Here is a 56,476-nt window from a genome sequence, read left to right on the forward strand (position 1 = left end):
CGAGGTCGGTGGGTTTGAGATTCAGCTCGTTGGTCGCCGACACGAAGCCCAGGCCCGCGCCTCCCACGGCCGGCAACGCGATCCCCGCGACCAGCAGACCCGCCGCCGCCCCGATCGCCACCAGACGCCCGATCTTCGTCCCCCTGCCGGACATCAGAGCCTGCCGAGCCCGCGGGCCAGGATGGTGGCGGTCTTCGCGATGGTCCGGTTGTCGGTGGCGAGGCCCGGGGCGCGGTTGGTGTAGATCGCCATGATGACGGGGGCGGCGCCCTTCCTGGGCCAGATGACGGCGATGTCGTGCCCGCCGCCGAACCCGTCGGAGTTCGTGCCGGTCTTGTCGCCGACCGTCCAGGTCCTGGGCAGGCCCGCGCGGATGCGCTCGTCCCCCGTCGTGTTCGCGATCAGCCAGGTGTTCAGCCGCGCCCGGTCCTTGGCGTCGAGGGCGTTCCCGGCCGTGATCGCGCGCAGGTCACGGCCCATGGACGCGGGCGTCGTGGTGTCGCGCCTCTCCTTGGGACTCCAGCCGTTGAGCTCGGTCTCCCACCGGTCCAGCCGGGAGATCGGGTCCTTCAGCGTCCGGAAGTAGCGAGTGAGCCCGGCGGGGCCGCCGATCTGCCTCAGCAGCATGTTGGCCGCGGTGTTGTCGCTCCGGGTGATGGCCGCCTCGCACAGCCGCGCGACGGTGAGCCCGTCGTTCGTGTGCTTCTCGGTGACCGGCGAGCCGGGCTTCACGTCGGCGGCCGTCCACTTGACGACCTTGTTCATCAGGCCGGGCCGGGAAGTGCGCGCCCTGTGCAACACGCCCGCGCAGAGGGGCGCCTTGAAGGTGGACAGCAGCGGGAAACGCTCACCCGCCCGGTACGTCACCGTCCTGCCGGTGGCCGTGTCCACGGCGTACGCGCCGATCCGGCCCTTGAAGGACGCCTCCAGCGTGCGCAGCTCCTCGAAGACCCGATCGGTGCGCGTGGACACCATGGACACCATGGACACGGCCACCGGCGCCGGTGCCGTCACCGGCGGAGCGGTGGTCGCATGGGCGGCCGAGGCGGCGCCCGCCAAGGGGACGAGCGTGAGTGAGGCCAGCGCTGAGAGGGTGGCGCGTCGGACGGGACGAGTGGGCATGCGATGCCTTCCGGCGGCGGATGGGATTCGATGGGAGTCTCGCGTCGCCCTTTGATGCCGTCAAAGACAGAAACGATCGGTTCCATGCTGAAATGGCATACGCTTACGTCATGGACCGCCTCGGAGCGTGCAGAGCGTTCGTCAACGTGAGCGAGCGCGGCAGCTTCACGGAGGGCGCGGCGGCCACCCGGGTGCCGCAGTCGGTCGCGAGTCGCCGGATCGCCGCCCTGGAGAAACACCTCGGGGAGCGGTTGTTCGACCGGTCGTCGCGCGGAGCGACGCTCACGCAGTTCGGCCGTGACATGCTGCCGTCGGCGAAGCGCCTCGTGCGCCTGGCGGACGACATGGAGCACGAGGCGAAACAGGCCAAGCTCAATCCCCTTCGCCTCGCCGTCCCCGACGTCTGCACCACGCGCGATCTGGCACGCCTCGACGCGGAGGCGCGCCGGAACGGCGTTTATCTCGATCTTCACGCCGCCGCCCCGGCCGGGCGGACGGAGCTCGTCCGCTCTCGTGAGGCCCGCGCCGCCCTCGCGGCGGTACCGTCGGACGACGCGACCTGGTCGGTGAGGCTCGGGCTCGCCGGCGCCACGGACCAGATCGCGGACACCGTCTACGTCGAGGCCCTCCGGGTCGGCCGGGCCGCGCGGTCGTCGCGGAGGAGCCGGATCTGGATCCAGCCGGAGGACGACGTCCCGCACATCCGCGACCGGATGTTCCGGATCCGGGACGCCGTCGGTCTCCAGCCCGCGCAGGTCACCGTCTCCGCCACGCTCGCCGCCGCCACCGCCGAGGTCCTCGGCTCGACGGATCTCCTGCTGTGCTCGCCCAAACAGGCCGAGGAGCTGGGTCTGCACTGGCGCCCCGTCGGCGAGATCCAGCTCGTCCGCGGGTTCGACGTCACCGCCGCCGTCAGGGACGACGCGGAACGCATCCGGACCCGGCTGTGGCACGCGATCGCACGCTGCCTGGGCGCGCACGACCAGGACGGAGAGACGCCGTGAACGTCGAGAACCTGATCCGCGAACTCCGGCGAACGCTCGACGACGCCGGGCTGAGCGGATCGTTCCTGGTCCGGGACCTGCGTTCCGGAGAGGAGGTCGGTATCGAGCCGGATCTGGAGTTCCCGATCGCCTCGCTCGTCAAGATCCCGCTCGCCGTCGCGACCCTCGAACGCATCCGGAGGGGCGAACTCGACGGTTCCACGCAGGTGACCGTGCGACCGGGCGCGATCACCACCTCGGGGCCGACCGGGCTGAGCAGGTTCCGGCACCCGGCCCGGATCGCCATCGACGACCTGCTCTACCTCAGCATCGCCGTGAGCGACAACACGGCCGCGGACGCGCTGTTCGCCTTCACCTCGCCCGCCGAGGTCTCGGCGCTGCTGCACGGGCTGGGGCTCCAGGGCATCGCGGTGCGTCACACCATGCGGGAACTCTCCGAGGCCCCGACGGCACGCCTCGACCCGACAGACGCCCATCTGGCCCACTTCCTCGCCATCGAAGCGGGTACGGCCGGGCGGGGACATCGCATCCCGCTCCTCGACGTGACCCGCGCGAACTCGGGATCCGCGCGAGCGCTCATGGAACTGCTGCAGGCACTGTGGACACCGTCCCGGATCGACACGGGCGTCAGCGAGCGCGTACGGACCCTCATGGCCGCCAACGTGCTGCGGCATCGGCTGGCACCCGATTTCAGCTCCGACGCCTCGAAGTGGTCCTCGAAGACCGGGACGCTTCTCAACCTCCGCCACGAGATCGGCGTCGTCGAGCACGCCGACGGCCAGGTCTTCGGGGTCGTCGTGCTCACCGAGTCCCGCGTGCCGGCCATCGACCAGCCCGGAGCCGAGGCGCTCATGGCGCAGGTCGCGCGCACACTCCGCGATCGGCTACGACACCTGTGACCGGGACTCCCCCCCCCGGGTGCGGAACACGGCGGGAACAGGCCCCGGAGGGCGAGGACATCTCGATGACCGCTCCGCCCGGCCGGTCCTGACGCTTTCATGACACGAACTCGCCCCCGGGCCGGCGACGTGGAAGAACGGGACGGTCATCAGCGGTACGGGCTGTGCGGGCAGATCGGGGCGGCGTACGGCCAACGCCGTCGAGCCGGTTTCCCGGCCCGAACAGGGGGTCGCCCGGCGGGGGAGACCGGAGGCGGCGCGGTCACAGGGCGCGGTCACAGGGTGCGGAGGAAGTCCGTGAGGATCTCGTCGAAGACGCCGGGGTGTTCCATGTTGGGGTAGTGGGCGGCGCCGTCGACGGAGACGGTGCGGCCGTCGGCGACGGTTCCGGCGAGCCGTTCGGCCATGCCGATGTGGTCGGGCGAGTCGGCCGCGCCGTGGACGGCCAGCACCGGGACGCCGATCCCGGCGGCGCGCTCCCAGGTGTCGCGGACCGGGACGAGCCAGTCGGGTTCGCCGGAGGTGTGCTTGCCCATGGTCTCCGTGGCCATGCCGCGCAGGCGGCGTACGACGTCGGGATCGACCTCGTCGAGGGTCCGGTGCGGGCCCGCCGCGAACAGCGTGAACGCCTCGACCGAGGCCGCCAGGTCACCGGCGGCCATCGCGGAGGTCCAGGTGGTGAGGGTCCGGGTGGTCCACGGGTCGGTGAAGTACGGTTCGCCGGTCCCGGCGCCGCCGACGACCAGGGCCCTGACCAGCTCGGGGTGTTCCAGGGCGGTGTCGACCGCGGTGGCGGCTCCCATGGACACGCCGACGAGGACCGCGGGACCGGTGCCGAGGTGACGGAGCAGCGCGGCGAGGTCGTCGGTGTGGCGGAACGGCCCGGTCGCGTTGGCGGACCGGCCGTGGCCCCGGGCGTCGGGTGCGATGACGTGGTGGTGCGGGGCGAAGGCGGGTATCTGCGCGTCCCACATGCCATGGCTGAGAAAGCCGCCGTGCAGCAGGACGAGGGGTGGGCCGGAACCGGCTTCGCGCCAGAACAGATCATTCATGACACCTAAGGTGTCATTTTATCGCCAAAATGACAACCTGGGTGTCATCATGGTGGGGTGAGCGAAACAGGGCGGGATGAGGCGCCGGTGGAGTTGGCCGACCGGCTCGCCGGGGTGTTCGATCTGGTGGGGCCGCTGTACCGGCGGGCACAGCGCAAGGTGGAGCAGGACGTGCCGGGGGAGGGGCTGTCGGTCGGGGTCCGGGCCGTGTTGAACATGCTCCACGGGCACGGGCCGATGACCGTCCCGCAGATGGGCCGGGCCCAGGCGCTGAGCCGCCAGTTCGTGCAGCGGATGGTCAACGAGGCGGCCGCCAGGCACCTTGTGGAGTCCGTCGAGAACCCGGCGCACAAGAGGTCCTCGCTCATCCGGCTGACCGCCGAGGGTGGGGCCGCCATCGGCGCCGTGATCGCCCGCGAGCGCGCGATGCTCGGTCAGGTCGGCGACGACCTCACCGACGAGGAGGTCGACGGCTGCGTCCGGGTGCTCTCACGCCTGCTCCGGCTCCTCGACGACGTCGAGATGGACTGACGGGCGGACCTGCGGGTGGACCAGGTCCACCCGCAGGTCCGCGAGTCGCGAGTCGCGAGCGCTGGGAGGTCTGCGCGGCCGGCGGGCCGGTCGTCCCGACCGGCCCTCGCCCGGTGCCGCGTGACGGATCGCCGGCGCGGACGGGCGGCTCAGAGCAGCCGTCTCTGCACGACGTCGGCGATGACCGTGGCCACGATCCTGTGGACGGCTCCGTCCTCGGGCGGGGTGCCCCCCGCGCCCGCGTACAGCAGGTGCCCGGCCCCGACCAGCGTGAACGCGAGCGTGTCGACGTCGGCGTCCGCCGCGATGCGGCCCATCTCGCACTCGGCGGTGAGGTAGGAGGCGAGCATGGCGCCGGCCTCCGCCAGGACCGGGACGCCCGTCGACCCGGCCTGGCGCAGCCGGGCGCGCAGGTCGTCCCGGGAGATGACGAGGCCGACGATCGCCACGGCGACCGTCTCGAACAGTTTCGTCAGCGCGCCGGTGAGGTTGCCGGCGACGGTGCCGGTCCCGGCGGAGTCGTACAGGGCGGTGGCCTGGCCGCCGATCCGGGCGACGCGGTCCAGCACGAGCTCGGCGAGGAAGGCGTCGAAGTCGGCGAAGTGCCGGTGCAGGACCCCCTTGGCGCAGTCGGCCTCCGTGGTGACCGCCCGGCTGGTCAGCGCGTTCGGCCCGTCCCTGAGCAGGACGCGTTCGGCGGCGTCGAACAGCTGCTCGCGCGCGTCGCGCATGGCCACCCCCGTCGGCACGTGCATCCCCACTTTCGATCGAAGAACCCGCCCGTTGACGAGTGGGCATGTGCCCACTATGGTGGGCGCATGCCCACTATACCGTCGGCCGGAGCGCCCCTTCCTGAAAACGATCCTCATCGACACCGGCGGGTGGCGGAGTCGTTCGGCTCGGACGCCGAACGCTACGACCGCGCCCGGCCCCGCTATCCCGACGCCATGGTCGACCGGATCGTCGCCGCCAGCCCGGGGCCGGTCGTCCTCGACGTCGGCTGCGGCACCGGCATAGCGGCCCGACAGTTCCGGGCGGCCGGTTGTGAGGTGCTCGGCGTCGAGCCCGACGCGCGGATGGCCGACTTCGCGCGGCGCGGCGGGATCGAGGTCGAGGTGGCGACGTTCGAGGACTGGGACGCCGCCGGCCGGATGTTCGACGCGGTCGTCGCCGGGACGGCCTGGCACTGGGTGGACCCGGTGGCGGGAGCCGCCAAGGCGGCGCGGGTGCTGCGGCCCGGTGGCCGGCTGGCGGCGTTCTGGCACGTGTTCCAGCTCCCGGCCGGCGTGGTGGAGGCCTTCACCGCGGTCTACCGGCGGGTGGTGCCCGACTCGCCGTTCCTCTTCCAGGGGGCCGGGAACGCCATGGAGGGATACCAGGCGCTGTTCACCAAGGCCGCCGACGGGATCCGCGAGGTGGGCGGGTTCGGCGACCCGGAGCAGTGGCGGTTCGACTGGGAGTGCTCCTACACCCGGGAGGCGTGGCTGGACCAGCTGCCCACCTCCGGCGCGCTCACCTGGCTCCCGCCGGACAGGCTCGCGGAGGTGCTGGAGGGCGTCGGGGACGCCGTCGACGCGATGGGGGGCGCCTTCACCATGCCCTACACCACGGCGGTCGTCACCGCCGCGCGAACCGGAGCCGCCTGACGCGCCCGGCGTACGCGATAGAGCCTGCGTGCGCGGTAGAGGCGGTAGAGCTGGCGTACGCGGTAGAGCCTGTGCGCGTGATAGGGCCGCCATTCGCGGTGCGGCCGCATCGCGAATGGCGGCCCTACCGCGTCCCATGGGGCCGGGTGTCCGCGCCGGTTCCTCCCGGGCCGGCGGAGGCGCTTTGACAGGACGGTCGCCGGTACAGATACTCAAGTGCGCAATAATGAACCAAAGTTCGCACAGCGAACAACCGGCCGAACGGAGTGTCGTGCGCGGAGACAAGGTGATCGCCACGGCCGCGGAGGCCCTGGCGGACGTGCGCGACGGCGCGTCGTTCGCGGTGGGCGGGTTCGGCCTGAGCGGCATCCCGAACGTGCTGATCCAGGCCCTGTACGACACGGGGGTGCGTGGGATCGGCGTGGTGTCGAACAACTGCGGCGTGGACGGCGGCGGCCTGGGCGTCCTGCTGGAGGCCGGGCGGATCGGCCGGGTGACCGCCTCCTACATCGGTGACAACAAGGAGTTCGCCCGGCAGTACCTGACGGGGGAGCTGGAGGTGGAGCTCACCCCGCAGGGCAGCCTGGCCGAGCGGCTGCGCGCGGGTGGCTGCGGCATCCCCGCCTTCTACACCCCGGCCGGGGTCGGCACGCCGGTCGCCGACGGCGGGCTGCCGTTGCGGCACGGCCCGGACGGTTCGGTGGTGCTCGCCTCGCCGCCCAAGGAGGTGCGCGAGTTCGACGGCCGGGCCTACGTGCTGGAGCACGGCATCACCACCGACTTCGCGCTGGTGCGGGCCGCGAGGGGAGACCGGCACGGCAACCTCGTGTTCGGCAAGGCCGCGAGGAACTTCAACCCGCTGGCCGCGATGGCCGGGCGGGTCACGATCGCCGAGGTCGAGGAGCTGACCGAGCTCGACCCCGACGAGATCCACCTGCCCGGGGTGTTCGTCCAGCGCGTCGTGCCGCTCACCCCGGAGCAGGCGGCCGACAAGGCCGTCGAGCGGCGCACCACCTCCGTGCCCGCGGAGCGAGAGGGGACCACCTCATGAGCTGGAGCCGTGACCAGATGGTCGCGCGCGCGGCGGACGAACTGCGCGACGGTGACTACGTCAACCTCGGCATCGGCCTGCCCACCCGGATCCCCTCCTTCCTGCCGCCGGGCACGGACGTGATCCTGCACTCGGAGAACGGCATCCTCGGCGTCGGCCCCTACCCCGCGCCCGACGCGGTCGATCCCGACCTGATCAACGCGGGCAAGGAGACCGTGACCGTGCTCCCGGGCGCGTCGTTCTTCGACTCCTCGCTGTCGTTCGGCATGATCCGAGGGGGCCACATCGACGTGGCGGTGCTGGGCGCGATGCAGGTCTCGGCCCGTGGCGACCTGGCCAACTGGATGGTCCCCGGCAGGCTCGTCAAGGGCATGGGCGGCGCGATGGACCTGGTCCACGGCGCCCGCAGGGTCATCGTGATCATGGACCACGTCGCCAAGGACGGCTCGCCGAAGATCGTCGAGAAGTGCTCGCTGCCCCTCACGGGGAAGGAGTGCGTCCACCGCATCATCACCGACCTCGGCGTCCTCGACGTCACGGGGGAGGGGCTGGCGCTGGTGGAGACCGCGCCCGGGGTGAGCCTGGCGGAGCTGCGCGATCGTACGGACGCTGAGGTGAGGGCATGAGGGGCCTCGTCGTCTCCGTCGTTTCTGCCGTGGACGCCGTGGACGCCGTGGACGCCGTGGACGCCGTGAATGTCGTGGACGCCGCTGAGGCCGTGGGTGCTGTGCACGTCGTGAACGTCGTGGACGCCGGGCGCGTGCCCTCCGGCCGTCACAGCGGGCCGTCGCCGGGCATCCGCCCGGCCGGCCCGGCCGCCCACGTCGTCAGGGCCGTGCCCGGGACGGCCGGTCCCGGTCAGGGCCTCGCCGTCGTTCCCGAAAGGTAGGAGTTCATGTCAACACCCCTCACGCAGGCCGACATCGACCGCGAGATCGCCGAGCTCCGCGAGCTCCGCGAGCGCGAGATCGGGGCCGGGGCCGGGGGCGCAGGTGACGGCCGGGAGGCGCACCACCCGTCCCGCGACTACGGCCCCTACCGCAGCACCGTGCTCCGCCACCCGAGGCAACCGCTGATCGCGCTCAAGGACCCGGACGCGGCCGAACTGGCCGGGCCGGTCTTCGGCGTCACCGACGTCACCGCGCTCGACGCCGACCTGACCAGGCAGCACCTCGCCGAACCGCTGGGCGAGCGCATCACCGTGCACGGCCGCGTCCTCGACAGGAACGGCCGCCCGGTGCGCGGCCAGCTCGTGGAGATCTGGCAGGCCAACGCCTCCGGTCGCTACCCGCACCAGCGTGACGACCACCCGGCCCCGCTCGACCCCAACTTCACCGGCGTCGGCCGCTGTCTCACCGGCGACGACGGCGGCTACGCCTTCACCACGATCAAGCCCGGCGCCTACCCGTGGCGCAACCACACCAACGCCTGGCGTCCCGCGCACATCCACTTCTCGGTCTTCGGCACGGCCTTCACCCAGCGCCTGGTCACCCAGATGTACTTCCCGAACGACCCGCTGTTCCCCTACGACCCGATCTTCAACTCCGTCACCGACGAGCGGGCCCGGCAGCGCATGATCGCCGCCTACGAGCACGACCTGTCCGTTCCCGAGTGGTCCCTCGGCTACCGGTGGGACATCGTCCTGGACGGCCCCGCCGCCACCTGGATGGAGGAGGGCCGGTGAACCCCACCCCCTCGCAGACCGTCGGCCCCTTCTACGGCTACGCGCTCCCGTTCCCCGGCGGCGGTGACATCGCCACCGGAGGGATCACCCTGCACGGGTACGTCTACGACGGCGCGGGCGCTCCGGTGCCCGACGCGCTGCTGGAGTTCTGGCAGGCGTCCCCGTCCGGCGACCTCACCGGCGCGCCCGGCACGCTGCGCCGCGACCCGGTGAACGGCGCGGTCGTCGGCAGGAACGGTGTCGACTTCACCGGCTTCGGCCGGGTGCCCACCGAGGCCGACGGCCGCTGGACGCTGCGCACGCTCGTGCCCGGCAACGGCTACATCAGCGTGTGCGTGTTCGCCCGTGGCCTGCTGCACCATCTCTACACCCGGGTCTATCTCGCCCACGACGCCTTCCTCGACTCGCTGCCGCCCGAGCGCGCGCACACGCTGCTCGCCGCTCGGGAGGGGGAGGACCGCTACCGCTTCGACATCCACCTGCAGGGCGAGAAGGAGACGATCTTCTTCGACTTCGGCTGACTCCGGCCCGGCTGACCCTCCTCGGCCCAGGCCCGGGCCTCGGGCCCGGTCGGCTCGCAGGCCGCGCCGTCGTGCCCGTCACCGGTGAGCGCACGCACCGCGACCGCCGCGAGGTCCCGCTCGTGCGGCGGGGACATGGCGGTCGCGCCGTACGGCTCGCGCACGACCGCCTCGGCGCGTGTCCGGTGGCACGCCCCGGGGGCAGCGCTTCCCCACGATGCGCGGGCCGGCCGGTCTCCAGGTGGTCCTGCGGGGATCGTGTCGGCTGATCCCCCCGGACGGCGGTGCCTCCGTCGCGCCGAACGTCGGCGACATGATGGTCCTGCCGCACGGAGGCGGATACGCGCTCGCCGACAGCCCCGCCACCCCGCTGACCGCGCCCGTCCGCGAACCGCTGAACGGCTCCCGGTTCGAGGATCGCTGCGCCTCCGCGACCGTGGGGAGACCGGGAAGGACGGCTCGCGGGCGGTCACCGTGCCCCTCTGCGGCGGATACCGGCTCGATCCCGGCCGGGCGCACCCGCTGCCGGGCGACCTGCCGGAGATCGTCCACCCGCCCGCCCGCCTCGGGCGCCGTCCCGAACCGCTCGCCGCCGTCCACCTCCTCGGCGGTGACCCGGTGTAACGCCACAGTGGCCGGCCGGGTGGCCGGTGGCAGGACGACTGGAAAGCCGGGGCGTCATGCGCTATAACGAACTCACTAGTTCGTACATGAGGTGGGACGTGAACGGGAAGGACGTTCCCGGTGCTGTCACGTGGCCGCTCCGGCCCGGTCCGCACCCCTGTCCAGTCAGCTAACGTACTAGTACGTACATTGGAGAGCGATGCCCAGCGTCCTGGTCCTCAACGGACCCAACCTCAACCTCCTCGGCCGTCGCGAGCCGCACCTGTACGGCGGTGCGACGCTCGCCGACATCCAGGCGCGGTGCCACCGCACCGGCGCCGAGCTCGGGCTTGAGGTGGACTTCCGGCAGAGCAACCACGAAGGTGTGCTGATCGACGCCGTCCACGAGCCGGGCCCGGCCGCGATCGTGATCAACGCGGGCGGCTACACCCACACCTCCGTCGCCCTGCGCGACGCGCTGGCGGCCGTCGCCCTGCCCACCGTCGAGGTCCATCTCACCAACATCCACCGGCGTGAGCCGTACCGGCGCACGTCGTTCGTCTCCGAGGTCGCCGACGCCGTGATCTGCGGCGCCGGGGCGCACGGGTACGTTCTCGCGCTGACCCACCTGGCGCACCTGCTGAAGAGGGAGAACTGATGGCCTCGTACCTGACCGGGTTGATCGGCTCGGGCATCGGCCCCTCGCTCAGCCCTCCGCTGCACGAGCGCGAGGCCGCCCACCACGGGCTGCGGTACGTCTACCGCCTGCTCGACACCGACAACCTGGGGCACGACGTGGGGGAGCTGGTCCGCACGGCCCGCCGGTTCGGCTACGACGGGCTCAACATCACCCATCCGTGCAAGCAGGCCGTCATCCCGCACCTGGACGAGCTGTCGGCGGACGCCCGCATGCTGGGCGCCGTCAACACGGTCGTCTTCGACGGCGAGCGGGCCGTCGGCCACAACACCGACTGGACGGGCTTCGCCGAGTCGTTCGAGCGCGGCCTGCCGGACGCGCCCACCCGGCGCATCGTCCAGCTCGGCGCGGGAGGCGCGGGAGCGGCGATCGCGCACGCGCTGCTGACCATGGGCGCCGGCCAGGTCACCGTCGTGGACGCCGATCCCGGGCGGGCGACGGAGCTGGCCGGACGACTGGGCGAGCGCTTCGGGCACGAACGGGCCCACCCCGCCACCCAGGACGACCTGCCCGGACTGCTCGCCGACGCCGACGGCCTGGCGCACGCCACCCCCACCGGCATGGCGCTCCATCCCGGGCTGCCGCTGCCGGTCGAGCTGCTCCACCCCGGCCTGTGGGTGGCCGACATCGTCTACCGGCCGCTGGAGACCGAGCTGCTCAAGCAGGCCCGCGCCCTGGGCTGCCGGACGCTCGACGGCGGGGGCATGGTCGTCTTCCAGGCCGCCCACGCCTTCCGCCTCTTCACCGGCCGCACCCCGGACAGCGAGCGGATGCTCGCCCACCTGACCGACCTGGTCACCAGCTGAGAACCGCCCACCGTCACCACCCGAGAGGGAGCCATGCGCACGTCCATCGCCACCGTCTCCGTCAGCGGCACCCTCACCGAGAAGCTCATCGCGATCGCCACCGCCGGTTTCGACGGTGTGGAGATCTTCGAGAACGACCTGCTCGTCTGCCCGCACCCGCCCGAGGAGATCCGCGCCCGCGCCGCCGACCTCGGCCTCGGCATCGACCTCTACCAGCCGTTCCGCGACTTCGAGGCCGTGCCCGCCGCCACGCTGGAGGCGAACCTGGAGCGGGCCGAGCGCAAGTTCCGGGTGATGGAGCGCCTCGGCGCGGATCTGCTGCTGGTCTGCTCGAACGTCTCGCCCGCCTCGATCGGCGACGACGCCCTCGCCGCCGAGCAGCTGCGCCGGCTCGCCGAGCGGGCCGCCGAGCACGGCATCCGGATCGCCTACGAGGCGCTGGCCTGGGGCCGGCACGTCAACGAGTACCTGCACGCCTGGCGGATCGTCCGGATGGCCGACCACCCCAACCTGGGCACCTGCCTGGACAGCTTCCACATCCTGTCGCGCGGCTCCGACCCGATCGGCATCGAGGCCATCCCCGGCGAGAAGATCTTCTTCCTACAGCTCGCCGACGCGCCGCTGCTCGCCATGGACGTGCTGCAGTGGAGCCGTCACTACCGCTGCTTTCCCGGCCAGGGCACCCTGGACGTCGCCGGGCTGGTCCAGCACGTGCTGAACGCCGGATACGACGGGCCACTGTCGCTGGAGGTGTTCAACGACCACTTCCGCCAGGCCGACACCGGCCGCACCGCACGCGACGGCATGCGCTCGCTCATCGCCCTGGAACAGACCCTGCGGGGCGCGGCGCACCCCGCCGTGCCCACCGGCTTCGCCTTCGCCGAACTCGCCGACGCCGGCTCCCTGAGCGGCGTGCTGAGCGCGCTCGGCTTCACCCGTACCGGCTCCCACACCAGCAAGCCGGTCGAGCTGTGGAGCCAGGGGGAGGCCCGGATGCTGCTCAACGCCACCGGGGCCGATCCCGCCCTGGTCGCCCTCGGACTGGACAGCCCCGACCCCGCGCGGGCCGTCAAACACGCCGAGACGCTGCTGGCGCCGGTGCTCCCGCGCGAGCGCGCCCCGCAGGACGCCTCGCTGGACGCGATCGCCGCCCCGGACGGCACCGCGCTCTTCTTCTGCGACACCGCCTGGCTCGGCGACTTCGGCGCCCCCGGCGACTCAGGCGCCGTCGAGGCCGCCGGGGCCGCCGGGGCCGCCGGGGCCGCCGTGCCCATCGAGGCCGTCCCCGGGCAGATCACCCACATCGACCACGTGGCGCTCACCCAGCCCTGGCACCACTTCGACGAGGCCGCGCTGTTCTACGGCAGCGTGCTGGGCCTGCACCCGCAGGAGAGCCTGGAGCTGCCCGACCCCTACGGCCTGCTGCGCAGCAGGGCGATGTCGACGACGCCGGTGTCCGGCGCGGGCGCCACGGACGAGGCCGCAGAGGCCACCGGAGCCGCCGGGGCCGCCGGGGCCGCCGAACAGGTGCGGATGGTGCTCAACATCGCCCAGGTCGGCGCGGGCGACACGCCGTGGCAGCACGTCGCCCTGGCCAGCGGCGACCTGCTGTCCGTCGCCCGCAGGCTGCGCGCCGAGCATCCGGAGCTGCTGCTGCCCATCCCGGGCAACTACTACGACGACCTGGAGTGCCGCCATGACGTGGACCCCGAGCTGCGCCGGCTGGGCGTGTTGTACGACAGGGACGAGCACGGCGAGTTCCTGCACATGTACACCGTCACCGTGGGACGTGTCTTCTTCGAGATCGTCCAGCGCGTCGGCGGCTACCGGGGCTACGGCGCCGTCAACGCCCCGATCCGGCTCGCCGCACAGCACGCGGGCCATCCTAAGATGGGTCAATGACCTCGCAGCCCGCCACCACCGAACGCCAGCGGGACGCTGACCGCACCAGGGCGGAGATCCTCAAGGTCGCCCAGCACGAGTTCGCGCGCCACGGCTACGCCGGTGCGCGGGTCGACGAGATCGCCGCCAGGATGCGCACCACCAAGCGCATGATTTACTACTACTACGGCAGCAAGGAGCGGCTCTACATCGCGGTGCTGGAGAAGGCGTACGCCGAGGTCCGCGCGGCCGAGCGCACGGTCGACGTCGAGCACCTGGCCCCGGTCGAGGCGATCCGCACGCTGGCCGAGCTGACCTTCGACCACCACGACGCGCACCGCGACTTCATCCAGCTCGTCGCCATCGAGAACATCCACCAGGCCGAGCACATCCGCAAGTCACAGGCGCTGGCCGGTCTCGCCACCCCGGTGCTCGATCTCATCGAACGCATCCTCGACGCGGGCCAGGAGTCCGGCGACTTCGTCACCGAGGCCGACGCCATCGACGTGCACATGATGATCAGCTCGTTCTGCTTCTTCCGGGTGGCCAACCAGCACACGTTCGGCGCGCTGTTCGGCCGCGACATGACCGCGCCCGAGCACCGGGCCAGGCTGCGCCGGATGGTCGGCGAGATGGTCGTCGGCTACCTGCGCGGGGAAGGCGGGGAGGGCCGAGAGAGCGGGGAGGGACGCCCGGCGTCGGCTTCTCCGGCGTGACGGCATGACGGCGTGACCTCGCGTCCGAGGCGATCTCGCGTCCGAGGCGACCCGCCTCCGGCATGAACCCGCCTCCGACGTGACCTCGCGTCCAACGTGACCCCGCGTTCGGCGCGACCTCGTACCGCCGTCCGGCCGGCGTGCCGCCCGGACGGCGTTTTCGGCGTACGGCGCGCGGTGCCGGCGTCCGCGATGACGTCGGTGGCGTCCGTGCCCATGTCGGTGTCCATGCCCATGCCGGCGTCCATGTCCGTGTCCGTGTCCGTGTCCGTGTCAGTGTCCGTGGCGGCGTCGGCGTGCCTTCGCGTGCCCGGCGGGCGGGGGTGAACCGGGTCGCGTCACACCGCTGACGTGCGACGTACCCGGAACACGATGCCGGCACCCCGCCGGTCTCCGTCCGGGCGCCGCCGCCCCGGACGAGCGCGGGCACGGGTCCGGCAGGTAACCGATTGGCAACACCCTTGTAATGTACGAACCGGTGAGTTAGTTTCCTGCCATCGCGCCATCCCCCTAACCTCCCAGCATGAGGAGCACCCGTGACAGTGCAGGGTAAACCCCGCAAGGCGGCCGCGGCGGCCTGGATCGGCAGTGCCTTGGAGTACTACGACTTCTTCATCTACGGCACCGCGGCCGCGCTGGTCTTCAGCAAGATCTTCTTTCCGTCCTCCTCGCCCGCGACGGGCACGCTCCTGGCGTTGGCGACCTTCGGCGTCGGCTATCTGGCCAGGCCGGTGGGCGCCTTCGTCCTCGGGCACGTGGGCGACAAGTTCGGCCGCAAGAAGGTGCTGGTCATCACCCTGGTGATGATGGGCGTGTCGACGTTCCTGGTCGGCTGCCTGCCCACCTACGACGAGGTCGGCGTGCTCGCGCCGATCCTGCTCGTGCTGCTGCGCCTGCTGCAGGGCTTCTCCGTCTCCGGCGAGCAGGCGGGTGCCAACTCCATGACGCTGGAGCACGCCCCGCCTGGACGGCGTGCCTTCTACACCAGCTTCACCCTCAACGGCACCCAGGCCGGGCAGATCATCGCCACCGCCGTCTTCCTGCCGATCGCCGCGCTGCCCGAGGAGCAGCTGCTGAGCTGGGGCTGGCGGGTGCCGTTCTGGCTGAGCATCGTGGTGGCCGTGGTCGGGCTGATCATCCGGCGCACCCTGGAGGAGACGCCCGCGTTCGAGCAGGAGGTCGCCGACAACACCGTCGCGAAGCTCCCGCTGGCCGTGCTCTTCCGCGAGCACTGGAAGGACGTGCTGCGGGTCGTCGTGGCCGCGGTCATCGCCTCGGTGAGCACGATCTTCACCGTCCACGCCCTGTCCTACGCGGTCAACACCATGGGGCTGGAGCGAGGCCCCATGCTGTGGGTGGGCGTCCTGGCCAACGTCGCCGCGGTGATCAGCATCCCGCTGTGGGGCATCCTGTCGGACAGGATCGGCCGCAAGCCGGTCTTCATCGGCGGGTCGCTGGGCTGCGGGGTGCTGATGTTCGCCTACCTGTGGTCGATCTCCACCGGCAGCTACGCCCTGATCTTCGTGCTGGGCATCGCGATGTTCGGCGTCGTGCACAGCGCCACCAGCGCGGTCTGGCCCTCGTTCTACGGCGAGATGTTCACCACCAAGGTGCGGCTGTCCGGCATGGCGGTCGGCACCCAGATCGGCTTCGCGATCGCCGGCTTCGCGCCTACGGTGGCCACCGCGCTGGCGGGCACGGGCAAGGAGAGCTGGTTCGGCGTGTCGGTCATCGTGGCGGTACTGTGCCTGGTCAACGTGGCCGCGGTGGCGACCGGCCGGGAGACCTACCGGGTCCCCACCGAGCAGCTCGGCCTCAAGCGTACGGAGCCGGTGGAAGCGTGAACGAGTTCCGCGTCTACGCCCTCCGCTACGCCGTGCGCGACGCCCGGCGCGGGGAGCACTTCCACGGCTACGACGCCCGCGCGGGGCAGTCGCATCCCACCTCGTACTACGTGTGGCTCGCGGTCTCCGAGCGGCACACCGTCGTCGTCGACACCGGCATCAGCCGCACGCGCGCCCAGGGCGTCGAGGGGCTGGACTACCGCACCTCGCCGGTGGAGGCCGTGGCCGCGCTGGGCGTACCCGCGGACTCCGTCGGCCACGTGGTGCTGACCCACCTGCACTACGACCACACCGGCACCGCGCGCGAGTTCACCTCCGCCCGCTACGTCCTGCAGCGGGCGGAGCTCGACTACTGGACCGGGCCCTGGGCGGACCGCGTCACCAGGGAACGCTGGCTGCTGAACGACGACGACCTGGCCCACCTGCTGGCCGCCCGCGAGGACGGGCGCATGACGCTGGTGGACGGCGACGCCGACGTCGTGCCCGGCCTGAGCGTCCATCTGGTCGGCGGGCACACCGCGGGCATGCAGGTGGTGCGCGTCAACACCGCGCGCGGCGACGTCGTCCTCGCCTCCGACGCCGCCCACTTCTACGAGAACCTGGAGGACGACCGGCCCTTCCCGATCCTGCACAGCATGACGGGCATGTACGAAGCCTTCGACAGGATCGGGCAGCTGGCAGGCGGGCCGCGCCTCGTGGTCGCGGGCCACGACCCGGAGGTGCTCGAACGCTTTCCGCTGCTGGGACCCGACGTCGCGGTGATCTCCGGCTGAGCGGCCCGCCGTTCCGGCTCGCCCGCGCGGCCGGACGGATGAGGTGAGCTCAGGCCGCGCGCCCGCTGACCGGCTCGCGTGCCCTCACGGGTGAGCGATCCCGGCTCGACGAGTCGCTTGAGCCGGTCGGCGAGAATATCCGGGGCGATTCCCTCCTCCGAGCCGGCGTGCGGCTCTCGGAAACGGCGGCGGTGTCCGAGGGCGATGTCGCGGAGGACGAGCAGACTCCAGCGATCACCGGACACCTCGACGGTGGCGTTGATCGGGCGCCCCGGCCGCGGCTCGTACGCTTCGCCCATAGTGCTTGCAATTTGCCACCGCTTGATACTACGGTCTCGGCGAGCGGTTGCAAACCACAAGCGGAAGGAGTCGCCCGTGCTGAGGCAGGTAGCGGAGGGCGTGCTGGTCCACGAGAGCGAGTTCTGTCAGAGCAACGCCGTGGTCGTGCACGGCCGGGACGGCGTGTTGCTCATCGACCCCGGGGTGCAGGACCACGAGATGGCCTGCCTCGCGAACGACCTGTCCGATTCGGGCCGGACCGTCGTGGCGGGCTTCTCGACGCATCCGGATTGGGACCACCTGCTCTGGCACCCCCAGCTCGGCACCGCCCCTCGTTACGGCACGGCCCGCTGCGCGGCCGCTGTCCGGGACCAGCTGTCCGACCCGGGGGCGAAGGCCGACATCACCGCCCACCTGCTCGGGACGGGCATCGCCGAGCGGGTCCCGCTGGACCTGTACGGCCTCATCACCGCCCTGCCCGCCGAGACGGCGCGGATCCCGTGGGATGGCCCTCAAGTCCGGATCATCGAGCACCAGGCGCACGCGCCCGGCCACGCGGCGCTGTTCATCGAGGAACGCGGGGTTCTCGTCGCCGGCGACATGCTCTCCGACGTCCTGGTTCCGATGCTCGACCTGGACGGCACCGCTGACCCGATCGAGGACTACCTCGCAGCGCTGCGGCTGCTGGAGGGCGTGGCGGGTGGCGTCGATGTCGTCGTCCCCGGCCACGGGTCGGTCGGCGGAGCCGATCAGGTGAACGCACGGATCGAGCGGGATCGGGCGTACGTGCTCGCCTTGCGTGAGGGCCGTGTTTCCGGTGTCCCCGGTGTCCCCGGTGTTCCTGATGACCCGCGGGTCGGCCCATCGGCCAAGCCCGGCTGGGAGTGGGTGAGCGATGTGCACGACGGGCAGGTCGAGCGCCTCGCCCGAAGGGGCGAGCGCGAAGGGACGCCCGGCTAGCGACTGGGGACCATCGCGGGGCCTCGTCCGAGTTCGCGGGCCGGGCGTGGCCGTTCCTGAACGGGGGTCACCGCAGCAGGAGCACGAGCAGGACGGCGACGACACCGGCGCCGACTATCACGAGCGCGACCATGGTGATGCCGAAGCCGGGGAGGGGGGACGGCCTCGGTGCGGGCGCCGGCCGGACAGGGGGAGTGGCGGGCGCGTTGAGGGAGTGTTCGCGGCTGGGGATCAACAGGGGGCCCTGCGACTCCCCGGCCAGATACCGGCGGTAACCGGAGAGCACGAACCGGTGTAGCTCCCGCCACTGCTCGTCGGTGACCAGGACGTCCTCGTGTGCGCCCCGCAGAGCGTAGCCCTCGATCAGGGGGAAGGGGCGGCCGTGGCGGTCGCGGAGCGGGACCGCGCCGAGGTCGTCGACCGCGGCCGGCAGTCGCCGGTGGATCAGGGTCAGCGGCTCGCCGTTCGCGGCTTTCACGACCTGGGTGATGGGGCCCGTGGTGGAGAGGCCCGGTTCGGTCCTGGCCGAGGCGTACACCGCGCCGGCGTCGCCCGCGGAGACCAGGAACTCCGGCGCGATCACCACCCGGTAGCCCAGGAGGATTCCCCGGGTGACCAGGAACGGCCAGGCGGACAGCGTCGGAACCGGGGGATTCACGATGCGCCGCCCTGGTTGCCCTGGCGCCACAGCTTGAGACCCTCCTGGGCGTCCCAGCCCGAGAAGTCCTGCTCGAACCGGCGCACCCGGGCCGCGAATCCCTCCAGCAGCGCGCTGCGTGCCTGGGTGGACTGGTTGCCGATCCGGCGCAAGACCTGTGCTCTGGCCTCGGCGGCGGCGGGGTCGACCGCGAACTCGTCGTGCTGGAGCAGATGTTGGGAGAGCAGGTCCAGCATCGCCTGCGTGATCTTCCCGGCCCAGGGGAGGAGCATCATCCCGACCAGGCCGCCCCACATCTCCTGTGTCGTCTCCAGCGCCTGTCCGCCGAGACGGCGCACCCCCTGGTGGTTCGCGCGAAATCGGGCCCACCTCGCCCGGCGTTCCGCCCGCTGCCGCATCTGCGGGCTCATGTCGGCGAGAATCTGATCCAGACGGTCGGGCAGGATCGCGGCGAGCGGGACGTCGAGGTTGATCGGCCGGTGCAGGAAACCCTCTCTCTTCACCCGCATCTCCGTGGGGACGCCGTTGAGATCCTGGACGACCAGCTCGACGGCGCCGGGCCCCAGGACGGAGACCGGGATGATGCGCACCCGGCCGGGAGCGGATCCGGCCACCCGGTTCCGCTTTTTGCGCCGGTCCTTCTGTTCGTCCTGGGTGGTCTTCTTGTCCCGGGCGACCAGCATTCCCCGGAAGTTCTTTTCCCTGACCAACGCGTCGCGCGCCTGCTCCAGGGTGAAACCGGCGTCCACGAGCAGGTCCCACTTGGTGATGATCACCTGGAGAGGGGGAGCGGCCCTGGACCTGTGGACGGCGGGGCCGCGCTGCACCTCCGCGACGGTCGCCCGCAGGGAGGCGCTGAACTCCCGTTCGTGCTCGCCACCGCCCTGGAAGGCGTTGAGCATCCTCTCCCCGTCGACCAGCATGAACATGGCGTCCGCCTCGGCGATGGCCTGTCTCAGGCTCTCGCGCTGCTCCTTGTTCCCGGCCGTGTCGTCGCGCAGATACTCGCCGGGGTAGTCGGTGTAGAGGATGTGCAGGACCTCGGCGGGCCCGCCGACGAGAGGGACCTGGAAGCTCAGTTTGATGTGGTCGTCGACCCACTCGGTGGACTGGGCCCACTCCATTCCCGGGCTGGCGGCCTGGTCCGCCTGCCGGTCCAGCACGATCCGCCGCTCCATGTCCGTGGACAGATGGTAACCGCGCTCGGAGTCCGGATCGCCGCTCAGATGCTGGTACAGCATCGCGAGGAAGTTGGTCTTACCCGCCGCTCCGTCCCCGATCGCGACGACCTTGAAGGCCGGGGTGTCGTCGCCGTCGTCGGCCGGCGCCGCCGGTGGGGAGGCGGGTTGCGCGACGAGATCCGTCACTGTAGCCCGCCCCTCGGCAGGGCACGCCCGGGACGGCGGGCGGTCTCGCGTAATCGCTTCACGAATGTTAATCGCCCCCTCCGCCGATCCCGCTACACCCGGGGTCTTCCGGCTCCGTCACCGTGCCCCCGGCGGTCCGGGCAGGACGCGAGGGCGGGGGCGACCCCGGCGTGCGACACCGCCCGGCCGACGGGGCAGGACCTCGATCTTGCCGGTGGGGCGAGGCGACGCGGGTTGCCGGTGGACACGCCTGTCCGGCCCACGGGGGCTCGAAGGTCCCGCCCGGGACGACCTTCCGGGGCGCGGCGGGCGGGTGTTCTCAGGTGGGCGTTCCGGCGTCGACGCGGCGGTAGAGCGCGCTGAAGAGCGGCCAGGTGAGGGCGGCCATCTCGGCCGGGGGGCGCGGGCATCCGCGCTGGAGCCAGTCGGCGGCCACGCCGATGAGCGCCCCCGCGGTGAACGCGGCCGGGACGTCGTGCGGGATGTCCGACGGCGGGCTGGAGTATCCCGCCAGATCACCGGCGGCGATCCGGTGGAGGCGGTCGTAGACGGTCGCGGCGATGCGGCGGCGGATGTGGTCGACGACGCGTGCGCTGCCCTGCGGTCCCAGCAGGGTGCGGTAGAGCCCGGCGTGCCCGGCGAGGCTGGCGAAGAACGCCTCCAGCGACTGGGTCGCCTCCGGCTCCGGGTCCGCCGTCTCCGGGCCGGGGCCGGGCAGGGACTCGATCAGTCCGTCGATCATCGCGGTGCAGGCGGCCTCGGCGAGCTCGTGGACGTCGCGGTAGTGGTCGTAGAAGGTCGAGCGGCTCACGCCGGCGCGTTCGGCGACGTCGGCGACGGTGATCCGGGACAGGTCCCGCTCCTCGACGAGCTCGATCAGGGCGCGTGCCAGGGCCGTGTGGGTGCGGCGCACGCGCCGGTCACCGGAGGGGGAGTTGCTGTTCTTGGTCGTGGCCACGTTCTTACTTTACCGTCAAACTACATGTGTAGGTTTCCCGACATGTGTAGGGTAGCGTGAAGGCGCATTCGTCACCTGGCGTGTGGCTCCTTCCCGCACGCCCGCGTGACAGCGGAGCGCGGTACAGGCACGCACGACACGGCCCGCCCGATCCATCCGTTCGCAAGGAGATGACGCATGAGTGCCAACGAGCAGGTCCTGCGCTACCCGATCCCCAACGACAGGGCGCTGGATCCGCCCGCGGAATGGGCCGAGCTGCGCGGCAGGTGCCCGGTGGCGCACGTGGAGCTGCCCAGCGGTGACCGGGCGACGCTGCTGACCCGCTACGAGGACGTCAGGAAGGTGCTCGCCGACCCGCGCTTCACCCGTCAGCTCACCGCCCCCGACGCGGCGCGGCTGTCGGCGGAGGGCGGCGGGGTCTTCAGCAGCGAGATGGCGCAGATCATCCCCGACGGGGGCGAGGAGCACCAGCACTGGCGGCGCCTGGTGGGCAAGTGGTTCACCGCCAAGCGGATGTCCGCCCTGCGGCCCTCGATGGCCCGGATCGCCGAGGAGCTCATCGACGAGATGGTCGAGCGCGGCGCGCCGGGTGACCTCAGGGCGGCGCTGGGCTTTCCGCTGCCGGTGTACGTCATCTGCGACATGCTCGGCGTGCCGGCCGCCGACCGGGACCGGTTCTCGTACTGGTCCGACACCCTGCTGAACCTCACCCGCTACGGCAAGGCCGAGACCGAGGCCGCCCAGGCGGAGTTCTTCCAGTACATGTCCGAGCACGTCACCGCCAAGCGCGCCGAGCCGGGCGAGGACCTGCTGAGCGAGCTGATCGCGGTCGGCGGCCCCGAGGACGGCGGGCTGTCCGACGTCCAGATCCTGGTCACCGGCATGGGACTGCTGGTCGCCGGGCACGAGACCACCGCCAACATGATCGGCAAGATGGTCTCCATGCTGCTGGCCGACCGCGGCCGGTGGGAGCGGCTGCTCGCCGACCCGTCGCTGGTACGCACGGCGGTGGAGGAGACGCTGCGGCTCGACGCCAACTCCGGCTTCGGCCTGCCGCGCTATCTGCCCGAGGAGACCGAGGTGAGCGGCACGACCCTGCCCCGCGGCACCACCGTGGTGTGCAGCATGGCCGCGGCCAACCGGGACGAGAGCGCCTTCGAGGCCGCCGCCGAGATGGACCTGAGCCGCAGCCCGAACCCGCACCTGGCCTTCGGCGTGGGCGCCCACTCCTGCCTGGGCCAGTCGCTGGCCCGCACCGAGCTTCAGGTCGTGCTGGAGGTGCTGCTGCGCAGGCTCCCGTCCCTGGAGCTGGCCGTCCCGGTGGAGGAGCTGGAGCGCGTGGAGGGGCTCGCCGTCGGCGGCCTGCGCACGGTGCCGGTCCGCTGGTGACCCGGCACCGCCCCACCCCGCCGACAGAGAGGAACCCGGCATGAAGGTCACCGTGGACGAGGACAGGTGCTGCGGCGCCGGCCAGTGCGTGCTGATCGCGCCGGAGGTGTTCGACCAGCGTGACGACGACGGCATCGTCCTCCTGCTCGACCCCGAGCCCGGCGCGGACCGGCACGCCCTGGTCCGCGAGGCCGCCGCCGTCTGCCCCGCCGCCGCGATCACGCTGAGCGAGTAGGTCCCGGCACCTCCGTCTCGGCCCCGGCGGGGAAGGACGGAGCCGCCCAGGTCAGGAGCGGGATCCCAGCCCCAGGAAGGCGCGGCCGTTCGCCTCGAGCGTCGCGGCGTCGATCCCGTTGTCCACCGGGAAGCGGGCGGGGTCCGGCTGCGCCATGTCGAACGGGTAGTCGCTGCCGCACAGGATCCGGTCCCGCGAGGCACGCGCCCTCAGCAGCCGCAGCACCTCCGGGTCATGGGTGACCGTGTCGAAGTACAGCAGGGAGAACGATTCGGCGGGCGGGCGGCTGCTTCCCCGCCCCACCTCCGCCCGCGTCCGCCAGCCGTGTTCCCACCGCCCGAGCAGGGACGGCGCGCAGCCCCCGCCGTGGACGAAGCAGATCCGCAGGTCCGGCAGCGTCTCCATGACACCGCTCAGCAGCATCGACGCCACGGCGGTGGTGGTCTCCACCGGGTTGCCGATCAGGTTGGCCAGGTAGTGGTCCTTCCACTCGGGGCGTGGCGACTGCGTCGGGTGCACCAGGACCGCGAGATCCAGCTCCGCGGCGACACCGAGCACCTCGCGCATGACCCCCTCGCCGTAGGACCGTCCCCCCACGAGCGGCGGGACGGCGACACCGGCGACGCGCTCGGCCGCCGCCAGCCGCGTCATCTCCCGCCGGGCGGCGTCCACGTCGTCCAGCCGTACCAGCCCGAGCCCCACGAGCGCCCCGTCCGCGGACGCGACGGCCTCGGCGAGCCGCTCGTTGTAGGAGGCGACGTAGTCGTCCGCCTCGGCCGGCGCGTGGACGGGGAAGGCGAAGGGCGGCGCCGAGATGGCGCGGACACCGAGACCCGCTCTCGCGGTGTCGGCGACGAGCCTGCCGACGTCGCTCATCGCCGCCGCCGGGAACGACAACGGGAGATCACCGAGGAACAGCTCGCCGTCGCGCTCGTTCATGCCCGCCAGTGAACCGCCGGGCGGGAGGGCGAACAGCTCTCGCGGCAGCCAGTGCGCGTGGACGTCGACGATCCCCGCGTGGATGTCACCCGTCACAGCCATCGTCCCCTCCTCATCCGTCGCCTTCCCCCGCCGCTCTCGCGGAGGTCGTCTTCGCCCGCCGCTCTCACGGAGCCCTCGCTCGTCGTCTTCGCCCGCCGCTCTCGCGGAGGCCGCCTCTCACGAAGGCCACCTTGCTCGTCACCCTCGTTCGCCGCTCTCGCGGAGGTCGTCACAGGACCGGAGATCACCTCAGGGCGGGGTCCGCGGCCACTCGTTCGCGGCACGCGCGATCGCGCGCCGGATGGGTTCGTAGCCGGTGCACCGGCAGAGGTTGGAGCCGACCAGGGCGGCGACGCGCTCCGGGTCGGTGCCGGCGGCGGGGTCCGCCTCCAGCGCCCCGGCGGCCACCATCAGGAAGCCCGGCGTGCAGAAACCGCACTGCAGGGCGTGCTCGGCGGAGAAGGCCCGCTGCAGCGGATGGGGCTCGCCGCCGGGACCGGACAGCCCCTCGACGGTACGGACCGAGCAGCCGTCGCACTGCACGGCCAGCACGAGGCACGACCGGACGGCCTCGCCGTCGACCAGCACCGTGCAGGCCCCGCAGACGCCGTGCTCGCAGCCCAGATGCGTGCCCGTGAGGCGGCAGTCCTCGCGCAGCACGTCGGCCAGAACGCGCCGGGGCTCCACGTCGAGCGCGCGTTCCTCGCCGTTCACCGTGACGGTGATCCTCATCGGTGGCCTCCTCCGGATGTGCCGGCCCGCGACAGCCGGTCCCGCGCCGCCTCGCACAGGGTCCTGCCGACCAGGACGGCGACGGCCTGGCGCCGGTACTCCACGTCGGCGTACGGCTCGGGCCGGGGCGCGGCGTCCCGCTCGGCGGCGGCGCGGCCCGCGCGGGCGAACGGGTGGTCGCCGGGCACCCGGTGTCCGGCCGGGGGCGCGATCTCGGCGCCGACCAGCGTCCGCTCGGCGGCGTGGGCCCGCACCGGCCGGTCGGCGCAGTTGACGAGCCCGATCCTCGCCTCGGTGATCACCCCGTCGGACGCGGTGAGCGTCGCCGCCACGGCCACCTGGGCGAAGCAGAAGTGCGTGCGCCGGTGCTCGACGAACCCGACGCCGGTGTCGTCCGGGAGCAGCGGGAACCGTACGGCGGTGATGAGCTCGTCCGGCGTGCGCGAGGTCAGGAACGGCCCGAGGAAGTAGTCGCGGGCGGCGATCTCCCGTGGGCCGCCGGTGCCGTGCACCTCGATGACGGCATCGAGGGCGAGGGCGAGGGCGCACCATTCCGCGGCCGGGTGCGCCCAGGCGAGGCTGCCCACCAGGGTGCCGCGGGAGCGGATGGGCGGGTGGGCGACGTTGACGACGGCGCGGGAGAAGAGCGCGCCGAGCGGGCCGGGCACGGCCCGCTCCGGCTCGAAGGCGGCGTGGCGGACCAGGGCGCCGACCCGCAGCGTGCCGTCGCCCGCGCTCAGGTGGTCGAGTTCGGCGACCCAGTTGATGTCGATCACCAGCTCGGGGCGGGCGCGCTGCAGGCGCATCTCCAGGAGGAGGCTCTGGCCGCCGGCGAGAATCCGGGCACCCGGACCGGAGCCGAGCGCGTCGACGGCCTCGCGCACCGTGCGCGGCACGACGTAGTCGAAGGCGGCGGGCTTCACCGGACCCCCTCCCCAGGCTCCTCGGACTCCCCGGGCTCCCCGGGCTCCCCGGGCTCGTTGGATTCGCCGGGCTCCTCGGGCTCCTCGGGGTCGCCGAACTTCGGGGCGCGGGCCGCCCGCCACACCACGTTCGGGGTGAGCGGCATCTGCAGCAGGCAGGGGTCGGCCACCCGCAGCGCGTCGGCCACCGCGTTGACGATCGCGGCCGGAGTGCCGATGCAGCCCGACTCCCCGGCCCCCTTGGCGCCCAGCGGCGTGCTGGGGCTCGGCGTGCGGGTGTCCTTGATCTCGATGGGCGGGATCTCGGCGAACGTCGGCAGCAGGTAGTCCAGCAGCCCTCCGGCGAGCAGGGGCACGCCTTTCTCGTCGAAGGGGATGCCCTCGTACAGCGCCTGGCCGATGCCCTGGACGGCCGACCCGAGGGCCTGCCCGTGCACCAGGGCCGGATCGAGCACCACCCCGCAGTCGTCCACCGCCACCAGCCGCAGCACGCGCACGGTACCCAGCTCGGGATCGACCTCCGCCACCGCCGCGTGGGCGCCGAACGGGAACGCCATGCCCGACTCGAACCGGTCGTCCACCCGCATCGGCCCGGTCGCCTTCACCAGCTCGGCCAGGTCCATCGCCGCCGAGCCGTCGTGGACGGTGTGCACGGTGCCGTCGGACCACGCCACCTCCCCCTCCGGCACCTCCCACAGGGCAGCCGCCCGCGCCCGTGCCTCCTCGACGAGCATCGTGGCGGCCTTCCGCAGCGCGGCGCCGGCCACCTGCGCCGACCGGCTGGCGAAGGAGCCGACCCCTTCCGGCTGCTCGTCGGTGTCGCCCTCGACCAGCCGGACCCGTGCCCCGTCCACGCCGAGGGTCTCGGCGACCAGCGCGGGGAAGACGGTCTCGTGGCCCTGGCCGCTGGAGGCCGTGCCGCAGCGGGCGGTGAGCGTCCCGTCCTCGTGTGCCTCGACGCCGGCGAACTCGTGCAGCCCTCCCGGTTCGCCGCCGGAGCGCTCCACGTAGCAGGACAGGCCGATCCCGATGGGCAGGGCGCCGGGGTCCGTCCGGCGGCGGGCCCGCTCGGCCCGCCACCCGTCGTAGCCGAGGGTCTCCAGCGCCAGGTCGAGCGCGGCGGCGTAGTTCCCGCTGTCGTAGCGCCGCCCGGTGGGCGTCTCGTACGGGAAGTCCTCGGGCGGGATGAAGTTGCGCCGCCGCAGCTCCGCCGGGTCCATGTCCAGCTCGCGGGCGAGCGTGTCCATCGACCGCTCCAGCGCGATCGCCGCCTCTGGGCGCCCCGCGCCTCGGTACGGGTAGGTCACCATGGTGTTGGTGACCACCGAGCGGACGGTGGCGTGCACCCGCGGGGTGGTGTACGGACCGGTCGCCATCCAGGCGGTCTGCATGGGCAGCCCGACCCCGAGGTGGGGGTAGGCGCCGATGTCGGCGTCGATGTTCAGCTCGTACGCGAGCAGGCGCCCGTCGGCGTCGGCGGCGAGCCTGACCCTCTGGTCCTGGCCCCGGCCCCGGGTGGCGACCGTCATCGACTCCAGCCGGTCCTCGATCCACCGGACGGGACGCCCGAGCTCCGCCGCGAGGAAGGCGACCGCGATGAACTCCGGGAAGGTCGCGCTCTTCGACCCGAACGCGCCCCCGGTGTCCGGCACCACCACGCGCACCCGCTCGACCCGCCCGCCCAGCAGCGCGGCCAGCTCCCGGCGCAACCGGTGCGGCATCTGGTGTCCGCACCACACCGTCAGCACGTCCCCCTCGGGCACGGCGAGGATCGTCCTGCACTCCATGGGGGTGGGCATCAGCAGCTGCTGGCGGTACCGGCCCTCCACCACGACCGCCGCCTCCCGCCACACCGGCTCCTCGATCGGCTTCCCGGTCTCCCCCAGCAGGGCGATGTTGCTCAGGCCGTCGAACAGGCGCACGGAGTCGTCCGCGGCGGCGGACGGCGTCACCACCGCGGGCAGCGGGTCGATCCGGAAGGTGACCTCGGCGGCGCCGTCCTCGGCCTGGTAGCGGTCCTCGCCCAGGACCACCGCGAGCGCCTCACCCGGGTAGCGCACCCGGTCCCTCACCAGCACCGGCCACTCCCGGCCGGCCACGGCCTCCTCGTTGGACAGCTGGGCGAGCAGCACGTACGGAACCGGAGGCAGGTCCTGCAGCGTGGCGGCCGACTGCGCGCACGGCGGCATCTCGGAGAGATCGGCGGCGGACCAGGCCCCCACCACTCCCGGCACCTCGCAGGCGGCGGAGCAGTCCACCTCGCGCAGCGTGCCGTGGGCGACGTCGCTCCTCACGAACACGGCGTCCAGGCAGCCCGGCACGTCCATGTCGGCGACGTAGCGGCCCTCACCGGTGAGCAGCCGCTCGTCTTCACGCCTTGACCATTGCTCCACGAGCAAAACCTCCGCGCCGTGCATGTCATCGCATGGTTCGGTTAATTTTCAGCGGGATGCGCAGGGGGCGGACGGATATTCGTGGCCGACCCCCGCGGGGCAGATGGCGCGAGTCGTTTGCGACGCATCGGATGCGTTAGTGAGATGTACGGAATCAACGCTACATGTGGATTTGATGGGGTTTTGAGGGCCTTGAAGGGAATTTGGAGATGATTTTCCCGGGCTTCGACGGACGGGGATTTCGCCGCCGATCACCTCCGCGAGGGGGCGCGGCCTCATGTCCCTGTGCGCGACGCTTTCTCCCAGGGTTCTCCCGGAGCTCTCCCGGAGGCGGTGCGGCCTCCGGGACAGGGGAGGGGGAGCCGGGTGCCGTGCGGCTCCCCCTCGGCCCTGCCGGCCGGGAGGGGTCAGTAGCCGTAGCGGCTCTTGAGGTGGCGCCACCAGTCGCGGAACATCCAGGCGTCGAAGTCGGTGATCTGGCTCGCGCTGCCGGCCTTCATGAGGAACCCGCCGACCCCGGAGGGCGTCCAGTCGTAGAAGTCGTCCAGCCCGAAGCTGTGCCCGATCTCGTGCAACAGGATGTGGATGTTCTCGGCGTCGAGCGCGCCGACGAAGTACTCGCTGCCGATGCGCTGGCCCCAGTCGCCGCCCGCGCCGCCGCCCATCCCGGCGGTGAGCCACAGGGACATGTCGTAGTGGCGCGCCGCCCCGCCGGGGCAGTTCGGGTACTGGCCGTTCTGGTTGAAGAAGCGCCCGCACGGCTCGGCGCACTGCGGGGCGCCCTCGCGGATGTTGTTGACGTAGACGTCGACGGAGTTGTCGCTCCACTGCAGCGTGGCGCGGTCGCGCACGGCCCACCCGACGACCTTGACGGGGACGTCGGTGTACGGCCAGCCGTTGTGGCCGGCCATCAGGTCGGTCCACTTCTTGACCTGGCGGGCCAGGGAGGCGTGGATCCGGTCACGCAGCGCGGCGGAGACCGGCGCGCTCGACTCCCAGCGCACGCAGTAGTTGAGGCTGCCGCCGTTGGCCATGACCTGGTCCCACCCGTAGTTCCTGAAGGTGTTCAGCTGCGGGTAGGTGCTCTCGTAGTGCTGCCACACCTGGTTGAGCGGGGTGACCAGGTTCGCCGGCGGGTTCCATCCCGTGCCGCCGCCGGGCGAGGTGCCGTTGGCCTTGACCTCCAGCAGGCCGACCGAGGAGGTGCCGGTGAGCAGCACCCGCAGCCTGGTCGTGGTGACGGTGGTGAAGGTGACGTGGTTGTACTGGTTGAGCGCCCGGTTGTAGGCGCTCGCCCCGGCCAGGTCGACGTAGGCGCTGCCGTTCCATGACTGCAGCCTCCACGACGCCGGGACGCGCACGCCGCCGTTGTCGTCGAAGAAGTAGACGTCGGCCGAGGTCAGCGTCCGCGCGGAGGGCCAGGTGAGCAGCGCCCACTGCTCGCCGGTGTTGGGCCAGGTACCCCAGCGCCGGTTGACGGTGTCGTTGGACGAGGGCGGGTCGATGCCGTCGTTGATCGCCGCGACGCTCTCCCAGCCGGAGGTGTAGGACGCCGACGCGGTCGCCGAGGGCGCCAGGTTGACGTCCGCCGCAGCCGCGGCGGGCACCGTGCCGCCGGGGGACAGGAGCAGGCCGAGCACCAGGGCGGGAACCACTGCCGCCCACCATCGTTTCATCGGGAACCTCCGTGTGTCGTCGTTGTCGCGTCGCCGGGGTGCTCCGGGGACCGCGTGGCGGCCCCCGGACCCCGGTTCACCCGCCGGTCAGGTCGGCGGGCCTCGACGTGGTGCTGAGGACGTGGTGCTGAGGATGTGCTGCCAGGGATGTCGTGCTTTCCGGGAAGTGCTTCCGGGCTGGGACGTGCCTCCGGGTTGGGGCGTGCTGCCGGAGACGCGCTTTCGAGGACAGCTCTCGGAGGCGTGCCGCTAGAGCGCCATCCACTCCAGGACGCCGGTGGAGTAGCCCGTCCTGGAGGTGATGTTCAGCCGCAGCCGCGTCGTGGAGATCTGGTTGAAGGTGGTGACGTTGTAGGTGTTCGCGCCGACGCCGCAGGCGGACTGGCCCGGCACGTTCACGTAGGCGCTGCCGTTCCAGTACTGGACCTGGCAGGACGCGGGCAGGTCGATGCCCTGGTCGTCGTCGAACCAGTAGGTCGCGACCTTGCTCAGGTTGCGCGCGGTCGGCCACTGGTACTCGATCCACTCGGTGCCCTGGTGGTTCCAGTTGCCGTAGGCGCCGTGGCTGTGGTCGGCCGAGCCGGAGGGGACGAACCCGTCCTTGATCGCGCCGAGTGTCTCCCACGGGGAGACGTAGGAGGTGGACGCGGTCGCCGTCAGCGCGTGGTTGGTGCCGGCCGGGGGCTGGCCGCCGCCCCCGCCGATCGGGGTCGTGGTCTGCACGACCTTCTGCATGGTGCCGTCGGCGTTCCAGTACAGCTTGTCCAGGGTGACCGAGCGGCGGAAGTCGCCGCCGCCCGGGGCTCCGGCGTTGTGGTAGACCATGTACCACTGGCCGTTGAACTCGACGATCGCCGGGTGGTTGGTGGTCGAGGTGACCTGGTCGAGCACGACGCCGCGCTGGGTCCACGGCCCCAGCGGGTTGCTCGCCGTGGCGTAGCGGACGCAGGCGTAGCCGGGCTGGGAGCACCCGGAGTCGTTGGCGGCGTAGGCGAGATAGTAGGTCCCGTTGCGCTTGAACATCCAGGGCGCCTCCCAGAAGTTGCTCACCCCCGAGGGGGTGACGACCGGGCCGTCCAGGTTGATCATGTCGGGCTTGAGCTTGGCCGCGCGGACGCCGTAGTAGGAGCCCCAGTAGATGTACGCCTGGCCGTCGTCGTCGGTGAAGACGGTGGGGTCGATGTTGAGAGGGGAGGAGTTCGGGGTGCTGTCGCTGATCAGCGGCCCGCCCTTGGCGTCGGTGAACGGGCCGAGCGGGGAGTCGCCGACCGCGACCCCGATGTTCATCCACCCGGGGCCGTTGCCGTTGATCGAGGTGTACCAGTAGTACTTGCCGTTGCGCGGTTCGACCTCGCTCGCCCAGGCGTCGCCGCCTGCCCACGGGAAGCTGGAGACGGAGAGCTTCGCCCCCTGGTCGGTGAAGGTGGAGGCGTCCGTGGAGGTGTAGACGTGCCAGTCGCGCATGACGAAGTTGGTGCCTCCGGCAGGGGCCTCGTCATGGCCGGTGTAGAGGTAGAGGGTGTTCCCCACGACCAGCGCGGCGGGGTCGGCCGTGTAGATCGCGGTCGTGATCGGGGTCGCGGCCCTGGCGGGCACGGTGGTGGCGGGGACGAGTGCGATCGTGAGGATCGCGGCGAGGATGGCGGTCCATCGTCGTCTCATGCGGCGCTCCTGGGGGGTCGGGGGAGTTTCGCGCTACGTTTGTTTGCGTTAACATAGTTTTTGTGAACGCGCCTTGAAAATTTCCCGGCGGAGTGGGCGGCGCGTTTCGACCGGGATTTCCCGAGTGTTTTCCACAACACAAAAGCTGTCAAGTCCCCGCTTGACTCATTTTGTACGGGTCCGGTGTGGGTTCCGTAAGCTCGACAGAATCCGTGAGAACAGCGAAAAGGCACGCCGAAGACGGCGGCGCACCGGCTGAAAAATACATTTTCAAAAACGCCGGACGAGCCGTTTCGCTGTCATTCCGCGATCGTTCAAAAAGCTCGGGGCGCCCTCCCGGTGCTCTCTCTGACGACCAGCTCCGTTCCGATGACCTTGACGGTTCTCCCGGTGTCCCCCTCCATCCGCCGCAGCAGCAGGCGGAAGGCGTGGTCGCCGAGGGCGCGGAAGTCCTGGCGGACCGTGGTCAGCGACGGACGTAGGTAGGCGGTCTCGGGGATGTCGTCGAAGCCGGCCACGCTCACGTCCTCGGGGACGCGCCGACCCGCCTCGCGCAGCGCGCGCAGCACCCCCAGGGCCATCTGGTCGTTCGCCACGAAGATCGCCGTGACACCCGGGCACCGCGCCAGCCGCCTGCCCAGCCGGTGGCCGGACTGCGGGCTCCAGTCGCCGGACAGCACCTCGGGCACCGGCCGTCCCGCGGCCTCCAGCGTCGAACGCCACCCCCGGACGCGCTCCCGCGTGGCCGTCCAGCCGGCCGGTCCCGAGATGTGCCACACCGTCTCGTGGCCCAGGTCCAGCAGGTGCCCGGTGGCGGTGGCCGCCCCGCCGGCCTGGTCGGTCATGACGACCGGGACGGGCATGCCCGTCCCCGCGTCCACCGCGACCAGGGCGAGGCCGGGGTGCAGGTCGCGCACGACGCCGGCGGCCGCCTCGTGCGGCACGACGACGACGACGCCGTCGACCTCTTGGGAGCGCAGCCCGCGCACCCCCTCGCCGACCGAGCCGAGATCGGCCGAGTCGAGGCAGGCGATGCTGATCGCGTAGTCGTGCCGCCTGGCGGCCCGCTCGATGGCGTACAGCGTGGCGGACGGGCCGTGCAGGGTGATGTCGAAACCCACCACCCCCAGCACGCCCGAGCGGCCGGTGGCGAGCCGGCGGGCGGCCTGGTTGGGCCGGTAGCCGAGGCTCTTCACCGCAGCCAGGACCCGCGCCCGGGTGTCCGGGCGCACCCGCTCGGGGGCGTTGAGCGTACGCGACACCGTCATGGCCGACACCCCGGCCATCGCCGCCACGTCGCGCAGCACCGCCGATCTGATCCGCGCCCGGCCGTGGTCCGCTGCCATGCGCTCCCTCCCGTCGTGTCGTCGGCCGCGCCGGCACCGGGGGCGGGAGGCCGGCGCGGCCGGAGGAGGGGGTGCCGTGCCGGCCTCCCCTTCACGTGGATCGTGGGGGCGCGCCGTCTCGGCGCGCCCCTCACGGGGTGTGGTCAGGTTCCGTAGGCTTTGACTTCGAGGAGGCCGACGGAGCTGGTTGCGGTGGCGGTGAGCAGGACGCGTAGGCGGGTGGTGGGCAGGGCGGGGAAGGTGACGGTGTTGTACTGGTTCTTGGCCAGGGGGTAGGAGCTCGCTCCGGGGACGTCGGTGTAGGTGGTGCCGTTCCAGTACTGGAGTTTCCAGGAGGCGGGCATGTCGATGCCGTCTTCGTCGTCGAAGAAGTAGACGTCGGCGCGGTTGAGGGTTTTGGTCGAGGTCCAGGTGAGGTCGGCCCATTGCTGGCCGGTTTGTGGCCAGGTGCCCCAGCGGGGGTTGGCGGTGTCGTTGGAGGAGGGCGGGTCGATGCCGTCGTTGATCGCCGTGACGCTCTCCCAGCCGGAGGTGTACGACGCCGACGCGGTCGCCGAGGTCGCGAGGTTCGCGGGCGGCTGCACGCCGCCCCGGTTGTAGATCTTGATCTCGGTGAGCCCCGTCTTGGCGCCGGAGGCGTTGGTGGCCAGGACCCGCACCCGCTGCGCGCTGATCGCCGGGAACCGCACCACGTTGTAGTTGGCCTGCGGCGCCGACGGGCTCTTGGACTGGCCGGGCACGCTGACCCAGGCGCTGCCGTTGTGGTACTGGACGTCGTAGGCCGACGGCGCCCGGTAGGTGCCGCTGGCCGGGCGGCTGTCCTTGAAGTGCAGCCGGACCTCGCTGAGCGTCTTGGCCGAGCCGAGGTTCAGCTCGAACCAGTCCTGGGCGTTGGCGGAGCCGCCCGCCCCCCAGAACGGCTCGTTGGTGGGGAAGCCGTCGATCGCGCCGGCCAGGTTGCTGCCGGAGGCGGTGTGCGAGGCCGAGGCGGTCGCCCCCGCGGCGAGGTTGGTCAGGTTGGCCGTCAGGTCGACGCCCGCCTTGGCGAGCATGTCCACCATCCGGGCGCTGTTCTGCACCACCTGGCCGGGAGCCTGCAGGCCGGGGGCGGCGGCGCTGTGGGTGACCGTGCCCGTGGTGGTGACGGTGCCGGTGGCCGGGTCCCAGGTGAGGGGCACCAGGGAGCCGACGGTGGCGGTCCGGGTGCCGTTGACGTAGATGGAGTAGCCCTCGGGCACGCCCGGGTAGCGTACGACGCCGTCGGCCGGGTCGTCCCAGACGATGGTGAGGTCGGCGTTGCGGTAGCGCAGGTTGTTCACGGTGAAGTGGGTCCAGCCGATGTCGATCGGCGACAGCTCCACCTTCGCGTCGTTGCGCGGGCGCAGGCCGGCGACGTCCTCGATCACCGTCCAGTTGCCGCTGCCCAGGATGTTGTGGTGGATCCAGGAGCGGTAGTTGATCGAGGAGCCGTTCCAGTCGGCCCAGAACTCGTTGGCGTCGGGCCAGGAGGTGTTGCCGTTGACGTACTGGGCCCAGGTGTTCCAGTACAGCAGCTTCTTGTAGTCGGTCGCGTTCATCCACTCGTTGGGGTAGTTGCGCAGCACCGAGGAGTACAGCCGGAACTGTACGGTGGAGTTGATGGTGGAGAAGTTGTTCGAGCCCGGGTTGCCCGCCGCGGCCGCGGCCGCCTTGTCCACCTGGTTCGCCGTGTAGAAGGGGAAGATCGGATACTCGGCGGGGTTGTCGTACAGGCGCAGGGCCTGCCGGTAGGTGGCGGTGTTGGGGATGGCGCCGACCGCGAACGGGTAGTAGTTGTTGATCTCCTTCCAGGGCACCCACTCGTTCGTCGACTTCAGCCGGTGCTCGAAGAGCTGGCGGTTCGGGTTCCACAGCACGTTGACGATGGCGTTCTGGATCTGCGTGGCGAGCGTGCGCATCTCGGTGGCCTTGGCCGTGTTGCCGATCGCCTCGTAGGCCTGGGCCGCGGCGAGCGCGCCGCTGTACTGGTACGCCGACTCGGCGCGGTCCATGTTGCCGTTCTTCCAGTGGAAGGAGACGGCGTCGGCGTCGTTGCCGGTCAGGGCGCCCCAGTCGTACTCGATGAGCTTGTTGTTGTCGTGGTCGTAGTAGGCGAGCTGGCCCTTGACGTCCTGCTCGGCGTAGCGGGCGAGGTTGGCCGCGATGCCCGGCTGGCCGCCGTGGATCTGGTAGCTGCGCCAGGCAGCCTCGGAGATGTACTGCGTGTAGCTGTTGGACCAGTTCTCCGGGTCGCCGGGGTTGTCGAGGAAGCGGCCGTTCTTGGAGGTCTGGCCGACGCTGAGCCAGTCGCCGTAGGAGTAGATCGGGTTGCGCAGGTACTTGAGGTCGTCGATGTGCATCGGCTGGGTGAGCGCGATGGCGTTGTTGTAGCCCAGCACGCCCTCGGTCGAGGTCGGGAACTGGAACGTCTGGCCGGGCATGTCGGCGTCGAGGTGGTTGAAACGCATCAGCCACCAGCGGTAGTAGGTGTTCTTCTTGATCGCCGGCTCGGCCACGTCGATGTAGGGCACGTTCTGCGCCCACCACAGGTTGTAGGCGCGCACGTGGGTCGCGAACGCGGTGGCGTTGGAGTACCCCTTGTAGGCGTTGTACTCCGTCAGCGACTCGGGGATCTCGTTGGCGACGAAGCCCATCACGATCTTGGCGGTCACGGTCGCCCCGGCCGCGACGGTGACGGACCGGTTGAGCCCGCCGCTGGAGACGGTGAAGCCGTCGCCGCTGAGCCTCGGGTAGAGGGTGGTGAGGTTGTTGCGGGCGTTGACCTGCCCGGTCAGCTCGTTCCCCGAGCCGGAGGTGGCGTAGGGCGAGGTCGCCCGCAGCTGCAGGGTGGTGGAGCCGCTGCCGCCGTTGGTGATCGACAGGTTCGTCACGGCGACGTTGTTGTCGGTGATGAACTTCGTCTGGGTGACCGTGACCGAGCCGCTGGTGTGCACGCTCTTCCAGTGGCTGGGCACCTGCCGCCGCTGGCTCACCTGCTCGGTGAACGTGCCGGGGGTGACGGCGACGGTGTAGGCGTTGTTGTCGCTGATGCTCTCCCAGTACGCCACCTGGCCGCCGAAGCCGAGCGTCGCGGGGTTGTGGGTCTTCATGAAGACCGCGCGGCCCCTGCTCATCAGCCAGGTGCCCGCCGGGTCGTTGCCGGTGCGGGCCAGCAGCCGGTCCACCCAGAAGTCGGTGCCGGAGCTCTCGGCGTCGTAGATGGACTGCATCATGTTGCCGGGGGTGTACGAGACCGGCGGGGCCGGGATCGCCGGGCCGCTGAAGGTGGGGAATCCGATGGTCTGGTCGGCGTGCGCCGTTGAGGCCGGTGAGGTGGCGGCGAGTGAGCCCGCTAGGAGAAGCAGGGCCATGACGATTCTTCTCATCGCAAGGGGGATCCGATCGGGTTGGGGGGTGGGATCGGGAACGCGCTCAGCCGGTGGGAAGCCAGACGCGCATGGTGGCGGGGCCGTGGTTGCCCCATCGGTGGTAGGGCACGAGCCGTAGCGTGAGTTCCTCCTCTCGCGGTGCGTCGCCGGCCTCGCCGTACGGCCGGCCGTCGTCATCTCCGGGTCGCCGCGACGCGCGGACCTCCACCTCGATCACGCCGTTGTGGAACGGGCCGTCTTGGGCCGGGTCGCTCCGGGACACGCCGCTCCGGGCCGGGGCGTCGTCGGTCGTGCGGCTCGGGGACGCGCCGTGCCGGGCCGGGGCGTCGCCGGCCGTGTGGCTCTGGGGCGGGATGTCGTCGGTCGTGCCGCTCCGGGAGGCGCCGGTGGCGCGCTCGACCGGGGGCCGCGAGGCGTCCACGACCACCTCGGCGAGCCGCGCCTCGTCCCGGGGCGACTCGGCGCAGTAGACGAGGGGGCCGCGCTCGACGGCCGCGCAGCCGCGCACCGCGTCCACCCGCGGGTCGGGGCGCACCCAGCGCGCCTCCATCGGCAGCTCGGCCGCGATCACCTCGCCGGGTGCCCAGACCCGCTCGCCGAACACGAGCGCCGACCCCCGCCGTACGGGGGTCAGGTCGCCCGGCCCCCGCAGGACGGCGTCTCCGGGGCGGAGGGCGCCGGCGGCCCAGGGGGGAAGGCGGAGCGAGACGTGGCGGGGGGCGGCCGGAGCCTCCACCACGCGGACGGTGACGGAGCCGGACCAGGGGTAGCGGGTCTCCACGCGCACGGTGAGGCCGTCGTGGCCGATCTCGCAGGCCGTGGGGTGGTGGATCTGGATCCCGCCCGGGGTGGCGGTGGCGACGTAGGCGGGCAGGGAGGCGAACGTGCGGGCGAGGTTGGTCGGGCAGCAGGAGACCTGGAACCAGGGGGCGCGCGACGCGCTCTCCGCGCGGGGACTCACGTCCTCGGTGACCCGGCCCGGGGTGCGGACGTGCAGTGGGTTGGCGTAGAAGAAGGAGCGGCCGTCCAGGGCGGGGGAGGCGGCCACGAGGTTGTAGAGGGTGCGCTCGGCCTGGTCGGCGTAGCGGGAGCGGCCGGTGGCCAGCAGCAGCCGGTGCGCCAGCATGACCGAGCCGACCCCCGCGCAGGTCTCGGCGTAGGCCCGGTCGGGCGGCAGCTCGAAGTCCTCGCCGAAGGACTCGCCGGTGTGCCGGGAGCCCATGCCGCCGGTCAGGTGCGTACGCCGGGCGACGGTGTGCTCCCACTGCGCCTCGATCGCGGCGAGCAGTTCCGAGTCCCCCGTCTCCACGGCGACGTCGACCGCGCCGCAGGCCAGGTACATCGCCCGGACGGCGTGCCCGCCGAAGGCCGGGGCCCGCCGTACGGGGACGTCGTCCTGGAAGTAGGCGCGGCCCAGCTCGATGTCGGCGAGGGCCGGCCGGCCGCGCCGCTCGACGAAGCGGCGGGCCATCTCCAGGTAGCGCTCGGTGCCGGTGAGCCGGTACAGCTCGACCAGCGCCATCTCGATCTCGGGATGGCCGCACACCTCGTGGCCCTCCATGAAACGGCGGCAGACCTGGTCGGCGGCGAGCAGGACGGCGTGGGTCAGCGGGTGCTCGCCCGCCGTCCGCCAGCGGGCGACGCCCGCCTGGATGAGGTGGCCCGCGCAGTACAGCTCGTGGCCCCACTCGAAGTCGCGGTAGCGGTCGCCGCTCCAGCGGGTGTTGAGGTAGCCGTCGGGCTCCTGGGCCGCGACCACGGTCGCGGCCAGCTCGTCGAAGCGCCGGTCGCCGGCCCAGGCCATCGCCTCCAGCAGCTTGTACACCTCGGAGTCGGAGAACTCCCTGCCCCGGCGCGGTTCGCCGCGGAAGTTGCCGATCCAGCCGAGCTTGTCCATCCACTCCAGGCAGTGGCCGATGATCACGTCCTGGTCGAGTGCCCTGCGGTCCCCCCAGAAGCCGGGAGCCAGCCGTACGGCATCGAGCCCGAGCGGGGTGAGCACGCCGGAGGACGGGACGACGGGGTTAGCCACGCAGTGCTCCTGACATGAATCCGCGCACGTAGTAACGCTGGAGGAGGAGGAAGAGGGCGAGGCAGGGCAGGGCCATGAACACCACGCCCGCCTGCATGGTCGGGTAGTCGACCGCGCCGAAGTCGTGCAGCCGCATGTTCACCACCGCGACCGGCAGGGTGAACCTGTCGTTGGAGCTGATCAGGATCAGCGGGGCCACGTAGTCGTTCCAGGAGGCGAGGAAGGCGAACAGGCCGACCGTGACGAGCCCGGGGGTGACCGCGGGCAGCAGCACCCGCACCAGCGCCCCGAAACTGCCGCAGCCGTCGATCATCGCGGCCTCGTCCAGCGCGCGGGGCACCGACTCGAACGCGTTGCGCATCATGAACACCGCGAACGGCAGCTGGAACATGATCATCACGAGGGCGAGGCCGACCAGCGAGTCCTGCAGCCCCAGCCGGCCGAGCAGCACGTAGAGCGGGATGAGGATGGTGGGGTAGGGCACCATGAGGATGGCCAGGATGAGCACGAACAGCACGCCCTTGCCGGGGAAGCGGTGGCGCGCGAAGGCGTAGCCGGCGAGCGTGGCGACCACCAGCGTCCCGGCCACGGTGAGCGTGACGAGGATGACGGTGTTGAGCACGTAGGTGCCCAGGCCCTCCCCGTAGGTGGCCAGCCGCCGGTAGTTGTCGAAGCCGAAGGCGTCGCCCAGGCGGATCGAGGACCAGCCGCTCCACACGAGCGGATAGACGAAGAACAGGGCCAGGATCCCCGCGGTGAGATAGTGGGCGGCTCGTCTCACGGGTTCCTCTTTCTGATGAAGGCGAGCTGGAGCCCGTTGAGCAGAACGAGCGCGAGCAGGATCAGGACGGACATCGCGGCCGCCGAGCCCAGGTCGAACCGGACGAACGCCTCGCGGACGATGACCATGACGACCGAGGTCGTGCTGTTGCCGGGACCGCCCCTGGTGAGGATGTAGAACTGCTCGAAGCCGAGCATCGAGCCGGTGATCATCAGGCAGAGCACCAGCGCGATGGTCGGCCGCATGAGCGGCAGCGTGATGCGGCGGAAGGCCTGCCACGCCGTGGCGCCGTCCACCCTGGCGGCCTCGTAGAGCTCGGTGGGGATGGCCTGCAGGCCGGTGAGCAGGATGAGCATGTTGAACCCGGCCCAGCGCCAGATGACCAGCGTGACCGTGGAGCCGAAGGCGACGGAGGGGTCCCCGGCCGTCCACGACACGGGCTCGTCGATGAGGCCGACGGTCGTCAGGATGTCGTTCAGCGGGCCGATCTGGTCGCTGAGCAGGCCGAAGAACAGCAGGGTCGCGGTGGCCCAGCCGACGGCGGCCGGCAGGAAGAAGGCGCCCCTGAACAGGCCCGCCCCCCTGCGCCGGTTCTGGACCAGCAGGGCGAGGCCGAAGGAGATCGCGAACAGCAGGACCGTGACGACGGCGGTGTACTTGAGTGTGAACACCACCGCGTCGGCGACCAGCGCGTTGTCGGCGACACGTGTGTAGTTGCCGGGCGCGTTGAACGCCGGAGGGGCCAGCAGCGGCCACTTGTTCAGCGACATCCAGACCACGAGGCCGAGCGGGAGCAGGAAGAACAGCCCGACGACGAGGGCGGCCGGGGCCGCGTAGGCGAGCCCGACCAGGCCGGGCGAGCGCCCCCTGGGACGGCGGCCGGGGTGGCCGGGACGGCGGGGGCGGCGGGCTAGGGAGAGGCGCTCGCGTGAGACGGCGCGGGTTTCGAGGAGGTCTGGCATGTTCTCTCCAGCCGGTGTCCCGGCCGCCGATCCGGCCGGGACACCGTGCTTGCTCGTACTGGACCGGTGGTCAGTGCCTGGCGTACGTGCCCCCGCCGGATACGGGCCGGGAGCGGTGTGTCACTGCTGGTTCAGCGAGGCGGTGATGGCGGTGGCGCCCTCCTTGAGGGCCCCGGCCGGGTCGGTCCCGAACAGCGCGGAGCGGAGCGTCTTGAGCCAGGGGCTCTGCAGGTCGTTGTAGGACTCGTTGAACTTCAGCGCGTAGGGCGTCCGGCCGGTGGCCATGATCTCGTTCATCGTCTGGACCCTGGGGTCGGTGGCCGTGAGGTCGGTGCGGGCGACGGTCGACTTGCTCTTGGCCTGCAGGTCGGCCTGGACCTTGTCCGACAGGGTGAAGGACAGGAAGTCCCAGGCCGCCTCCGCCCGCTCGCTGGTCGCGCTGACCCCGATGACGTCGCCGCCCACGAAGGTGGAGGTGCCGCCGTCGACGCCGGGGATGGGCGCGACGCCTACGTCGATGCCCTTCTCCTCCAGCATCCCGAGCCACACCGAGGGGCCGGGGGCGATGCCGATGGTGCCGGCCTGCAGCGCGCCGAGCCAGGTCGTGCCGTTCTCGTCCTTGGAGCCGGGGGCGGCCACGCCGTCGGCGTAGAGCTTGGCGTAGACGCCGAAGACCGCCGCCATCTGCGGGTCGTCGACCGTGCTCTGCGTGCCCTCGGGGTTCATCACCTCGCCGCCGCCCGCCCAGACCGACGGCCAGAAGGTGAACACGTCGCAGCCGCCGCAGTTGCCGCCGAAGTAGGTGCCGTAGGTCTTGCCGCCGAGCTTGGTACGGATCGTGGTGGCCTGCTCGGCGAACTCCTTGAGCGTCGCCGGGGCCCTGCCGGGGTCGAGCCCGGCCTTCTCGTACAGGCCCTTGTTGACGAACAGCACGGAGATGTCCACGGTGTGCGGCACCGCGTAGAGCTTGCCGTCCTGCGTGGCGGCCTTGATGTGCGCGGGCGCCACCTTGTCCTTGAACGGCAGGGCGCCGAACCTGTCGGTCACGTCCTGCCACAGTCCCTGCGAGATGTAGTTGGGCGCGAACACCACGTCGGAGGCGAACAGGTCGGGCAGGTTCCTGCCGCCCGCGGCGGTGGCGATCTTGGCCGGGTACTCCTCGTTGGGGTAGGCGGTCACCTTGACCTTGTTCGTGTGGGAGGCGTTGTACGCGTCGGCCAGGGCCTTGGTGTGGGACTCGGTCGCGGCCCTGGTCCACACGGTGATGGTGACGGCGGACGGCTGCGACGGGCCGACCGCCGGTTGTGCCTGGCCGCACGCCGCCGACAGGACTGCGGCGCACAGCACGGCGAACGCCGCCCTACCTGCGCGGCGCCGGGGTATCCCGCTTTCCATGATCTTCTCCTCTGCATCCCCCGAGACGCACCGAAAACTACCTAAAAGGTTTTCGGAAACGTAAGCGCAACATGAGAGGCTGTCAATAGTCGCGGTGAGCTCGACGACTTGCCCTGGAGTGGGTGTCGGGGCTATTTTCTGCAGAAACCAACCACCTCGTGCTCAGGTAACAATTTCATCTCGAACGAAAAGGTTTTCGTAGTGATGAGTTCTCAGCAGCCGCGTGCGGCCACGATCACCGACGTGGCCGCGCTGGCCGGTGTGTCGATCGCGACCGTCTCCAAAGCGCTCAACGGGCGCGCCCAGGTCCGCGAGGAGACCCGGCAGCGGGTGCTGCGGGCGGCGGAGAAGCTGGCCTTCCAGCCGAACGCGCTGGCCCGCGGTCTGATATCCGGCCAGACCCGCACCGTGGGCCTGCTCACCAGCGACAGCGTCGGCCGTTTCGGCATCCCGGTGCTCCTGGGTGCCGAGGACGCCTTCGGCGCGGGCGAGATGTCCGTCCTGCTCTGCGACGCCCGCGGTGACGCCATCCGCGAGCAGCACCACCTGCGCACCCTGCTCGCCCGCCGGGTCGACGGCCTCATCGTGGTGGGACAGAGCACCGACCCGCGCCCGTCGATCAGCCGCGACCTGCCGCTGCCCGTGGTCTACGCCTACGCGCCGTCCGAGGACCCGCGGGACGTCTCGTTCGTCCCCGACGACGTGGAGGGGGCCCGCGCCGCCGTGCGGCACATGCTGACGATCGGCCGCCGGCGCATCGCGCACATCACCGGCCCCACCCACTACCAGGCCGCCAGGGACCGGGCCGAGGGCGTTCTCTCCGCCCTGGAGGAGGCCGGGCTCTCCCTGTCGTGCGGGCAGGTGCTGAGCGGGGAGTGGTCGCAGCGCTGGGGGCGGCAGGCCGCCGAGATCGCGTTGCGGACCGATCCGGAGCTGGACGCCGTGGTGTGCGGCAGCGACCAGATCGCCGCCGGGTTCGTCGAGGCGGCCCGCGAGCGCGGGCGCCGCGTCCCGGACGACGTGGCGGTCGTCGGCTACGACAACTGGGAGGTCCTGGCCACCGAGACCAGACCTCCGCTCACCACGATCGACATGAACCTGGAGAGCCTGGGCCGCACCGCCGCCCAGCACCTGTTCGCCGCCATCGACGGCCGGGCCACCCCCGGCGTGCACCGCATGCCCTGCCGCCTGATCATCCGCGGCTCCACCGCCCCCTCGGGCGACTGAACGCGGGTCCCGCGCCGCGCCTGCGGCGCGTTCACCGGTCCGCCCTCGGGGGGAGAGAGACTCGGCCGGTCGCGGTCGCGGTCCCGTGCTCGATCTCGGTCCCGATCCCGATCCCGATTTCGGTCCCGCTCTCGGAGGAACGCATCGGGCCGCCGCTCGGCGAGCGAGCCGGGGTCCGGCACCGGCGCGATCGAGCACCTGTACCGGACCGGGCCCGGCCGGTCGTCTGACGGCGACCAGCCGGGACGTCCGTCGCCGGCTACCCCCTGAGCGGGCGCAGGACGGAGCCCCAGGAGAGGACCTGGTCGAGGACGAGGTTCAGCCGGTCCTCGTGGGCGGCGGCGGGCCTGAAGCCGTCCGTGAAGTCGGTGTGGAGCGACAGCCCGACCTGGTTCGACACGGTGGCCACGCTGAGCAGGCCCAGGACGTGCCGCAGGTGCGAGATCGCCCGGGGCGCGCCGTCCACGCCGTAGCCGACGAAACCGGCGGCCTTGTTGTTCCACTCCGCGTACAGGAAGTCGAGGGCGTTCTTGAGCGCGCCGGGGTACGAGTTGTTGTACTCGGGGGTCACGATCACGAACGCGTCCAGGGACGAGATCTTGGCCGACCAGCGCCTGGTGTGCTCGTGCCGGTAGTTGCCCGTGGCGGGGTGCTCGGGCTCGTCCAGGTTGCCCAGGCCGTAGTCCTTCAGATCGACGAGCTCGTACTCGGCGTCGCCTCGTTTGACCGCCAGATCGCGAACCCAGTGCGCCACCGCCTCGCCGTTGCGGCCGGGACGGGTGCTGCCCAGGATGATGCCTACCCTCAGCATGTCAATGCTCCCTCAATCGGTTACGCGAACCACAGTAGGGAGACCTGGTGAGATACTGAATGCGCTCCTGTCCAACATTTATACGCCAGCGTCTCAGGCCGTAGACTCGACGTATGGACATGCTGAGCGACGTCGTGGCCTTCATGCGATGCGGGCGCCCCACCTCCGCCCGCATCTCCTGGCGAGCACCCTGGGGGGTGGCGTTCCACGCGGTGCCCGAGTCCGCGGGTTTCCAGGTGGTGCTGCGCGGGTCCTGCTGGCTCATTCCCCCGGACGGCGAGCCCGTTCCGCTGAGCGTGGGCGACGTGGTGTTCATGCCGCACAGTGGCCCGTTCGGGCTGGCCGACGATCCCGCGAGGCCGCTGGTCGAGTCGGACTGCGGCTCGGATTCCGGGCTGTTCGCCTCGGCCGGCTTCGACGGCACCGGGGCCGAGACGGTGGTCCTGTCCTGCGGTTACCGGCTCGACCTCGACAGGACCCACCCGATCCTGAGCTCGCTGCCCGGCGTGATCCACCTGCCCGCGACGCTCGGCAGCCATCCGGAGCTGCGGGCCGCCGTCGAGCTGCTGGCCGCCGAGATCGAGACCCCGCGCCCCGGCACGGACACCGTCGTGTCCTCCCTGCTCGACATGTTGCAGCTGTACGTCCTGCGGGCCTACTTCGACACCCAGGACGAGCCCTGCACGCTGTCCGGCTGGGCCGCCGCGCTGGCCGACCCCGCCATCGGCCGCGTGCTCGACGCCATCCACCGCGACCCGGCCCGCCGCTGGACGGTCGAGTCGCTCGGCGTCCACGCGGGCATGTCGCGAGCCGGCTTCGCCCGCCGCTTCACGGGGCTGGTCGGGCAGCCGCCGCTGGCGTACCTGACCTGGTGGCGGCTGGTGAGCGGGGCACGCATGCTGCGCGAGTCCGACGCGTCGGTGGCGGAGGTGGCCGAGCGGGTGGGGTACGGGTCGGAGTTCGCCTTCGGCAACGCCTTCAAGCGGGAGTTCGGGGTGGCGCCCGGCCGGTACCGCCGCCGGGTCGCTGTGGCCTAGCCGGGCCGCGGTGGCCTGGGCGGCGGGGTCCGGGCGGGCGCGGGTGCTGGGCGGTGGCACCCCCCGTGGGACGGATCGCCACCCGGCTTTGTGATCAGCCGCTGTAGGAGATCCAGCCGTACTCGTACTGGGTCCAGCCGTTCTCGTCCCCGGTGTGCCCGCGGCCGGTCATCACCTGGTTGGTGCCGCCCGCCGAGGAGTGGTTGTTCTCCCTGACCCAGCCGTCCAGCTGCCTGGGGGTGATCTGCACCGCCTTGCCCTGCCAGAACAGCGCGCCGCTGTAGTAGATGGTGTCCCCGTTCTCGTCCCCGTCGTGCCGGATACCGGTGATGGCCTGGTTCGCCGGGGTGCGGTAGTTGTGGCTGTTCTCGTCCGTCACGGTGCCCCAGATGTTCAGCTTGGCGACCGTGACCTGGACGTTGTCGATGTAGATGCGGCCGCACTGGAACGTGGTGTCGCCGTTCTCGTCGCCGCGGTGTCCGCGGCCGATCAGCACCTCGTTCACCGGGCAGTTGAACTTGCTGTTCGACTGTTTCAGGGTCGAGACCTGCCCGGGACGGATTTCGACCGTGACGGCGGCGACGGGACCGGCGGGGACCAGGGTGAGAGCGGCGACGGCCGCCACCAGCGCGGCCGGCAGAGACTTCTTGAGCATGTCCGTGTCCTTCGACGAGAGCCTTCGGTGAGCGGAATCCATGGTCGCCATCACGGTGGCGCTCGTCGTCCGCCTGCGAGGTGAGTGCGGGTCCGCCTGTGTGGTGATCCACCCGCTGTGGAGCGGCCGCGACGTCACCGCCTGGTCGCGGTGAGCCGAAGGTGGAGGCGTTCGACGAGGCCGGCTGCCCGCCGTGAGGGGCTGGAGGCGTACGCCGCCCTGCCCGCGTTCCCGAAGCGGCCATGGGCCTGGTCGAGGTGAGGCAGGTGACGACACTGTCTGACTTCGAGGCATGAGCCGCGCGTTGCGGCGGATGCCCTCCTTGGCGTGGGCCCGGGCGGCCGCGAGCCGGGCGGCGCCGATCACCGCGGCTCGTGAGGCCTTCTCCTCCGCGGGAGCGCTCAGGCGGTCTTCACGGCGGACAGGTCGAACTCGAGCGTGATCTTCTCGGAGACCATCACGCCGCCGGTCTCCAGGACGGCGTTGTAGGTGATGCCGAAGTCCTTGCGGTTGATCACGGTGCTGCCCTCGAAGCCGACCCGCACCAGGTTCTGGATGTCGACCGCCGTACCGGTGTACCGCAGGGGGACGGTGATCCGCCTGCTCACGCCGCGGATGGTCAGATCGCCCGTGACCTCGAAGTCGTCACCGCCGACGTGCTTGACGTCGGTGGAGTCGAAGGTGATGGAGGGGTGGCCGGCCGCGTCCAGGAAGTCGCCGGTGCGCAGGTGGGCGTCGCGGTTCTGGTTGCCGGTCTCGATCCCGGCCACGTCGAGGACCACGTGGACGCTGGAGGCGGCGGGGTCGCCGGCGTTCAGGTAGGCGGTGGCCTCCCGGACGGGGATGCTGCCCCGGACCTTGGTGACCATCGCGTGGCGGGCCACGAAGCCGAACCGGCTGTGCGCGGGGTCGATGGTGTAGGTGCCGGTGAGCTCGCTGGGGTGCATGCCGTGCCTCTTCCTTTATTTCAGTACTGGAATATTCAGCAGGACAGTACCTCCACTTATTTCAGTGCGCAACTTTTGAGTACGATGACCCCGTGACACGATGGCTCACCGACGACGAACAGCGCGCCTGGCGGGCGTTCGCGCTCGCCACCCGGCTGCTGACCGACCGGCTGGACCGCGACCTGCTGGCCGCGGCCGACATGCCTTCGACCTACTACGAGCTGCTGGTCCTGCTCTCCGAGGCACCCGAGCGGACCCTGCGCATGAGCGAGCTGGCGCACTGGACCAACTCCAAGCCCAGCCGCATCTCCCACGCGATCAACAAGCTCGAACAGAAGGGGTGGGTGCGCCGGGAGCACTGCGCGGACGACCGGCGCGGCTGGCTTGCCGTCCTGACCGACGAAGGGCTCGCCACGCTGCAGGCCGCCGCTCCCCGGCACGTGGTCAGCGTGCGCGAACACCTGATCGACCTGCTGACCCCGGAGCAGGTCCGGCACCTGGAGGACATCAGCCGGGTGCTCCTCGACCACCTGGCGGCCGAGCGGGGTTCGCCCTCCCCGTCGCGCTGATCGCCGTCGGCGGACTCTCCCTTCTGTCCTGATGTCACCATTGGGACCACCGCTTCCGGTCCGGTGATCCGCCGGGCCCGCGTTCAGGAAGGCAGCCCACGCCCATGACCGTTCTCGACTCCCCGATCCCCAGGTTCCATCTGGCCGTGCCGGTCGACGACCTGGCCGCCGCGCGCCGCTTCTACGGCGAGGTGCTGGGCCTGGAGCAGGGCCGCAGCGCGGACACCTGGGTGGACTGGAACCTGCGCGGCCATCAGTTCGTCACGCACCTGGCGCCCGGCCGCGCGCGGCGCGCGCACAACCCCGTCGACGGCCACGACGTCCCCGTGCCGCACTTCGGCCTGATCCTGACGATCCCGGAGTTCCACGCGCTCGCCGACCGGCTGCGCGCGGCGGGCACCGAATTCGTCGTCGAGCCCTATGTCCGCTTCGAGGGGCGGACCGGCGAGCAGTGGACGATGTTCCTGCTCGACCCGGCGGGCAACGCCCTGGAGTTCAAGGCGTTCGCCGACGACTCCCAGGTCTTCGCCGCCTGACGGCGAACCCCCGGGACCCGGCGCGGGTGTCCACGCCGTGACCGGCCGCGCTTTTGCCCCGGCCGGAGGGACGGCCGGAGGTCAGACGCCGAACGCCGCCGGGTAGCGGATGACGCCGCTGGGGACCGGGCGCGCGGGATCGAGGACGAGCGCCATCATGTGCTCGTCGGAGACGTCGAACGGCGGCCGGATGGCGTGACCCGAGGCCGGGGTGAAGCCGAAGCGGGGATAGTACTCGGCGTGGCCGAGGACGAGCACGAGGTTCTCGCCCTGGTCGCGGGCGGCCCGCAGGGCCGCGCGGATGGCGGCCGAACCGGCGCCCCGCCTCTGGTGGCCGGGCAGGACGGCGCACGGGCCCAGGGCGAGCGCGGGAACGTCGCCGACGTGGCACCGGGTGAGCAGCGCGAATCCGGCGACGGTCCCGTCGGGGGCCTGGGCGAGCCATGACAGGCCGGGACGCCATGCCGCCGGGTCGGCACGCAGCGCCCGCTCCGCAGGGTGCCGCCGAGCAGGGACACCCGGCGCCGCAGGCCGGTCAGCCCCGTCCGCGATCCGCTGGCCACCAGCGACGGATCGGCGGGCGCGGTGGGCGCGGTGTCGAGGATCTCGATGCTCACCGCCTCGGGGCGGTAGCGCAGGCCGACGGGCGCCCGGGGCGTGTTTGCGGACGTTGGTCAGCGCCTCCTGCACCACCCGGTACGCGGCACGGGAGATCACGGGGACGCCGTGCCGGGATCGCCGCCGACGCGCAGCGCCGCCCCGATGGTGGCGGTCAGCTCGGCCAGGTCGCCGCCGCGGTCGTCCGTGCTCCCCGGTGCCGCCCGGTGGCCCTCCCGGTCGTACGCCGGTCCCGTGCCCGCCCCGGCCGGTGACGACGACGACGACGACGGGACGCTAGGGCAGATCGCGGAGCACCAGGGCCCGGGCGAACGACTCCCCGGTCCTGCGGGCGTACGTCATCCGCGCGCGCACCTCACCGGGCGTGCGCGGGCGCCAGCCGGGGCCGCCGCAGCACCCCTGACGGAAGCCGACCCCCGCGTGCAGCAGCACCGAGAGCGTCCGCCAGGCCGCGGTGTCGCGCCGGCGCGGCGCCGCGAACGCGGAACCGACGTGGATCAGCGAGCCGGCGCAGCGCGGGCAGGACCGCTCGGAGCGGCCCCCATCGGGGCCGGAACGGGGAGGAGCCTGCTTGTACGAGGCCCGGCACGGCAGGCAGACGTACGAGGTGTTCGACGGGGCCATCCGCCCAGGATAGGTCCGTCGCCGCCCGCGATCTACCGGGTTTTCCGCACGCCCGTCCGCTCGCATGCCTGTCCGTCCGCATGCCCGTCCGTCCACCCGCGCGCACGTCCGCTCGCCCTCGCACGCACGCCCGCCCGCTCCGCGAACTTCTTTCCCGGCCGCCCCGGTTCATCGCGCGACGATCGATCCGTGCCCGGCCGGGCGGGTCACGAGCGAGGCCGTGACCCGCGGTGGCTCGGAGTACGTGAGAGACGTGACGATCGGTCTTCTCGTCCGATCCGAGTCGCCACCTCGCTCGTCGGCCCTCACTCCTGGACGAAGCTGGCGTTGCCCTGGAAGGTGGCGGTGCCGTCGTTCTGCTCGACCCACACCTGGCCGGCACGGTGCCGCAGGTAGTAGCCGGGGAAGTTGACCGATTCCAGCGACAGCGTGCCCGAGCCGGTGAGCCCGGTGCGGCGGGTGAAGCTGGCGTCGGCCCTGAACAGGGCCGTGCCGTCGTTCCTCTCCACCCAGGCCTCGTGGTTGCGGTGCCGCAGGTAGTAGCCGGGGAAGTTGGTGGACTCCAGTGACACGGTGCCCGAGCCGGACAGGCCGGTGACGAGCTTGAACTGGGAGTCGGCCAGCGGGGAGACGTTCGCCTCCAGGCGGGCGCGGTAGTCCCAGTGGCGCACCGCGGAGCCCGGAGTGTCGTAGGACATCAGCCGTACGGGGGTCGCGCCGTCGGGGACCGGGATGCCGAAGTCGGGGGTGCCGTCCGCCCTCCAGTAGATCTTCTGGACGCGGGTGCGGCGGTTGGGGTCGTTGAGCGGGTCGCCGGTGATGTCGCGGTAGTTGCGGTCGTGGTAGACGAGGATGTCGCTCTGCCCGTCCTCCGAGGTGGTGAAGGAGTTGTGGCCGGGGCCGTACTGGCCGGTCGAGGCGTTGGTGGCGAAGACGGGGTTGGCGCCCTTGGTCCAGGAGGAGGCCTGCAGCGGGTCGGCCGAGGCGGAGGCGGTCAGCATGCCGAGGCAGTAGTTGGCGTCGGTGGCGCTGGCCGAGTAGGTGAGGAAGAGCCGCCCGTTGCGCTGGAGCACGGCCGGGCCCTCGGCGACCTTGTAGCCGCGGGTCTCCCACGCCAGGGTGGGCACGGTGAGGCGGGTGGTGGCGCCGGTGATCGTCCAGGGGTTGGCGCCCATGCGGGCGATGTAGAGGTTGGAGTTGGTGGAGATGCCCGGCTCCTGCTGGGCCCAGAGCAGGTAGCGCACGCCGTTCGTGACGAAGGTGGTGGCGTCCAGGGCGAAGGTGTCCCAGGGGGTGGTGATCCGGCCGCGTTCCGTCCAGGTGCCGGTCAGGGGGTTGGCCGCCGAGCTTTCGAGCGCGTACATGCGGATCCGCCAGACGTCGTCGGCCCGGCCGGCGGCGAAGTAGACGTACCACTTGCCGTTGATGAAGTGGATCTCCGGTGCCCAGATGTGGGCGCCCATCTCGCCGCTGGTGTGCTTGCGCCAGATGACCGTCTCGGCGGCGCTCGCCAGGCCCTGGATGGTGGTGGCGCGGCGCAGCACGATGCGGTCGTACTCGGGGGCGGTCGCGGTGAGGTAGTAGTAGCCGTCGGTGTGGCGGAAGATGTGCGGGTCGGCGCGCTGGTTGGCCAGGGGGTTGGTGTACTGGACGGCGGGCGAGGCGTGGGCCGTTCCCGGCGAGAGCAGGCCGCCGATCATGACGAGCACTGTGACCAGGGCGGTCACCAGGGAGCGGCGCTTGTGCGAGGGGGGCATCAGGCTGTCCTTTCAGGCCAGGTGGAGGGCGGACCCGCGGCGCCCGGGGGGAGTGGCCCCGCGGGCCGTGACCCGGTTCCCGGCACCGAGGGGGCGCCGGGAACCGGGTCACGGAGGCCGTGCTCGACGGATCGAGGGATCAGCGCAGGTAGACCTTCGGCTGCGGCGGGGTGGCCATGCCGTCGCCGATGAAGAAGCCCGGGTGGGGCGGCTGGTTGTAGGCGGTGTTCTGCCAGGCCAGGGCGACCCGGTACTGCGGGTCGTGCAGCAGCGTGTGGATCTTGGTGGTGGTCACGGCCGGCGTGCTGTAGATCCGCAGCGCGGTGTTGCCGGAGGTGGGCCAGACGACCTCCTCGCGCCAGTCGCCGAACAGGTCGCCCGACAGGGACGGGGTGGACTTGGTGCCGTTGTTGGAGTGCACCCCGGAGGCGGTGAGCAGCCGGGTCTCCCCGCCGGTGCCGTACTTGTCGACGCGGGTGCCGTCCACCAGCTCGCGGACCGGGTCGCCGTCCCACCAGGCCAGGAAGTTGGACGAGGAGGGCGTACGGCCGACCGAGGCGCCGGAGGAGTTGTACAGGTTGCCCATGTTGGTGCCCGCGCCCCAGAACTCCGCTCCCGGGCTGCCGGCGTAGACGTCGGCGGCCACGCCGCGGCCGGGGCCCTCCACGCCGCCGTTGCCCGGCCGCTGCCAGACGACCTGCCCGGTGCGGGCGTCGTGCACGTCGGCCGCGGGCTGGTCGCCCGCCTCGTGGATGGTGAACACCTCCAGGCCCGACCGGCTCGGGATCAGGTCGCCCACGTGCAGCGCGTCGCCGTGCCCGAAGCCGGTGCGGTACATGCCGGCGCCGTTGTCGTCGATCGTGGCCGAGCCGTAAACGATCTCCTGCCTGCCGTCGGCGTCCACGTCGGCGATGGACAGCTGGTGGTTGCCCTGCCCGGCGTAGCCGCCGTTGCCCGAGGAGTTGGAGTCGAACGTCCAGCGGCGGGTGAGCGAGCCGTTGCGGAAGTCCCAGGCGACGATGACCGACCGGGTGTAGTAGCCGCGTGCCATGATCAGGCTCGGCCGCTGGCCGTCCAGGTAGGCGGTGCCCGCCAGGAACCGGTCCACCCGGTTGCCGTAGCTGTCGCCCCAGGAGGAGACGGTGCCGCGCGCCGGCTCGTAGTTGACGGTCGACATCGCGGCGCCGGTCTGGCCGTTGAACATCGTCAGGTACTCGGGACCGGCCAGGATGTAGCCGGAGGAGTTGACGTGGTTGGCGCTCGCGTTGCCGATGGTGACGCCGCGGCCGTCGACCGTGCCGTCGGCGGTCTTCATCGCCACCTCGGCCCGGCCGTCGCCATCGTAGTCGTACACCTGGAACTGGGTGTAGTGGGCGCCGGCGCGGATGTTGCGGCCCAGGTTGATCCGCCACAGCCGGGTGCCGTCGAGTTTGATCCCGTCGATGTAGACCGGGCTGGTGGTCCCGGACTGGGAGTTGTCCTTGGCGTCGTTGGGCTCCCACTTGAGCACCAGGTCCAGCCTGCCGTCCCCGTCCAGGTCGCCGGTGCTCGCGTCGCCGGCGGTGTGGTTGCCGCTGGGCGGGCTGATCGGCACGTCCAGGTAGCCGTTGCCGAAGCGCAGCGAGGTCTCCGAGTCGGCCTGCTCGCTGCCGCCGACCACGGCGCGCACCGTGTACGAGGCGTCGGCCGAGGCGCCCGGGTCCAGGTAGTTGGTGGAGTTCGTGACGCCGGCGACCAGGGTGCCGCCCCGGTAGACGTTGAAGGTGGTGTCTCGGGACTCGGTGCCCAGCAGGCGCCAGGAGACCAGGTTGCCGCTGCCGGAGCGCACGCTGATCAGGCCGCGGTCCAGGTCCTCCATCTGCTTGGCGTCACCGGGGACCGGGTCGGTGCCGCCGAGCTTCACGAGCTGCCACTGCTGGTTGGTGCCGTTGAGGTCGGTGTACTGCGACACGCGGGCGCCGTCGGCGGTGGACCGCTCCCACACCTCCAGGGCCTTGCCGCTGGTGCGGTTGATCAGCTTGACGTGGCCGTTGTCGGTGTCGACGACGCGGAACTGCTGGTTGCCGCCGTTGAGGTCGGTGTACTGGACGACCTGGGCGCCGTCGGCGGTGGAGTGGTTGTAGATGTCGACGACCTTGCCGCTGTGGCGTGAGCGCAGCCGGTAGTAACCGCCGCCGGAGTCGACGAACTGCCACTGCTGCCAGGCGCCGTCGTTGCGGGCCCACTGGGCGATGGGGGCGCCGTCGGCGGTGGCGCGGTCGAGGACGTCGACGACCTTGCCGCTGTTCCGGTTCACCAGGACGTACCAGGCGCTGGTGTCGATCGTCGCGGCGGAGGCCGGGCCTGCGGCCACGAGCGACTGGCACACCGCGAGCAGTACCAGGACGGCTGCCGCGAGAACGGCCCCGGTACGACGGCGGACGCCTCGCGGGGGAGGGCTTGCGGGTCTGTTCACAGGGGGGTGCCTCTCGTTGCGGACGACTCGTTGTGGACGATTCGCTACGAACGTCGTGGCTCTACGAACGATGGCGCTACGAACGTGCGACAGGCATTGTTAGCGTTAACATTTCTGTCGCGTATCCGGTGCTTCACAGTCACGAAGGCGGATGTGTGCCAAGTGTCGGCAGCGTCATCGGGACCGTCAAGCGGCGGGTGGGGTTCCCGGAGGGTCAGACGTGCGGGGCCGGCGTCCCGCACGGCCCTCCCGGCCGCTTCCGGCCGGGGGCCGGTCGGGCGCGACCTGCGTCTTCCGGAGGGCCCGGCGCCGCCCGCGACGCCGGGCCCGGGCTCTGTCCGGAGGCCGGGGAGGATCTGAAAGTTTCAGTGCCGCGACCATGGCCGGCGCGCCACATGTCGGCACGCCACACGCCGGTGGTCCCGGCGCGGTGCGTACACCACGCCGGGACCACAGGCCGACGGGCGGCCATGATGACGCCCAGCCGGTCAGTCGGTGCCGAACTCCATCGCGGCGCGGTCGAGCATCTCGTCGTCGCCGGAGACCTCGCCACGGGAGGCGATGGCCTCGGCGCCGCCCTGCGGCATCGCGCCGATCAGGCCGGTCGAGGCCGCCTGGGCGGCGCCGATGAGCGCGGGATGGGTGGTGCCGACCATGCCGAGGCCGGCGTACTGCTCCAGCTTGGCGCGCGAGTCGGCGATGTCGAGGTTGCGCATGGTGAGCTGGCCGATCCGGTCCAGCGGTCCGAACGCCGAGTCCTCGGTGCGCTCCATCGACAGCTTGTCCGGGTGGTAGCTGAAGGCCGGGCCGGCGGTGTCGAGGATCGAGTAGTCCTCACCGCGCCGCAGCCGCAGCGTCACCTCGCCGGTGATCGCCGTGCCGACCCAGCGCTGCAGCGACTCCCGCAGCATCAGCGCCTGCGGGTCGAGCCAGCGGCCCTCGTACATCAGCCGGCCGAGCCGCCGTCCCTCGTTGTGGTAGCTCGCCAGGGTGTCCTCGTTGTGGATCGCGTTGACCAGCCGCTCGTACGCCGCGTGCAGCAACGCCATCCCGGGCGCCTCGTAGATGCCGCGGCTCTTGGCCTCGATCACCCGGTTCTCGATCTGGTCCGACATGCCCATGCCGTGCCGTCCGCCGATCGTGTTCGCCTCCATCACCAGGTCGACCGGGGTGGCGAACTCCTTGCCGTTGATCGTCACCGGGCGGCCCTGGTCGAAGCCGATGGTCACGACCTCGGGGACGATCTCGACCTCCGGATCCCAGAACCGCACGCCCATGATCGGGTCCACGGTCTCGATGCCGGTGTCGAGGTGCTCCAGGGTCTTGGCCTCGTGGGTGGCGCCCCAGATGTTGGCGTCGGTCGAGTAGGCCTTCTCGGTGCTGTCGCGGTAGGGAAGGCCGTGGGCGAGCAGCCACTCCGACATCTCCTTGCGGCCGCCGAGCTCGGACACGAAGTCCGCGTCCAGCCAGGGCTTGTAGATGCGCAGGTGGGGGTTCGCGAGCAGGCCGTACCGGTAGAACCGCTCGATGTCGTTGCCCTTGAACGTCGAGCCGTCGCCCCAGATCTGCACGTCGTCCTCGACCATCGTCCGGACCAGCAGGGTCCCGGTGACGGCACGGCCGAGCGGCGTGGTGTTGAAGTAGGGGCGCCCTGCCGAGCGGATGTGGAACGCGCCGCAGGTGAGCGCGGCCAGGCCCTCCTCGACCAGCGCCGCGCGGCAGTCGACCAGGCGCGCGATCTCGGCGCCGTACGCCAGCGCGCGGCCGGGCACCGAGGCGATGTCGGGCTCGTCGTACTGGCCGATGTCGGCGGTGTAGGTGCACGGGACGGCGCCCTTGTCGCGCATCCACGCGACGGCGACCGAGGTGTCGAGACCGCCGGAGAAGGCGATGCCGACCCGCTCGCCGATGGGCAGGGAGGTGAGAACCTTGGACATGAAACAAGATTATGCATTACGCCGCATGGTCATGCAAAGCGGGGTGGCCGATACCGCGACAGGGCGCGGTGATGATCATCGTCGCTGGGCTCGCTGGGCTCGCTGGGCTCGCTGGGCTCGCCGGGCCCAGGGGTGATGGAGGGAGACGTCCGGCAGGTCGTGCCGGGCCGCCGGAGGAGGCGACGGTCTGGTGGCCGTACCGGGGCGGCGAGAGCGGTGACGCCTCGGCAGGTCGTGCCGGGCCGCCGGAGGAGGCGACGGTCTGGTGGCCGTACCGGGCCATACCGGGCCGTGCCGGGGCCGCGGGGGTGGTGGCGGTTCGGCGGGTCGTGCCGGGCTACAGGGGGGGCGCGGCGGTTCAGTGGGCCGGCTGGGTGTGATGCGGAGGGGTCGGCCGGGTGCCGGCCATCGGGGCGGTGATCGCCCACCGCTCGTGGTCCCGCCAGGCGCCGTCGATGAACAGGAGATCGGGGGAGTAGCCCTCCTTCCTGAAGCCGTGTCGCCGGAGGAGCTTGAGGGAGGCCGTGTTGCCAGGCTGGACCTGGGCCTCCAGGCGGTGCAGCCGCAGCTCTTCGAAGGCGTGTCGCAGCAGCAGTCCGAGACCTTCGGACATGTAGCCCCGGCCGGCGGTGGGGGCGAAGGCCGCGTAGGCGACGGACCCGGACTGGAAACGCCCGCGGATGACGCTGTTGATGTAGACGACGCCGGCGACGGCCGCGGTGTCACGGAGGCAGACCAGCAGGCATTCCTCGGTGGGCTGGTCGTAGCGGGTGACGAGGGCCTGGAACTCCTCGGCCGTGCCGGGCAGGGACATCCACGGATGGTGCAGGCCGGTGCTGGCGCGGACCAGCCCGAGGAACTCGTCCCGGTCGTGAGCGGTGATCGGGCGCAAGGTCACGCGGGCGGAGTCTCCCGGCCGGTCGGCGGGGAACGGCCCGGCCGTCGCCGCCTGTTCGGTTCCTTCGGCCCCGTTGTTCTGAATCACGGACGGAACGGTATCGCGGCTCGCGGCCCGGCCCACGCCCTGGGTCCCCGGCAGGGCTCCGCCTCCCTGTCGCGTGTCTCGGGTTCCACCGCCGAGGATGACCTTCGGCCCCGGGAGCGCCGTGCTCCTCGCGGCATGCGGGACGCGGCACGTGGAACCGGCGTCGGCAGTGGCATCGGCGCCGCCGACGACGAACCGCGCCGGGCCCGGGAGCCGGTCCGGGCCCGGGAATCAGGCGATCCTCGGCTCCGCAGTGGTCGACGGGCCGGGGCGACGCAGGTGACGGTGATCCGACGGTACGGGCGCGGCGTGCCCGTACCGAGCCGTTCGGCACGGCCGCCCCCCGGGGAGGGCAGAACTCACCGGACCGGAGGCGACCCGATCCGGTGAGAGCGAAACTCACCTGGTCGGGGCGATGCGCTCCGGGCAGAGCGGAGCTCACCTGACCGGGGTGACCCGTTCCGCGAGGGTCTCGGCGGCGATCGGACGTATCGTCCTCGCGGCCGCCAGAAGGACCTTCTCCTCGGCGCCGTGGCTTTCGAACTCGACCAGCGCGCCACCGCCGTGGGTGAACACCGCGACCCGTCCCTCCCGTCCGTGGCGCACCCACCGATCCCCGGAGGCCGCCCGGCAGGACCCGGCCCCGCCCTCCCACGACTGGGCGTGGTACGGCGTCGCGCACGCCTCCTCGGCGGTCGCGGCCGCCGCCCGGCGTACGATCACCTGGACGTTCGGACGGCTGTCGCCCACCATCTCCGCGCCGGCGCGCCGGTAGTCCAGCATGATCGCCGGTTCGCCCCTCCCCCCGACGATCGGCGCCTCGACCCAGAGCAGCCTGTGCCCCGCGATGTCGGGCACCACCAGCGGCACTCCGAGCCACTCGAAGGCGCGCGCCAGATGCCAGCGCCGGGCGGGCTCCTCCAGGGGGACGGCCAGCCCGCAGACGGCGGCGAGCACGCCGAGCGCGGCGATTCCGGACCACCGTCGCGGGACGGCCACCACCCAGGCGACGACGGCGAACCCGGCCACCGCCGCCACCAGGTGCACCCCGCCGAGCAGCGACCGGTCGAAGCCGTAGAAGGTGGTCTCGGGCACGATCCTCCACAGGGCCTGGCCCAGGGCCAGCGTGACGATCCCGCCGGCGACCGCGACCAGAGAACGGCGGCGCGCCCGGACCAGGGCCGCCACGGCCAGACCGACCACGAAGATCGCCAGCGTCATCCAGAGGGAGTAGGGGCCGCGCACACCCGAGTGCCCGTCCCATCGCGGGCTCGCGGCCCACATGGCGGCCTGCGCGATCCCGACTACCAGCCCGACCAGCGCACCCCTGCCCATCTCCCTCACCCGACCAT

Annotated in this window: 51 protein-coding genes and 1 pseudogene; 24 read left to right on the forward strand and 28 right to left on the reverse strand. The window is 71.6% G+C overall.

The features are described from left to right. Positions 1-153: 153 nt before the first annotated feature. The gene (bla, locus tag ACFFRH_RS36030; protein WP_344745772.1) at positions 154-1,122 is read right to left on the reverse strand and encodes a class A beta-lactamase; all 969 of its coding nucleotides are present in this window, start codon (positions 1,120-1,122) and stop codon (positions 154-156) included. A 110-nt stretch (positions 1,123-1,232) separates the two neighbouring features. On the opposite strand from bla, the gene ACFFRH_RS36035 reads away from it, so the two are divergent. After that, complete coding sequence (locus ACFFRH_RS36035) at positions 1,233-2,126, forward strand: LysR family transcriptional regulator (RefSeq protein WP_386161966.1); 894 nt, start codon at positions 1,233-1,235, stop codon at positions 2,124-2,126. Further along, positions 2,123-3,025, forward strand: a complete 903-nt coding sequence (locus ACFFRH_RS36040; protein WP_386161968.1) for a serine hydrolase — start codon at positions 2,123-2,125, stop codon at positions 3,023-3,025. Before ACFFRH_RS36035 ends, ACFFRH_RS36040 begins: the two co-directional genes overlap by 4 nt. 275 nt (positions 3,026-3,300) lie before the next feature. Here the strand turns inward: ACFFRH_RS36040 and ACFFRH_RS36045 are convergent, their stop codons facing one another. Continuing rightward, positions 3,301-4,077, reverse strand: a complete 777-nt coding sequence (locus ACFFRH_RS36045; protein WP_386161970.1) for an alpha/beta fold hydrolase — start codon at positions 4,075-4,077, stop codon at positions 3,301-3,303. 57 nt (positions 4,078-4,134) lie between these two features. Here ACFFRH_RS36045 and ACFFRH_RS36050 point away from each other — a divergent pair, with 57 nt between their 5' ends. Further along, positions 4,135-4,608 carry a MarR family winged helix-turn-helix transcriptional regulator gene (locus ACFFRH_RS36050; protein WP_386161972.1) on the forward strand — a complete coding sequence of 158 codons (474 nt, stop codon included), beginning with the start codon at positions 4,135-4,137 and terminating at the stop codon, positions 4,606-4,608. Positions 4,609-4,757: 149 nt separating this feature from the next. Here ACFFRH_RS36050 and ACFFRH_RS36055 read toward each other — a convergent pair whose 3' ends face one another. Next, positions 4,758-5,363 (reverse strand): TetR/AcrR family transcriptional regulator, encoded by a 606-nt coding sequence (locus ACFFRH_RS36055; RefSeq protein WP_425581755.1) that lies wholly within the window; start codon positions 5,361-5,363, stop codon positions 4,758-4,760. A 63-nt stretch (positions 5,364-5,426) separates the two neighbouring features. Between ACFFRH_RS36055 and ACFFRH_RS36060 the strand changes: the two genes are divergently transcribed. From ACFFRH_RS36060 to ACFFRH_RS36130, 15 genes and pseudogenes are all read left to right on the forward strand, one after another. Next, entirely contained in the window at positions 5,427-6,254 is an 828-nt protein-coding gene (locus ACFFRH_RS36060; protein ID WP_344745765.1) for a class I SAM-dependent methyltransferase, read from the forward strand. A gap of 271 nt (positions 6,255-6,525) precedes the next feature. After that, positions 6,526-7,305 carry a CoA transferase subunit A gene (locus tag ACFFRH_RS36065; RefSeq protein ID WP_344745764.1) on the forward strand — a complete coding sequence of 260 codons (780 nt, stop codon included), beginning with the start codon at positions 6,526-6,528 and terminating at the stop codon, positions 7,303-7,305. Continuing rightward, positions 7,302-7,931: a CoA transferase subunit B gene (locus ACFFRH_RS36070; protein WP_344745763.1), complete on the forward strand. Its 630-nt coding sequence runs from the start codon at positions 7,302-7,304 to the stop codon at positions 7,929-7,931. The genes ACFFRH_RS36065 and ACFFRH_RS36070 overlap by 4 nt, the downstream gene beginning before the upstream one ends. Continuing rightward, a complete protein-coding gene (locus ACFFRH_RS36075; protein ID WP_344745762.1) occupies positions 7,928-8,194 on the forward strand; it encodes a hypothetical protein in 267 nt (88 codons plus the stop codon). Before ACFFRH_RS36070 ends, ACFFRH_RS36075 begins: the two co-directional genes overlap by 4 nt. Before the next feature lie 6 nt (positions 8,195-8,200). Beyond that, the gene (pcaH, locus tag ACFFRH_RS36080; RefSeq protein ID WP_386161975.1) at positions 8,201-8,989 is read left to right on the forward strand and encodes a protocatechuate 3,4-dioxygenase subunit beta; all 789 of its coding nucleotides are present in this window, start codon (positions 8,201-8,203) and stop codon (positions 8,987-8,989) included. Next, complete coding sequence (gene pcaG / locus ACFFRH_RS36085) at positions 8,986-9,510, forward strand: protocatechuate 3,4-dioxygenase subunit alpha (RefSeq protein WP_344745760.1); 525 nt, start codon at positions 8,986-8,988, stop codon at positions 9,508-9,510. The genes pcaH and pcaG overlap by 4 nt, the downstream gene beginning before the upstream one ends. Before the next feature lie 217 nt (positions 9,511-9,727). Further along, positions 9,728-9,865: pseudogene (locus ACFFRH_RS36090) on the forward strand (cupin domain-containing protein); the annotation flags it as partial. 119 nt (positions 9,866-9,984) lie between these two features. Beyond that, the gene (locus ACFFRH_RS36095) at positions 9,985-10,134 is read left to right on the forward strand and encodes a cupin domain-containing protein (RefSeq protein WP_344745791.1); all 150 of its coding nucleotides are present in this window, start codon (positions 9,985-9,987) and stop codon (positions 10,132-10,134) included. 199 nt (positions 10,135-10,333) lie between these two features. Further along, on the forward strand, positions 10,334-10,771 hold the full coding sequence (aroQ, locus tag ACFFRH_RS36100; RefSeq protein ID WP_344745759.1) for a type II 3-dehydroquinate dehydratase: 438 nt from the start codon (positions 10,334-10,336) through the stop codon (positions 10,769-10,771). Further along, complete coding sequence (locus ACFFRH_RS36105; RefSeq protein WP_344745758.1) at positions 10,771-11,616, forward strand: shikimate dehydrogenase; 846 nt, start codon at positions 10,771-10,773, stop codon at positions 11,614-11,616. The genes aroQ and ACFFRH_RS36105 overlap by 1 nt, the downstream gene beginning before the upstream one ends. Before the next feature lie 33 nt (positions 11,617-11,649). Then, positions 11,650-13,518: a sugar phosphate isomerase/epimerase and 4-hydroxyphenylpyruvate domain-containing protein gene (locus ACFFRH_RS36110; protein WP_386161978.1), complete on the forward strand. Its 1,869-nt coding sequence runs from the start codon at positions 11,650-11,652 to the stop codon at positions 13,516-13,518. Continuing rightward, entirely contained in the window at positions 13,515-14,213 is a 699-nt protein-coding gene (locus ACFFRH_RS36115) for a TetR family transcriptional regulator (RefSeq protein ID WP_344745757.1), read from the forward strand. The genes ACFFRH_RS36110 and ACFFRH_RS36115 overlap by 4 nt, the downstream gene beginning before the upstream one ends. A 536-nt stretch (positions 14,214-14,749) precedes the next feature. Next, positions 14,750-16,057 carry an MFS transporter gene (locus tag ACFFRH_RS36120; protein WP_344745756.1) on the forward strand — a complete coding sequence of 436 codons (1,308 nt, stop codon included), beginning with the start codon at positions 14,750-14,752 and terminating at the stop codon, positions 16,055-16,057. After that, positions 16,054-16,830 (forward strand): N-acyl homoserine lactonase family protein, encoded by a 777-nt coding sequence (locus tag ACFFRH_RS36125; RefSeq protein WP_344745755.1) that lies wholly within the window; start codon positions 16,054-16,056, stop codon positions 16,828-16,830. Before ACFFRH_RS36120 ends, ACFFRH_RS36125 begins: the two co-directional genes overlap by 4 nt. A gap of 375 nt (positions 16,831-17,205) precedes the next feature. Beyond that, positions 17,206-18,069, forward strand: coding sequence for an MBL fold metallo-hydrolase (locus tag ACFFRH_RS36130; RefSeq protein ID WP_386161981.1), 864 nt, complete (start codon positions 17,206-17,208; stop codon positions 18,067-18,069). A 67-nt stretch (positions 18,070-18,136) separates the two neighbouring features. On the opposite strand, the gene ACFFRH_RS36135 is transcribed toward ACFFRH_RS36130, so the two are convergent. The 3 genes from ACFFRH_RS36135 to ACFFRH_RS36145 all read right to left on the reverse strand — a co-directional run bounded on the left by ACFFRH_RS36135 (position 18,137) and on the right by ACFFRH_RS36145 (position 21,052). Beyond that, positions 18,137-18,727: a hypothetical protein gene (locus ACFFRH_RS36135; RefSeq protein ID WP_386161983.1), complete on the reverse strand. Its 591-nt coding sequence runs from the start codon at positions 18,725-18,727 to the stop codon at positions 18,137-18,139. Continuing rightward, on the reverse strand, positions 18,724-20,094 hold the full coding sequence (locus ACFFRH_RS36140; RefSeq protein ID WP_344745752.1) for a TRAFAC clade GTPase domain-containing protein: 1,371 nt from the start codon (positions 20,092-20,094) through the stop codon (positions 18,724-18,726). The genes ACFFRH_RS36135 and ACFFRH_RS36140 overlap by 4 nt, the downstream gene beginning before the upstream one ends. Positions 20,095-20,413: 319 nt before the next feature. Further along, on the reverse strand, positions 20,414-21,052 hold the full coding sequence (locus tag ACFFRH_RS36145; RefSeq protein WP_386161985.1) for a TetR/AcrR family transcriptional regulator: 639 nt from the start codon (positions 21,050-21,052) through the stop codon (positions 20,414-20,416). 177 nt (positions 21,053-21,229) lie between these two features. Here ACFFRH_RS36145 and ACFFRH_RS36150 point away from each other — a divergent pair, with 177 nt between their 5' ends. Both ACFFRH_RS36150 and ACFFRH_RS36155 read left to right on the forward strand, forming a co-directional pair. Next, on the forward strand, positions 21,230-22,441 hold the full coding sequence (locus tag ACFFRH_RS36150) for a cytochrome P450 (RefSeq protein ID WP_344745749.1): 1,212 nt from the start codon (positions 21,230-21,232) through the stop codon (positions 22,439-22,441). Between the two features lie 40 nt (positions 22,442-22,481). Further along, on the forward strand, positions 22,482-22,676 hold the full coding sequence (locus tag ACFFRH_RS36155; RefSeq protein ID WP_344745748.1) for a ferredoxin: 195 nt from the start codon (positions 22,482-22,484) through the stop codon (positions 22,674-22,676). A 51-nt stretch (positions 22,677-22,727) separates the two neighbouring features. Here ACFFRH_RS36155 and ACFFRH_RS36160 read toward each other — a convergent pair whose 3' ends face one another. From ACFFRH_RS36160 to ACFFRH_RS36215, 12 genes are all read right to left on the reverse strand, one after another. Further along, positions 22,728-23,717 (reverse strand): amidohydrolase family protein, encoded by a 990-nt coding sequence (locus ACFFRH_RS36160; protein ID WP_344745747.1) that lies wholly within the window; start codon positions 23,715-23,717, stop codon positions 22,728-22,730. A gap of 189 nt (positions 23,718-23,906) precedes the next feature. Continuing rightward, positions 23,907-24,389, reverse strand: a complete 483-nt coding sequence (locus ACFFRH_RS36165; RefSeq protein ID WP_344745746.1) for a (2Fe-2S)-binding protein — start codon at positions 24,387-24,389, stop codon at positions 23,907-23,909. Then, positions 24,386-25,312, reverse strand: a complete 927-nt coding sequence (locus ACFFRH_RS36170; RefSeq protein ID WP_344745745.1) for an FAD binding domain-containing protein — start codon at positions 25,310-25,312, stop codon at positions 24,386-24,388. The genes ACFFRH_RS36165 and ACFFRH_RS36170 overlap by 4 nt, the downstream gene beginning before the upstream one ends. Further along, complete coding sequence (locus ACFFRH_RS36175; protein WP_344745744.1) at positions 25,309-27,705, reverse strand: xanthine dehydrogenase family protein molybdopterin-binding subunit; 2,397 nt, start codon at positions 27,703-27,705, stop codon at positions 25,309-25,311. The genes ACFFRH_RS36170 and ACFFRH_RS36175 overlap by 4 nt, the downstream gene beginning before the upstream one ends. A 407-nt stretch (positions 27,706-28,112) precedes the next feature. Then, the gene (locus tag ACFFRH_RS36180) at positions 28,113-29,381 is read right to left on the reverse strand and encodes a metallopeptidase domain-containing protein (RefSeq protein WP_344745743.1); all 1,269 of its coding nucleotides are present in this window, start codon (positions 29,379-29,381) and stop codon (positions 28,113-28,115) included. Positions 29,382-29,630: 249 nt separating this feature from the next. After that, positions 29,631-31,043, reverse strand: a complete 1,413-nt coding sequence (locus ACFFRH_RS36185; RefSeq protein ID WP_386161989.1) for a glycoside hydrolase family 43 protein — start codon at positions 31,041-31,043, stop codon at positions 29,631-29,633. A 314-nt stretch (positions 31,044-31,357) separates the two neighbouring features. After that, positions 31,358-32,389 carry a LacI family DNA-binding transcriptional regulator gene (locus ACFFRH_RS36190; RefSeq protein ID WP_386161991.1) on the reverse strand — a complete coding sequence of 344 codons (1,032 nt, stop codon included), beginning with the start codon at positions 32,387-32,389 and terminating at the stop codon, positions 31,358-31,360. Between the two features lie 143 nt (positions 32,390-32,532). Continuing rightward, entirely contained in the window at positions 32,533-35,793 is a 3,261-nt protein-coding gene (locus ACFFRH_RS36195; protein ID WP_386161992.1) for a discoidin domain-containing protein, read from the reverse strand. A 46-nt stretch (positions 35,794-35,839) separates the two neighbouring features. Then, positions 35,840-37,828, reverse strand: coding sequence for a glycoside hydrolase family 127 protein (locus ACFFRH_RS36200; RefSeq protein WP_386161994.1), 1,989 nt, complete (start codon positions 37,826-37,828; stop codon positions 35,840-35,842). Next, a complete protein-coding gene (locus ACFFRH_RS36205; RefSeq protein ID WP_386161996.1) occupies positions 37,821-38,609 on the reverse strand; it encodes a carbohydrate ABC transporter permease in 789 nt (262 codons plus the stop codon). The genes ACFFRH_RS36200 and ACFFRH_RS36205 overlap by 8 nt, the downstream gene beginning before the upstream one ends. Continuing rightward, positions 38,606-39,571, reverse strand: a complete 966-nt coding sequence (locus tag ACFFRH_RS36210; protein ID WP_386161997.1) for a carbohydrate ABC transporter permease — start codon at positions 39,569-39,571, stop codon at positions 38,606-38,608. The genes ACFFRH_RS36205 and ACFFRH_RS36210 overlap by 4 nt, the downstream gene beginning before the upstream one ends. Before the next feature lie 120 nt (positions 39,572-39,691). Then, positions 39,692-40,966 (reverse strand): ABC transporter substrate-binding protein, encoded by a 1,275-nt coding sequence (locus ACFFRH_RS36215; protein ID WP_386161999.1) that lies wholly within the window; start codon positions 40,964-40,966, stop codon positions 39,692-39,694. A gap of 204 nt (positions 40,967-41,170) precedes the next feature. On the opposite strand from ACFFRH_RS36215, the gene ACFFRH_RS36220 reads away from it, so the two are divergent. After that, entirely contained in the window at positions 41,171-42,193 is a 1,023-nt protein-coding gene (locus ACFFRH_RS36220; RefSeq protein ID WP_386162001.1) for a LacI family DNA-binding transcriptional regulator, read from the forward strand. A gap of 259 nt (positions 42,194-42,452) precedes the next feature. On the opposite strand, the gene ACFFRH_RS36225 is transcribed toward ACFFRH_RS36220, so the two are convergent. Next, on the reverse strand, positions 42,453-43,004 hold the full coding sequence (locus tag ACFFRH_RS36225) for an NADPH-dependent FMN reductase (protein ID WP_386162003.1): 552 nt from the start codon (positions 43,002-43,004) through the stop codon (positions 42,453-42,455). Positions 43,005-43,117: 113 nt separating this feature from the next. On the opposite strand from ACFFRH_RS36225, the gene ACFFRH_RS36230 reads away from it, so the two are divergent. Beyond that, the gene (locus tag ACFFRH_RS36230; RefSeq protein WP_386162005.1) at positions 43,118-44,041 is read left to right on the forward strand and encodes an AraC family transcriptional regulator; all 924 of its coding nucleotides are present in this window, start codon (positions 43,118-43,120) and stop codon (positions 44,039-44,041) included. Between the two features lie 94 nt (positions 44,042-44,135). On the opposite strand, the gene ACFFRH_RS36235 is transcribed toward ACFFRH_RS36230, so the two are convergent. Together ACFFRH_RS36235 and ACFFRH_RS36240 are read right to left on the reverse strand one after the other, a co-directional pair. Beyond that, a complete protein-coding gene (locus tag ACFFRH_RS36235; RefSeq protein WP_386162007.1) occupies positions 44,136-44,696 on the reverse strand; it encodes a hypothetical protein in 561 nt (186 codons plus the stop codon). A 401-nt stretch (positions 44,697-45,097) separates the two neighbouring features. Continuing rightward, a complete protein-coding gene (locus tag ACFFRH_RS36240) occupies positions 45,098-45,643 on the reverse strand; it encodes a YceI family protein (protein WP_386162009.1) in 546 nt (181 codons plus the stop codon). A gap of 92 nt (positions 45,644-45,735) precedes the next feature. On the opposite strand from ACFFRH_RS36240, the gene ACFFRH_RS36245 reads away from it, so the two are divergent. Together ACFFRH_RS36245 and ACFFRH_RS36250 are read left to right on the forward strand one after the other, a co-directional pair. Next, positions 45,736-46,212: a MarR family winged helix-turn-helix transcriptional regulator gene (locus ACFFRH_RS36245; protein ID WP_344749803.1), complete on the forward strand. Its 477-nt coding sequence runs from the start codon at positions 45,736-45,738 to the stop codon at positions 46,210-46,212. 104 nt (positions 46,213-46,316) lie between these two features. Beyond that, entirely contained in the window at positions 46,317-46,748 is a 432-nt protein-coding gene (locus ACFFRH_RS36250; RefSeq protein WP_344749804.1) for a VOC family protein, read from the forward strand. An 81-nt stretch (positions 46,749-46,829) separates the two neighbouring features. On the opposite strand, the gene ACFFRH_RS36255 is transcribed toward ACFFRH_RS36250, so the two are convergent. The 7 genes from ACFFRH_RS36255 to ACFFRH_RS36285 form a co-directional block, all read right to left on the reverse strand. Next, positions 46,830-47,465, reverse strand: a complete 636-nt coding sequence (locus ACFFRH_RS36255) for a GNAT family N-acetyltransferase (RefSeq protein ID WP_344749805.1) — start codon at positions 47,463-47,465, stop codon at positions 46,830-46,832. Between the two features lie 177 nt (positions 47,466-47,642). Then, positions 47,643-47,990: a hypothetical protein gene (locus ACFFRH_RS36260; protein WP_344749806.1), complete on the reverse strand. Its 348-nt coding sequence runs from the start codon at positions 47,988-47,990 to the stop codon at positions 47,643-47,645. Between the two features lie 305 nt (positions 47,991-48,295). Then, the gene (locus ACFFRH_RS36265) at positions 48,296-49,747 is read right to left on the reverse strand and encodes a family 43 glycosylhydrolase (protein WP_386162012.1); all 1,452 of its coding nucleotides are present in this window, start codon (positions 49,745-49,747) and stop codon (positions 48,296-48,298) included. Positions 49,748-49,886: 139 nt separating this feature from the next. After that, complete coding sequence (locus ACFFRH_RS36270) at positions 49,887-52,202, reverse strand: rhamnogalacturonan lyase family protein (protein ID WP_386162014.1); 2,316 nt, start codon at positions 52,200-52,202, stop codon at positions 49,887-49,889. Between the two features lie 488 nt (positions 52,203-52,690). Next, positions 52,691-54,139 carry an argininosuccinate synthase gene (argG, locus tag ACFFRH_RS36275; protein ID WP_344749809.1) on the reverse strand — a complete coding sequence of 483 codons (1,449 nt, stop codon included), beginning with the start codon at positions 54,137-54,139 and terminating at the stop codon, positions 52,691-52,693. A gap of 358 nt (positions 54,140-54,497) precedes the next feature. Then, a complete protein-coding gene (locus ACFFRH_RS36280) occupies positions 54,498-55,124 on the reverse strand; it encodes a GNAT family N-acetyltransferase (RefSeq protein WP_344749810.1) in 627 nt (208 codons plus the stop codon). A gap of 438 nt (positions 55,125-55,562) precedes the next feature. Next, positions 55,563-56,459 carry a hypothetical protein gene (locus ACFFRH_RS36285; RefSeq protein WP_386162016.1) on the reverse strand — a complete coding sequence of 299 codons (897 nt, stop codon included), beginning with the start codon at positions 56,457-56,459 and terminating at the stop codon, positions 55,563-55,565. Between the last annotated feature and the right edge of the window lie 17 nt (positions 56,460-56,476).

The sequence above is a fragment of the Streptosporangium vulgare genome, assembly GCF_042428775.1.
In the GTDB taxonomy this organism is placed as follows: Bacteria; Actinomycetota; Actinomycetes; order Streptosporangiales; family Streptosporangiaceae; genus Streptosporangium; species Streptosporangium vulgare.

Excerpts from the sequence above, each read along its gene's own strand:
- ACFFRH_RS36260 (WP_344749806.1), bottom strand. The coding sequence starts at position 47,990 with ATGGCCCCGTCGAACACCTCGTACGTCTGCCTGCCGTGCCGGGCCTCG.
- bla (WP_344745772.1), bottom strand. The coding sequence starts at position 1,122 with ATGCCCACTCGTCCCGTCCGACGCGCCACCCTCTCAGCGCTGGCCTCA.
- ACFFRH_RS36160 (WP_344745747.1), bottom strand. The coding sequence starts at position 23,717 with ATGGCTGTGACGGGTGACATCCACGCGGGGATCGTCGACGTCCACGCG.
- ACFFRH_RS36185 (WP_386161989.1), bottom strand. The coding sequence starts at position 31,043 with ATGAGACGACGATGGACCGCCATCCTCGCCGCGATCCTCACGATCGCA.
- pcaH (WP_386161975.1), top strand. The coding sequence starts at position 8,201 with ATGTCAACACCCCTCACGCAGGCCGACATCGACCGCGAGATCGCCGAG.
- ACFFRH_RS36250 (WP_344749804.1), top strand. The coding sequence starts at position 46,317 with ATGACCGTTCTCGACTCCCCGATCCCCAGGTTCCATCTGGCCGTGCCG.
- ACFFRH_RS36190 (WP_386161991.1), bottom strand. The coding sequence starts at position 32,389 with ATGGCAGCGGACCACGGCCGGGCGCGGATCAGATCGGCGGTGCTGCGC.
- argG (WP_344749809.1), bottom strand. The coding sequence starts at position 54,139 with ATGTCCAAGGTTCTCACCTCCCTGCCCATCGGCGAGCGGGTCGGCATC.
- ACFFRH_RS36180 (WP_344745743.1), bottom strand. The coding sequence starts at position 29,381 with ATGAAACGATGGTGGGCGGCAGTGGTTCCCGCCCTGGTGCTCGGCCTG.
- ACFFRH_RS36055 (WP_425581755.1), bottom strand. The coding sequence starts at position 5,363 with ATGCACGTGCCGACGGGGGTGGCCATGCGCGACGCGCGCGAGCAGCTG.
- ACFFRH_RS36075 (WP_344745762.1), top strand. The coding sequence starts at position 7,928 with ATGAGGGGCCTCGTCGTCTCCGTCGTTTCTGCCGTGGACGCCGTGGAC.
- ACFFRH_RS36285 (WP_386162016.1), bottom strand. The coding sequence starts at position 56,459 with ATGGGCAGGGGTGCGCTGGTCGGGCTGGTAGTCGGGATCGCGCAGGCC.
- ACFFRH_RS36165 (WP_344745746.1), bottom strand. The coding sequence starts at position 24,389 with ATGAGGATCACCGTCACGGTGAACGGCGAGGAACGCGCGCTCGACGTG.
- aroQ (WP_344745759.1), top strand. The coding sequence starts at position 10,334 with ATGCCCAGCGTCCTGGTCCTCAACGGACCCAACCTCAACCTCCTCGGC.
- ACFFRH_RS36045 (WP_386161970.1), bottom strand. The coding sequence starts at position 4,077 with ATGAATGATCTGTTCTGGCGCGAAGCCGGTTCCGGCCCACCCCTCGTC.
- ACFFRH_RS36060 (WP_344745765.1), top strand. The coding sequence starts at position 5,427 with ATGCCCACTATACCGTCGGCCGGAGCGCCCCTTCCTGAAAACGATCCT.
- ACFFRH_RS36240 (WP_386162009.1), bottom strand. The coding sequence starts at position 45,643 with ATGCACCCCAGCGAGCTCACCGGCACCTACACCATCGACCCCGCGCAC.
- ACFFRH_RS36265 (WP_386162012.1), bottom strand. The coding sequence starts at position 49,747 with ATGCCCCCCTCGCACAAGCGCCGCTCCCTGGTGACCGCCCTGGTCACA.
- ACFFRH_RS36070 (WP_344745763.1), top strand. The coding sequence starts at position 7,302 with ATGAGCTGGAGCCGTGACCAGATGGTCGCGCGCGCGGCGGACGAACTG.
- ACFFRH_RS36230 (WP_386162005.1), top strand. The coding sequence starts at position 43,118 with ATGGACATGCTGAGCGACGTCGTGGCCTTCATGCGATGCGGGCGCCCC.
- ACFFRH_RS36210 (WP_386161997.1), bottom strand. The coding sequence starts at position 39,571 with ATGCCAGACCTCCTCGAAACCCGCGCCGTCTCACGCGAGCGCCTCTCC.
- ACFFRH_RS36115 (WP_344745757.1), top strand. The coding sequence starts at position 13,515 with ATGACCTCGCAGCCCGCCACCACCGAACGCCAGCGGGACGCTGACCGC.
- ACFFRH_RS36225 (WP_386162003.1), bottom strand. The coding sequence starts at position 43,004 with ATGCTGAGGGTAGGCATCATCCTGGGCAGCACCCGTCCCGGCCGCAAC.
- ACFFRH_RS36105 (WP_344745758.1), top strand. The coding sequence starts at position 10,771 with ATGGCCTCGTACCTGACCGGGTTGATCGGCTCGGGCATCGGCCCCTCG.
- ACFFRH_RS36235 (WP_386162007.1), bottom strand. The coding sequence starts at position 44,696 with ATGCTCAAGAAGTCTCTGCCGGCCGCGCTGGTGGCGGCCGTCGCCGCT.
- ACFFRH_RS36155 (WP_344745748.1), top strand. The coding sequence starts at position 22,482 with ATGAAGGTCACCGTGGACGAGGACAGGTGCTGCGGCGCCGGCCAGTGC.
- ACFFRH_RS36215 (WP_386161999.1), bottom strand. The coding sequence starts at position 40,966 with ATGGAAAGCGGGATACCCCGGCGCCGCGCAGGTAGGGCGGCGTTCGCC.
- ACFFRH_RS36110 (WP_386161978.1), top strand. The coding sequence starts at position 11,650 with ATGCGCACGTCCATCGCCACCGTCTCCGTCAGCGGCACCCTCACCGAG.
- ACFFRH_RS36035 (WP_386161966.1), top strand. The coding sequence starts at position 1,233 with ATGGACCGCCTCGGAGCGTGCAGAGCGTTCGTCAACGTGAGCGAGCGC.
- ACFFRH_RS36220 (WP_386162001.1), top strand. The coding sequence starts at position 41,171 with ATGAGTTCTCAGCAGCCGCGTGCGGCCACGATCACCGACGTGGCCGCG.
- ACFFRH_RS36195 (WP_386161992.1), bottom strand. The coding sequence starts at position 35,793 with ATGAGAAGAATCGTCATGGCCCTGCTTCTCCTAGCGGGCTCACTCGCC.
- ACFFRH_RS36150 (WP_344745749.1), top strand. The coding sequence starts at position 21,230 with ATGAGTGCCAACGAGCAGGTCCTGCGCTACCCGATCCCCAACGACAGG.